This window comes from Pseudoalteromonas sp. SG43-3 (assembly GCF_014164385.1).
Taxonomy (GTDB): Bacteria; Pseudomonadota; Gammaproteobacteria; order Enterobacterales; family Alteromonadaceae; genus Pseudoalteromonas; species Pseudoalteromonas distincta.
Genome location: NZ_JACJFC010000001.1, coordinates 346,029 through 393,387 on the forward strand (window position 1 = coordinate 346,029; position 47,359 = coordinate 393,387).

The 47,359-nt window shown below is 39.1% G+C and carries 35 protein-coding genes and 1 tRNA gene (1 of these 36 running past the window's edge); 26 read left to right on the plus strand and 10 right to left on the minus strand.

Going from position 1 to position 47,359, the window contains the following annotated elements; all coding sequences use genetic code 11:
* From relA to eno, 4 genes are all read left to right on the plus strand, one after another.
* Positions 1 to 1,937: the 3' portion of a GTP diphosphokinase gene (gene relA, locus H5157_RS01670; protein ID WP_024594977.1), read on the plus strand. Its footprint begins 220 nt before the window's first position; only the last 1,937 of its 2,157 coding nucleotides appear in the window; its start codon lies off the left edge, out of view; the stop codon is at positions 1,935 to 1,937.
* Positions 1,938 to 1,939: 2 nt separating this feature from the next.
* Complete coding sequence (gene mazG / locus H5157_RS01675) at positions 1,940 to 2,737, plus strand: nucleoside triphosphate pyrophosphohydrolase (protein WP_182723989.1); 798 nt, start codon at positions 1,940 to 1,942, stop codon at positions 2,735 to 2,737.
* A 162-nt stretch (positions 2,738 to 2,899) separates the two neighbouring features.
* The gene (locus H5157_RS01680) at positions 2,900 to 4,534 is read left to right on the plus strand and encodes a CTP synthase (RefSeq protein WP_033020682.1); all 1,635 of its coding nucleotides are present in this window, start codon (positions 2,900 to 2,902) and stop codon (positions 4,532 to 4,534) included.
* A 112-nt stretch (positions 4,535 to 4,646) separates the two neighbouring features.
* Complete coding sequence (eno, locus tag H5157_RS01685) at positions 4,647 to 5,945, plus strand: phosphopyruvate hydratase (protein WP_002958706.1); 1,299 nt, start codon at positions 4,647 to 4,649, stop codon at positions 5,943 to 5,945.
* A 193-nt stretch (positions 5,946 to 6,138) separates the two neighbouring features.
* Here the strand turns inward: eno and mutH are convergent, their stop codons facing one another.
* Positions 6,139 to 6,810, minus strand: coding sequence for a DNA mismatch repair endonuclease MutH (gene mutH / locus H5157_RS01690; protein WP_182723990.1), 672 nt, complete (start codon positions 6,808 to 6,810; stop codon positions 6,139 to 6,141).
* 530 nt (positions 6,811 to 7,340) lie between these two features.
* Between mutH and rppH the strand changes: the two genes are divergently transcribed.
* The 17 genes from rppH to H5157_RS01775 all read left to right on the plus strand — a co-directional run bounded on the left by rppH (position 7,341) and on the right by H5157_RS01775 (position 23,739).
* A complete protein-coding gene (gene rppH, locus H5157_RS01695; RefSeq protein ID WP_002958704.1) occupies positions 7,341 to 7,859 on the plus strand; it encodes an RNA pyrophosphohydrolase in 519 nt (172 codons plus the stop codon).
* 30 nt (positions 7,860 to 7,889) lie between these two features.
* Positions 7,890 to 10,154: a phosphoenolpyruvate--protein phosphotransferase gene (ptsP, locus tag H5157_RS01700; RefSeq protein ID WP_002958703.1), complete on the plus strand. Its 2,265-nt coding sequence runs from the start codon at positions 7,890 to 7,892 to the stop codon at positions 10,152 to 10,154.
* 90 nt (positions 10,155 to 10,244) lie between these two features.
* A complete protein-coding gene (locus H5157_RS01705; RefSeq protein WP_002958702.1) occupies positions 10,245 to 11,054 on the plus strand; it encodes a sulfite exporter TauE/SafE family protein in 810 nt (269 codons plus the stop codon).
* 13 nt (positions 11,055 to 11,067) lie between these two features.
* Entirely contained in the window at positions 11,068 to 11,871 is an 804-nt protein-coding gene (gene lgt / locus H5157_RS01710) for a prolipoprotein diacylglyceryl transferase (protein WP_002958701.1), read from the plus strand.
* A 13-nt stretch (positions 11,872 to 11,884) separates the two neighbouring features.
* Positions 11,885 to 12,736 carry a thymidylate synthase gene (locus H5157_RS01715; RefSeq protein ID WP_002958700.1) on the plus strand — a complete coding sequence of 284 codons (852 nt, stop codon included), beginning with the start codon at positions 11,885 to 11,887 and terminating at the stop codon, positions 12,734 to 12,736.
* 23 nt (positions 12,737 to 12,759) lie between these two features.
* Positions 12,760 to 13,638 (plus strand): UTP--glucose-1-phosphate uridylyltransferase GalU, encoded by an 879-nt coding sequence (gene galU / locus H5157_RS01720; RefSeq protein WP_002958699.1) that lies wholly within the window; start codon positions 12,760 to 12,762, stop codon positions 13,636 to 13,638.
* A gap of 698 nt (positions 13,639 to 14,336) precedes the next feature.
* The gene (locus H5157_RS01725; protein ID WP_024594911.1) at positions 14,337 to 15,020 is read left to right on the plus strand and encodes an SPOR domain-containing protein; all 684 of its coding nucleotides are present in this window, start codon (positions 14,337 to 14,339) and stop codon (positions 15,018 to 15,020) included.
* A 369-nt stretch (positions 15,021 to 15,389) separates the two neighbouring features.
* On the plus strand, positions 15,390 to 15,944 hold the full coding sequence (locus tag H5157_RS01730; RefSeq protein ID WP_182723991.1) for an SPOR domain-containing protein: 555 nt from the start codon (positions 15,390 to 15,392) through the stop codon (positions 15,942 to 15,944).
* Positions 15,945 to 16,059: 115 nt separating this feature from the next.
* Positions 16,060 to 16,662, plus strand: coding sequence for a DUF4402 domain-containing protein (locus H5157_RS01735; protein ID WP_170071817.1), 603 nt, complete (start codon positions 16,060 to 16,062; stop codon positions 16,660 to 16,662).
* A 3-nt stretch (positions 16,663 to 16,665) separates the two neighbouring features.
* The gene (locus H5157_RS01740) at positions 16,666 to 17,148 is read left to right on the plus strand and encodes a DUF4402 domain-containing protein (protein ID WP_024594914.1); all 483 of its coding nucleotides are present in this window, start codon (positions 16,666 to 16,668) and stop codon (positions 17,146 to 17,148) included.
* A gap of 9 nt (positions 17,149 to 17,157) precedes the next feature.
* On the plus strand, positions 17,158 to 17,988 hold the full coding sequence (locus H5157_RS01745) for a molecular chaperone (RefSeq protein ID WP_182723992.1): 831 nt from the start codon (positions 17,158 to 17,160) through the stop codon (positions 17,986 to 17,988).
* Complete coding sequence (locus H5157_RS01750; protein WP_259399339.1) at positions 17,975 to 20,920, plus strand: MSCRAMM family adhesin SdrC; 2,946 nt, start codon at positions 17,975 to 17,977, stop codon at positions 20,918 to 20,920. Before H5157_RS01745 ends, H5157_RS01750 begins: the two co-directional genes overlap by 14 nt.
* A 10-nt stretch (positions 20,921 to 20,930) precedes the next feature.
* Positions 20,931 to 21,560, plus strand: coding sequence for an SPOR domain-containing protein (locus tag H5157_RS01755; RefSeq protein WP_182723993.1), 630 nt, complete (start codon positions 20,931 to 20,933; stop codon positions 21,558 to 21,560).
* Between the two features lie 56 nt (positions 21,561 to 21,616).
* Positions 21,617 to 22,210, plus strand: coding sequence for a FlgO family outer membrane protein (locus tag H5157_RS01760; protein ID WP_033021561.1), 594 nt, complete (start codon positions 21,617 to 21,619; stop codon positions 22,208 to 22,210).
* A gap of 13 nt (positions 22,211 to 22,223) precedes the next feature.
* Positions 22,224 to 22,916: a FlgO family outer membrane protein gene (locus H5157_RS01765; RefSeq protein ID WP_024589981.1), complete on the plus strand. Its 693-nt coding sequence runs from the start codon at positions 22,224 to 22,226 to the stop codon at positions 22,914 to 22,916.
* Between the two features lie 7 nt (positions 22,917 to 22,923).
* On the plus strand, positions 22,924 to 23,592 hold the full coding sequence (locus H5157_RS01770; protein WP_182723994.1) for a FlgO family outer membrane protein: 669 nt from the start codon (positions 22,924 to 22,926) through the stop codon (positions 23,590 to 23,592).
* A gap of 72 nt (positions 23,593 to 23,664) precedes the next feature.
* Positions 23,665 to 23,739 (plus strand) — tRNA-Arg (locus tag H5157_RS01775).
* Positions 23,740 to 23,955: 216 nt separating this feature from the next.
* Here H5157_RS01775 and H5157_RS01780 read toward each other — a convergent pair.
* From H5157_RS01780 to H5157_RS01795, 4 genes are all read right to left on the minus strand, one after another.
* Positions 23,956 to 25,713, minus strand: a complete 1,758-nt coding sequence (locus tag H5157_RS01780; RefSeq protein ID WP_182723995.1) for a GGDEF domain-containing protein — start codon at positions 25,711 to 25,713, stop codon at positions 23,956 to 23,958.
* Between the two features lie 402 nt (positions 25,714 to 26,115).
* Positions 26,116 to 27,048 carry a hypothetical protein gene (locus H5157_RS01785; RefSeq protein WP_002961341.1) on the minus strand — a complete coding sequence of 311 codons (933 nt, stop codon included), beginning with the start codon at positions 27,046 to 27,048 and terminating at the stop codon, positions 26,116 to 26,118.
* Between the two features lie 145 nt (positions 27,049 to 27,193).
* A complete protein-coding gene (locus H5157_RS01790) occupies positions 27,194 to 28,642 on the minus strand; it encodes a dihydrolipoyl dehydrogenase (RefSeq protein WP_182672506.1) in 1,449 nt (482 codons plus the stop codon).
* A gap of 81 nt (positions 28,643 to 28,723) precedes the next feature.
* A complete protein-coding gene (locus H5157_RS01795; protein ID WP_182692706.1) occupies positions 28,724 to 29,452 on the minus strand; it encodes a glutathione peroxidase in 729 nt (242 codons plus the stop codon).
* A gap of 113 nt (positions 29,453 to 29,565) precedes the next feature.
* On the opposite strand from H5157_RS01795, the gene H5157_RS01800 reads away from it, so the two are divergent.
* Positions 29,566 to 30,468 (plus strand): LysR substrate-binding domain-containing protein, encoded by a 903-nt coding sequence (locus H5157_RS01800; protein ID WP_182723996.1) that lies wholly within the window; start codon positions 29,566 to 29,568, stop codon positions 30,466 to 30,468.
* Here H5157_RS01800 and H5157_RS01805 read toward each other — a convergent pair.
* Entirely contained in the window at positions 30,452 to 31,645 is a 1,194-nt protein-coding gene (locus H5157_RS01805; RefSeq protein WP_182692704.1) for a flagellar assembly protein FlgT, read from the minus strand. The two genes, H5157_RS01800 and H5157_RS01805, sit on opposite strands and share 17 nt — an antisense overlap.
* Before the next feature lie 140 nt (positions 31,646 to 31,785).
* On the opposite strand from H5157_RS01805, the gene H5157_RS01810 reads away from it, so the two are divergent.
* The 3 genes from H5157_RS01810 (at position 31,786) to H5157_RS01820 (ending at position 35,036) form a co-directional block, all read left to right on the plus strand.
* Positions 31,786 to 32,244: an LPP20 family lipoprotein gene (locus H5157_RS01810; RefSeq protein ID WP_024593173.1), complete on the plus strand. Its 459-nt coding sequence runs from the start codon at positions 31,786 to 31,788 to the stop codon at positions 32,242 to 32,244.
* A 129-nt stretch (positions 32,245 to 32,373) separates the two neighbouring features.
* A complete protein-coding gene (locus H5157_RS01815; protein ID WP_182723997.1) occupies positions 32,374 to 33,081 on the plus strand; it encodes a transglutaminase-like cysteine peptidase in 708 nt (235 codons plus the stop codon).
* The gene (locus H5157_RS01820; RefSeq protein ID WP_182723998.1) at positions 33,081 to 35,036 is read left to right on the plus strand and encodes a LapD/MoxY N-terminal periplasmic domain-containing protein; all 1,956 of its coding nucleotides are present in this window, start codon (positions 33,081 to 33,083) and stop codon (positions 35,034 to 35,036) included. Before H5157_RS01815 ends, H5157_RS01820 begins: the two co-directional genes overlap by 1 nt.
* 22 nt (positions 35,037 to 35,058) lie before the next feature.
* Here the strand turns inward: H5157_RS01820 and H5157_RS01825 are convergent, their stop codons facing one another.
* The 4 genes from H5157_RS01825 to H5157_RS01840 all read right to left on the minus strand — a co-directional run bounded on the left by H5157_RS01825 (position 35,059) and on the right by H5157_RS01840 (position 41,310).
* Positions 35,059 to 35,646 (minus strand): response regulator transcription factor, encoded by a 588-nt coding sequence (locus H5157_RS01825; RefSeq protein WP_182723999.1) that lies wholly within the window; start codon positions 35,644 to 35,646, stop codon positions 35,059 to 35,061.
* A gap of 22 nt (positions 35,647 to 35,668) precedes the next feature.
* Complete coding sequence (locus H5157_RS01830) at positions 35,669 to 37,090, minus strand: HlyD family type I secretion periplasmic adaptor subunit (protein ID WP_138488692.1); 1,422 nt, start codon at positions 37,088 to 37,090, stop codon at positions 35,669 to 35,671.
* Positions 37,087 to 39,225, minus strand: coding sequence for a type I secretion system permease/ATPase (locus H5157_RS01835; RefSeq protein WP_182696558.1), 2,139 nt, complete (start codon positions 39,223 to 39,225; stop codon positions 37,087 to 37,089). The genes H5157_RS01830 and H5157_RS01835 overlap by 4 nt, the downstream gene beginning before the upstream one ends.
* 108 nt (positions 39,226 to 39,333) lie before the next feature.
* Positions 39,334 to 41,310: a TolC family outer membrane protein gene (locus tag H5157_RS01840; RefSeq protein ID WP_182693282.1), complete on the minus strand. Its 1,977-nt coding sequence runs from the start codon at positions 41,308 to 41,310 to the stop codon at positions 39,334 to 39,336.
* Between the two features lie 239 nt (positions 41,311 to 41,549).
* Between H5157_RS01840 and H5157_RS01845 the strand changes: the two genes are divergently transcribed.
* Positions 41,550 to 47,359, plus strand: a 5,810-nt coding sequence (locus H5157_RS01845) for a retention module-containing protein (RefSeq protein ID WP_182724000.1), incomplete at its 3' end; no start/stop codon positions are given.

A 47,359-nucleotide genomic window follows, 5' to 3' on the forward strand; every position in this document is an offset into this window, starting at 1 on the left:
TAACCCCGTATTTTTTAAACGACTTAATATCGCTTGAAACCATCGAAGAGCAGCTTGGGAATAACATTGCCATGCTGCTAACTGGGGTTGCACAAATGGCCACTATTAGTACTTTATCGCATCAAGGTAAAGGCACTATGCAAGTTGATAATATTCGAAAAATGTTATTAACCATGGTTGAAGATGTGCGCGCCGTGGTCATTAAGCTTGCCGAGCAGGTATGTCATTTACGCAATGTAAAAAATGCGGATGAAGAAGACCGCGTCATTGCCGCTAAAGAAACGGCTGATATTTTTGCACCATTGGCAAACAGATTAGGAATAGGGCAATTAAAATGGGAACTGGAAGATTTATCGTTTAGATATTTGCACCCAGGCACCTATAAAAGCATAGCCAAACAACTTGACGACAAACGTCTTACACGCGAAGCCTACATGGAAGATATGGTTGAGCAAGTAAAAAATCGTTTAAGTGAAGCGGGCATAGAGGCCCAGGTTTATGGCCGTCCTAAGCACATTTACAGCATTTATAAAAAAATGCAGCAAAAAAACTACGAGTTTGATCAGCTTTTTGATATTCGGGCAATGCGTATCGTCGTTGAACGATTGCAAGACTGCTACGGTGCGCTGGGCATTGTGCACACCAATTGGCGTCATCTTAATAAAGAGTTTGACGACTATGTAGCAACCCCAAAACAAAACGGCTATCAGTCAATTCATACCGTGGTATTTGGACCTGAAGGTAAAACGGTAGAGATACAAATTCGTACCAGCGACATGCATCAAGATGCTGAGTTAGGGGTGGCTGCACACTGGATGTACAAAGAAGGTGCATTACCAGGGCGCGGCTCGGGTTATGAGCAAAAAATTAGCTGGTTGCGTAAACTACTCCAATGGCAAGAAGAAGTGGTTGATGGTGGCGATTTAGCAGAAGAGCTTAAAAACCAAGTAGTAGAAGACCGCGTATATATATTTACCCCAAGCGGCGATATTATTGATTTACCACTTGGCGCTACACCGCTTGATTTTGCTTACTACATCCACTCAAATGTGGGGCATCGTTGTATTGGTGCAAAAATATTCGGCAAAATAGTGCCGTTTACGCATCAACTTACAACAGGGGATCAGGTAGAAATACTCACCCAAAAACAACCAAATCCAAGTCGTGATTGGTTAAACCCGTCATTAGGATACATTAAGTCATCCCGTGCTAGAGCTAAAATCCACCACTGGTTTAAACAGCTCGACCGCGACAAAAACTTAAGTGCGGGGAAAGAAATTCTCGACAGCGAACTACAAAAGCTCAATTTAACATATAAAGATTTAGAGCCAGCCATTAAGCGTTTTAACTTTAAAGAGCTGGATGACTTAATGGTTGCGATTGGTGCGGGCGATGTTCGCCTCAATCAAATGCTTAACTTTGTAAGTGATCGGACAGAAGATGAGCCGGTTATTCGCATTAAAGCACCAAGTAAAGTAACTGGTGATAAAAACGGCATTGTGGTTGATGGTGTTGGCAGCTTAATGAGCCATGTAGCCAAGTGCTGTCGCCCAGTACCTGGCGATGAAATAATAGGTTATATAACCCAAGGTCGAGGAATAGGTGTTCATAAGGAAGACTGTGATTCGTTTAATAACTTAAAAAACCAGCATCCTGAGCGTGTTATTTCGGTAAGTTGGTCAGATGATATTAACGGCTCGTACGCACTAAGTATTAAAATAGAAGCCACCGATCGTTCAGGGTTGATACGCGATATAAGCTCAGTACTTGCTAACGAAAAAGTAAATGTTTTAAACATGAACGTAAATACGGTTGAAGATAATCAGTTAGCTATATTTACAATGCAAATAGAAGTACATGACTTATCGGGTACTAACCGTGTTCTTTCTAAATTACACCAAATTGAAGGTGTACATGATGCCAAGCGTGGTCATTAATCATGAATGATAATACAGCGCTTACACAACTTCTTAGCATAATGAAAACACTGCGAGATCCCAAGGGCGGTTGTCCGTGGGATCTCAAGCAAGATTTTAAATCTATTGTGCCGCATACGCTAGAAGAAGCGTACGAAGTTGCCGACTGTATTGAATCAGGCAACTTAGATGAGCTTAAAGGTGAATTGGGTGATTTGCTATTTCAAATAGTTTTTTATGCGCAACTTGCACAAGAGCAAAATCTATTTGATTTTAATGATCTAGTAGAGCAATTAAACGATAAGCTTACCCGTCGTCACCCGCATGTGTTTGGTGAAAAAAAAGAGTTAACAGACGATCAATTATCGCAGCAGTGGCAAGCAATCAAAGCACAGGAGCGAAGTGCTAGAGCGCAAACCGAACCCCCTTCTTTTTGGCAAGATATTCCTGGCAGTATGCCAAGCTTAAGTAAAGCCAAAAAAATTCAACAACGCGTGGCTTCCCTTGGCTTTGATTGGCCAACGTATCATGGTGCACTAGATAAAGTGAGTGAAGAAGTGCTTGAAGTAAAAGAAGCGATTGAGCAAGACCCGCTATCTGATCATACAGCGGAAGAGCTCGGCGACTTACTTTTTGCCACTGTTAATGTTATACGCCATGTTAAACGAGATCCCGAACAACTGCTTCGTAGCGCTAATGATAAGTTTTCAGCGCGTTTTGAAAAGGTAAACGCTTATTTGCATGCGCAAGGTAAAAGCTTAGATACAGCAACCTTTGAAGAGATGGATAGTGCGTGGGATGCGATTAAAAAAGTAAAATAGGCTTAATGTTAAATAGTGCACATTTTTTGTGCGCGTATTAGCTAATTTTAGCTGGATTGATAAGCAGTGTTTTGGTACAATTTCGCCCCGTCTTGATGATATACCCTTAGGCTCTTCTTTGGGTGTTATATTCCTTTTAATTCCTGATATTCTAGGGTTCGCATGAGTACAAAATTTATCTTCGTTACTGGCGGAGTTGTTTCTTCGTTGGGTAAAGGTATTGCCGCAGCTTCACTGGCCGCTATTTTAGAAGCCCGTGGTTTAAATGTTACCATTTTAAAGCTGGATCCTTACATCAACGTTGACCCAGGCACAATGAGCCCAATTCAACACGGTGAAGTTTACGTTACAGAAGACGGCGCAGAAACTGACCTTGATTTAGGTCACTACGAGCGTTTTATCCGTACCAAAATGACTAGTCGTAATAACTTCACACAAGGCCGTGTATATGAAGACGTATTACGTCGTGAGCGCCGTGGTGAATACCTAGGTGCTACTATTCAGGTTATTCCACATATCACTAACGATATTAAGCAGCGTGTATACGACGGTGCTGAAGGTTATGATATTGCTATTGTAGAAATTGGCGGCACTGTAGGTGATATTGAATCACAACCGTTTATTGAAGCAATTCGTCAGATGGGAACTGAAATTGGCCGCGAACGCGCGCTATTTATTCACTTAACGCTAGTGCCATTTTTAGGCCCTGCCGGTGAAGTTAAAACGAAACCAACTCAGCACTCTGTTAAAGAGTTACGCTCAGTAGGTATTCAACCAGATATTCTTATTTGTCGTTCAGACCGTAAACTACCTAATAATGAGCGTGCAAAAATCTCATTATTCACAAACGTAGAAGAAAAAGCGGTTATTTCACTACCCGATGTAGACAGCATTTATAAAATTCCTGCGTTATTAAAAACACAAGAATTAGATAACTTTGTATGTCGTCGTTTTCACTTAGATCCACCAGAAGCTGATTTAGCTGAGTGGGAACAAGTACTTTATCAAGAGTCTAACCCAACGGGTGAAGTGACCATTGGTATGGTTGGTAAATATATTGAATTACCAGATGCGTACAAATCGGTTAACGAAGCATTAAAGCATGCGGGTCTTAAAAACCGCCTAACAATCAACATTGAATACGTAGATTCACAAGACTTAGAAAGCAAAGGTGTTGAATTACTTTCACACTTAGATGCTATTTTAGTACCGGGTGGATTTGGCGGACGTGGTGTTGAAGGTAAAATTTTAGCAGCTAAATATGCACGTGAAAATAAAGTACCATACTTAGGTATTTGTTTAGGGATGCAAGTAGCATTAATTGAATATGCACGTAATGTTGCAGGTTTAACGGATGCAAACTCTACAGAATTTAATGCAAATTCAGAAGCGCCTGTAGTTGGCTTAATTACTGAATGGCTAGATGCTGAAGGTAATGTTGAAACACGTAGCGAAAAATCTGATTTAGGTGGCACTATGCGTTTAGGCGCACAAAAGTGTCATTTAACGCCTGGTTCTAAAGTACATGGAGTATATGGCAGCGACGAAATTGTTGAACGTCATCGTCATCGCTACGAAGTAAATAATAACTTCGTAGAAATACTTGAAAAAGCAGGCTTAAGCTTTACTGGTTTATCAGAAGATAAAAAACTGGTAGAAATTATCGAAAATAAAGATCACCCATGGTTTATTGCCGCGCAGTTCCATCCGGAATTCACGTCAACGCCACGTGATGGTCATCCGTTATTTGAAGGGTTTGTAGCAGCTGCGCACATCCACCAAAAAGCGAATTCGTAATTTTAAAAGCCGTGCATATTGCACGGCTTTTTTGTTTTAAGGGCTGACTAAGCTATATAAAACGTAGTAAAGTTAGCTGAACTCACCATTTTGGGAATATAGAGGAATCAAGATGTCAGAAATCGTAAAAGTAATCGGTCGCGAAATTATGGACTCGCGTGGTAACCCAACTGTTGAAGCAGACGTACATTTAGCAGATGGTTCTTGGGGTCGTGCAGCAGCACCTTCAGGCGCATCTACTGGTACTCGTGAAGCATTAGAGTTACGCGACGGTGATAAATCACGTTACTTAGGTAAAGGCGTATTAAAAGCAGTTGGTTATATTAATAAAGAAATTGCTGATGCTTTAGCTGGTCAAAATGCATTAGATCAAAACGCTGTTGATAAAGTGATGCTAGATTTAGATGGTACCGAAAATAAAGAAAAATTAGGTGCAAACGCAATCTTAGCTGTATCACTAGCAACTGCGAAAGCAGCTGCACAGTCTAAAAAAGTTGAGCTTTATGAACATATTGCTGACTTAAATGGCACACCAGGTGTTTACTCTATGCCACTTCCAATGATGAACATCATCAATGGTGGTGAGCACGCAGATAACTCTGTAGATATTCAAGAATTCATGATCCAACCTGTTGGCGCTAAAAACTTCCGCGAAGGCCTACGTATGGGCGCTGAAGTATTCCACAGCCTTGCTAAAGTGCTTAAAGCTGATGGTCATTCAACAGCGGTTGGCGATGAAGGTGGTTTTGCACCTAACCTTGCATCTAACGAAGCGGCTCTTGCTGCAATCAAAGTAGCTGTTGCAAACGCAGGTTACGAGCTAGGTAAAGATATTACTTTAGCGATGGATTGTGCTGCATCTGAGTTTTACGACAAAGAAGCAAACATCTACGATCTTAAAGGTGAAGGTAAAAAATTCACTTCTGAAGAATTTAACTTCTTCTTACAAGATCTTACTAATCAGTACCCAATCGTTTCTATTGAAGATGGTCTTGATGAGTCTGATTGGGATGGCTTTGCACACCAAACTAAACTAATGGGTGATAAAATCCAATTAGTAGGTGATGATTTATTTGTAACTAACACGAAGATTTTAAAACGTGGTATCGACAACGGTATTGCTAACTCAATCTTAATTAAGTTTAACCAAATCGGTTCTTTAACTGAAACTTTAGCTGCAATCAAAATGGCTAAAGATGCTGGTTTTACTGTTGTTATTTCTCACCGTTCTGGTGAAACTGAAGATTCAACAATTGCTGATTTAGCAGTGGGTACTGCTGCAGGTCAAATAAAAACAGGTTCACTGAGCCGTTCTGACCGTGTTGCAAAGTACAACCAATTGCTACGTATTGAAGAGCAATTAGGTGATAAAGCACCGTACAACGGTCTTAAAGAAGTTAAAGGTCAGTAATTCTATTTTACATAGAATATAACTTTTAATTTTAGATGATAAAATCCTCGCCTATGCGGGGATTTTTTATGCCTGATACTTTTTCCAAAGAGATGAAAATAAATTGTATGCTTTAAGCTTGTTGATGTACGCAGCACTAAAGAGTGGAGCACAAAAGTATAACGCTTTACTCATGCTTTAACTTCTTACGCACTCATAGCTGAAACTGCTGCTTTAAAATATCACCTGTAAAACTGGTTTTTAAATAAAAACCACGGGGTAGGGTTTTAATTATTTGCCCATTTGGGCCAATAGCATCAGTGACTATTTTACTATGAGCAGCTTTGGGGCGTATTTGCATAGCATCGCCTAAATGGCCTGATATTTCGTCGACTCTACCTAGCGCAATTAGCTCCATTTGCTCTTCCCAGTCGCGTTGTAACAAAGCGTCTTGTTCAGGTGAAGGCTGCCACAAAAAGCCGCTGCCGATAGTTCTGTCAAACGGCGCAATATCACGTTCGCTTAAAATTGGCAGCCATAAAACATGATTTAGTTTTTTACGCACAGAGCTGGTATGCCACGTCATTCCTGTCACGTTCATTAAAGGTGTAACCGATACAAACGTAGTTTCCAGTGGCCTACCTTTATAAGAAATAGGCAGTGTTTTTAGCTCAATTCCTAAATCTTCAAAATCGGGGAGGGGTTTTGAGCCTGCAGTAGCGCCTAGTACGTATTCAATGAGTTGCCCAGTCCAGCCTTTTTCACGTAGTAAGTCATCAGGTGTTTTAAAATGGTAGTGGTTTGCAAGTTGTCCTGGCGTTAATCCGGCAATACTGTTAACGCGCTGCATTAAGTCGTTTATTGAGTGTGGTTTTGTAGGTCGCATATTCTTAATTTCGGTTGTATAAATACCATAGCCATGATAGCAAATAGGCTAAGCCGTGGATATCTTTAGGGTTGTACGTTTTTTGCTCGCTTGTTGTTTGTGTTAATTTTGCACATATTGAAATTAAGCTACTTTACTTTAAGTTACTGACTCTGCAGGTTTTTTTAAATGTGCACGTTCAGTTTTGATTAAGCCATTTAAAAGTTGTAAGGATAAATACAACTATATGAACATGTTTATCCACAGAATCTGTGGAGAAGCTAAGTTTTAAGATCTAATATTGTGGATTTGTTTGCAAAATGAGCGTGTTTTACAAAAGTTATGCACAAACTGTGAGTAACTAGAGGAAAACAAGAACCGCAATAGCTTTGCTGAGTTATTTTCTAAATATTTACCTATTCTCTATTAATTTATCAACATACTAAAAGCTCAAACTTAGCTCACTAATTGGCTTGGGTATAATAGTATTTGCCGTATTGCGGCTAATGTGGAACAATCATTAAAAATCGACTTACAAATGAGGCACTAAGGTGATTGATGCCGAAGGTTTTCGTGCCAATGTCGGAATTGTGATTTGCAATAATCAGGGACAGGTTTTTTGGGCCAGACGTTATGGTCAACACTCTTGGCAATTTCCCCAAGGTGGTGTTGATGATGGCGAAACTGCAGAACAAACCATGTACCGTGAATTACACGAAGAAGTAGGGTTGCGACCAGAAGATGTAGAAATAGTCGCAAGCTCAAAACATTGGTTACGCTATAAATTACCCAAACGATTAATCCGCCGAGACTCTAGTCCGGTGTGTATTGGGCAAAAACAAAAATGGTTTTTACTAAAATTACGCTGTAAAGACGAAGATGTAAATTTACTTAAAACCCATCATCCAGAGTTTGATGATTGGCGCTGGGTAAGTTATTGGTATCCTGTACGACAGGTTGTATCGTTTAAACGGGATGTTTATCGACGAGTAATGAAAGAGTTTGCTCCTTTCGCCATGCCTTTTAATAAGAGAGAACAACATAAAGATCATTGGCGAAGTAAAAGGTAGTAATTTCTCGATACAATAAAGGAGCAGGGTATGCTGGCTACACTGAGATCTATTGCGGAGTCTGTATCGCGACAAGCGAATTTAGACAGCGCATTAGTGTGCTTTGTGCAAATGGTTAAAGATGCCATGAAAACCCAGTGCTGCTCCATTTATTTTGCAGATTACAGCCAAGACAATTTTGTACTTATGGCAACCGAAGGGCTAAACCCCGATGCGGTAGGTAAGTTTAGAATTGGTTTTACCGAAGGTTTAGTTGGCCTAGTAGCGCAACGCGAAGAACCTATTAATATTGCATTTGCTAAATCGCATCCTCGTTTTAAGCTCTCCCCCGAAGTAAACGAAGAAGGCTACAACGCTTTTTTATCTGTACCCGTTGTTCATCAAAAAAAAGTACTGGGTGTTATTGTTGTTCAACAAAAAATGGCACGTGTATTTAGCCAAGACGAAGAGTCGTTTTTAATAACGCTTTCTGCCCAGCTTGCTTCACAGTTAGCGCATGCTGAAATTAAAGAAATACTCCGCCAAGATGAGTCATCTCATCAAACGTCTGTTTTAAAAGGCGTATCGAGCGCGCCTGGAATAGGTATAGGGCAAGCATTTGTTGTATTACCAAAACTCGATTTTAAATCTATTGAGCTTTTAAAAGACAGTGACGTTACTGAGCAGCGCCGTTTGTTTACACAAGCTGTAGCTGCAACGCGCAAAGAATTTAATACCCTATCTATGACGCTAAGCGATTCTATTCCGCACGAAGCTCTTGCGGTATTTGATGTGTATCAACAACTGCTTGACGCTAAAAGTTTAGGGCATAATGTTGAAATGCAATTACAAGAAGGCTGGTGTGCTAAAAGCGCCCTAAAAATTGTAATAGAGCGTTTAATATCTCAATTTAATGCCATGCAAGACCCTTATATAAAAGAGCGTGCTGTTGACGTTAAAGACATTGGTCTTCGCGTATTACACCATCTTGTAAATACCGAGCACGCTGTTAAAAATTATCCGGCCAACACTATCTTAATTGCTAATACCTTAACACCCGCCATGCTAGCTGAGGTGCCAAAAGGTCACTTAACAGGCGTTGTAAGCGTAAATGGCTCTGCAAATAGCCATGCTTCTATATTAACGCGCGCGATGGGGATCCCTGCCATTTGGGGTATAGAAGATTTACCTCTACTGCAGTTTAATGGCAAACCGATGATTTTAGATGCATTTGCTGGGCGTTTATATATATCGCCTTCGCAAATGTTGATGGATGAATACACAGAGTTACAGCATCAAGATAACCTACTTAATAACCGCTTTTTAGCTGAGCAAGACTCAGAATCAATTACGCTTGACGGTGAGCATGTTAGCTTATTATTAAACGCAGGCCTTGAGCTTAATACCGAGCAAAGTAGCGCGCATATTTGTGACGGTGTGGGGCTTTATCGAACCGAAGCGTGGTTTATGCAAAAGGGTCAGTTTCCTTCGCAATCAGAGCAAGAAAATTGGTACCGAGAAGTACTAACTAGCTATCATCCTAATCCTGTGGTTATGCGTACATTGGATATTGGGGGCGATAAGGTACTCGATTACTTTAACATTACCGAAGAAAACCCATTTTTAGGTTGGCGTGGCATTCGTATTAGCCTTGATCACCCAGAGTTATTTTTAGATCAACTAAAAGCGATGCTTAAAGCCAATATTGGTTTAGGCAATCTAAAAATAATGCTCCCTATGATCAGCGGCACTGAAGAAGTTGATGAGTCACTTGCATTATTTGAACAGGCTTATTTTGAGTTAAGTGAAAAATACCCAGAGCAAACCATAGAAAGACCCGACATAGGGATAATGCTAGAGGTACCTTCAAGTGTATTTATGCTTCCAGAGTGGTCAAAAAAAGTCGATTTTTGCTCAGTAGGTAGTAACGATTTAACACAGTATTTATTAGCAGTAGACAGGGCTAATGCACGAGTTGCCGAACTTTTTAACCCTTATCACCCGGGCGTACTCAGGGTACTAAATAAAGTAGCGCGTGAATGTGAGCAATATGAACTGCCGTTTAGTTTGTGTGGTGAACTAGGCGGCGATCCTGAAGGGGCTATTTTGCTTATTGCCATGGGTTACAGGCGCCTTAGTATGAATTTATCATCGCTTAATAAAGTTAAATGGGTACTTAGGCGTTTAAATGTCAGTGACATGGAACAACTATTAAGTGAATGCTTAGCGCAATCCACAGCCAAACAAGTACTACGTTTAACGCGAAGCTTTATGCTAGAGCATAAATTAGGTGATTTGTTTTACACTCCCAAATAAGCTTATACGCCTAATTAATTGCAATACACAGATGCTATTAGTTTTATAATCCTTTAATATATAAACCTTAAAAGGGTATTTGAGATTACTATGTATGACTTAGGTTTGTTAGTCGCAAGCTGCGCACTACTAGGCTGTATTGTTGGGTTTTTAGCTGGGTTACTAGGCATTGGTGGCGGTTTAATTATCGTTCCAGTTCTAAGCACTCTGCTACTGTCATTTAATGTAACGTCAGCTGATCATGTATTAGTAATTGCTATTGCAACCTCACTCGCCTCTATTTTATTTACTTCAACGTCTTCAGCGCTGGCTCATCATAAAAATGATAACGTGCCTTGGGATATTGCCCCATGGGTTATGTCGGGCGTGGCTTTAGGTGCACTTATTAGTGGCTTTGCAGCTAGTTTAATCCCTGAACAAATATTGCGTACAGTGTTTGCTATAAGTGTTGTATTTATTGCAGCAAGAATGGTGCTATCCGCGCGTAATAAACCGATGTCAGATAAACCGTTACCAGCAGGTCCTATTTTAGGTGGATTTTCTGCGATAATGGGCGGATTATCAGGTTTAATTGGTATTGGTGGTGGTGCTTTAATAGTACCTATGCTTAATTATTTTTCGGTTGATATAAAAAAAGCAATTGGCTGCGCAGCCGCGTGCGGAATTGTTATAGCATTATTTGGCTCTATTGGTTACATCAGCGCAGGCTGGCATGTTACCGATTTAGAGCATGGTTTTGCTGGGTTTGTTTATTTACCTGCATTATTTGGAATTGTTATTACCTCGTGGTTTGTTGCGCCTATTGGCGCCAAAGCAACTCACTATTTACCTGTTAATACAATTAAGAAAGTTTTCGCGGTGCTGCTTGTAGTTATCGCAATTAAAATGGTTTTTAGCTAAAGGTTTATTTTTTATGGCACTTGAGTTTCCTCAAATTGATCCAATTATTTTTTCTGTTGGACCGCTAAGCGTACGTTGGTATGGCTTGATGTATTTAATAGGTTTTGCATTTGCGATGTGGTTTGCAAATCGTCAAGCATCAAAGCCAAATTCGGGTTGGACTAAAGAGCAAGTAAGCGATTTACTGTTTTACGGCATGTTAGGGGTAATACTAGGTGGGCGTATTGGCTACGTATTGTTTTACCAGTTTAGCTACTTTATAGAAAACCCACTGTATTTATTTAGAATAGACCAGGGCGGTATGTCGTTTCATGGTGGAACACTTGGCGTTATAACTGCCGTCGCAATTTTTTCGTGGACGCGTAAAAAGTCGCTTCTTCAAGTGGGCGACTTTGTTGCACCACTGGTTCCTGTAGGGCTTTTAGCTGGACGTATTGGTAACTTTATAAACGGTGAATTATGGGGGCGTGTTACCGACGTGCCATGGGCAATGGTATTTCCAACGGGCGGTCCGCTTGCGCGTCACCCATCGCAATTATACGAAGCATTTTTTGAAGGCTTAGTGCTGTTTTTAATCCTGCAATGGTTTATTAAAAAACCACGTCCAGCAGGCAGCGTAGCCGGTGTATTTTTATTAGGTTATGGCGTGTTTAGATTCTGTATTGAATATTTCCGCCAACCCGATGCACAATTAGGTTTATTTGCCGACTTTATATCAATGGGACAAATACTTTCGTTACCTATGATTGTAGGTGGTTTAGGCTTATTAATTTGGGCATATAAACAACCTAAACAAATAACCACAGCTAAAGCATAATAAGAAGTAACGCATGAAACAATATTTAGAATTATGTCAGCGTATTGTTGACGAAGGGCAGTGGGTCGAAAATAAACGTACAGGTACGCGTTGTTTAACCGTTATCAATGCTGATTTAGAATACGATGTGGCTAATAATCAGTTTCCGATGATCACTACACGCAAAAGTTACTACAAAGCAGCGATTGCTGAATTGCTAGGCTATTTACGCGGGTACGACAGCGCTGCGCAATTTCGTGAAATTGGCTGTAAAACGTGGGATGCTAACGCAAACGATAACAATGCATGGCTTAATAATCCTAACCGTAAAGGTGAGGATGACATGGGGCGTGTTTACGGCGTACAAGGTCGTGGTTGGCAACGACCAGATGGCTCAACGCTTGATCAGCTTTCCAAAGTTATTAATAACTTAAAAAATGGCATTGATGACCGTGGTGAAATAATCACGTTTTATAATCCAGGTGAGTTTGAGCTTGGTTGCCTGCGCCCGTGTATGCATACACACACTTTCTCCTTACTTGGTGATACGCTATATTTAACGTCATACCAGCGAAGCTGTGATGTGCCACTTGGCCTTAATTTTAATCAAATTCAGTGTTTTGTGTTGCTTGCGCTAGTGGCTCAAATTACCGGCCACAAAGCGGGTAAGGCGTATCATAAAATTGCTAATGCACATATTTACGAAAACCAACTTGAGCTGATGCGTGATGTGCAGTTAACGCGTGAGCCATTTGCATCACCTCAGTTAAAAATTAATCCAGAAATTAAATCATTAGAAGACATAGAAACGTGGGTAACACGAGACGACTTTGAAGTAACAGGCTATCAATGCCACGAAGCGATTCAATATCCATTTTCAGTATAATAAAAGATTAAGGAAAACATAAAATGAAAGCAGTCATCCCAGTAGCAGGCCTTGGTACTCGTATGTTACCAGCCACTAAAGCAATTCCTAAAGAAATGCTGCCAGTGGTAGACCGTCCTTTAATTCAATATGTAGTAAACGAAGCCGTTGCTGCAGGCATTAAAGAAATAGTGTTAGTAACGCACTCAAGTAAAAATTCAATCGAAAATCACTTCGATACGAGCTTTGAACTAGAAGCTACTTTAGAAAAGCGTGTAAAGCGGCAACTACTTGCCGAAGTGCAAGCAATCTGCCCTAAAGACGTAACCATTATTCACGTACGCCAAGGTGAAGCAAAAGGCTTAGGCCATGCTATTAGTTGTGCTGCGCCTATTATTGGTAACGAACCGTTTGTAGTTATTCTACCTGATGTAATTATTGATGATGTAGAGAGCGATCTTAAAAAAGATAACTTAGCAGAAATGATCGCTAATTTTGAGCAAAACAAGCATAGCCAAATAATGGTTGAGCCAGTACCAATGGATGAAGTAGATAAGTTTGGTGTGGTTGATTTAGGTGATGTTGACTTAAAACAAGGTGAAAGCTCGCCAATTTTTAACATGGTAGAAAAACCGCCAGTAGACGAAGCGCCATCTAACTTAGCTGTAGTGGGTCGATACGTATTAAGCGAAAACATATGGCCGTTACTTGCAAAAACTCCGCAAGGAGCAGGCAATGAAATTCAATTAACTGACGCAATTGCGATGTTAATGGAACACGAAAAAGTAGATGCATACGCTATAAAAGGCCGTAGCCACGATTGTGGAAGTAAAATTGGTTATTTAAAAGCGACTATTGAATTTGCACTTCGTCGCGATGAATTTGCTGATGAATTAAAGTCATTTATTAAAAAACTGATTTAACAGTTAATGTAAATCATGAAAGGCGCCTATATCGGCGCCTTTTTTATGAGTTTTATCAGGCCTGTTTATCTTTCGAGGTTAAATTTGCAGCAGGCTGTTTGGTATTTAGGCAAGGCAGAGCCTATGTAGTGTGGTTATTCCCCATAAATAGGTGATAACGTAGTATAGATGCCAAACATGCGCTGCCCGAAGGGTTCTGCCTCGGGGCAATTTACTCTTTGTTGCCTACATGGATGTAGGTAAGGGGCGTGAGCAGGACGCGGAAGCTTTACTCGGTTTTTACTTATTCTTACAGGGATGTAAGTCAGTAGAATAACGGAGGAGCAGTTATCGAGCCCACTAGGTTACAAACCTCGCGCCGCGATTAAATAGCCCCTAGATTGAACAAGTTTTAATCCTGAAAGGTCAACAGGCCCTAGAGTAAAATAAGAAATGAGCCTCTTTAAAAATAAAATTTTTAGGTCATTACAGACATATTGTTATTTATGTTGTAAAGTTTGTGTTAACTGGCATTAAATTTGTATTAAATAATGCTCTCAAGGAAGGGTGGGAGTATGCAACGTTGTGTTTTACAAAACACTGACAAGCATGCGAAGAGCTAAGTTTTATAGCTCACAGCTTAAATAAAGTTAAACGCTTTCTTGTGAGAATGTTTAACTGAAATGTAGTGAAAACACTGCTTTCAGGACAGCAAATACATGTTTATATATAAAAAAAATAACATTGGGCTTTTACTTAGCTTGCTAATGCTTTTATTTGGCACAGCATGCAGCGTTACGCCTGAAATAAAAACCATTGACGAACAACCTCAAAGTAACTCGCCTGACTACGTCTCAATTACAGCCTTGGAGCTTGCTCAGCTAAAAGATGCTGCAATGCAGTGGCAACAAGCACGCGAAGGTATAGAGCGAATTTTAAGATTAGAAAAAGAAATAACTTACCTCGTAAATCATATTGATATTATAAACAGCAAAGCTATTGCGCAGTCTAATCAAGGGTATAGCAGCAAGTCTGTACGCTCACCTCGAAACACACGTAATGTTAAATCACGCCAACAAGTTAAACAAAACTACAGCAATAAAAAACAAGCTGTAAAATTAAATAAACCAAAACATGTATTTGCTTTGCAGGTAGCTTCGGTTGACTCAGAGCAAGGTGTGGCTAAAGCATGGCAAGAGCTAAATACTAAAGCAGCACCGTTGTTTAGAGACAAAATATTGACTAACGTAGAAACCGCCAAGATAAACGACAAAATGTTTTACAGACTAAAACTAGGCTCTTACCAAAACTTTAAAAATGCAAAAGCAGATTGTGACGTATTCAAGCTGTATAAACTCGATTGTATAGTAAGTAACTACACCGATAAGCCAGTAAGGCTGTAGCCCGTATTACGTAATATCAATCTGTAATAATACCTAATCAATCTTGGGGATTAAACCTGACGCAATTATCGCTAATAATTTTGATATACGAGTGCACGGAGGCAGTAGCTAGAGCAATACAGCAATAACTAGTGATAGTAATTAAATAATGCAATTTTGTTTTGTTATCAACTCGGTTTTCTTACTTTAAAATAGACTACTTAATTAAAAAGTTGCTATAAATTGGCGCAAAATTTGCTTTGATTTATTATCTTGGTTAGTAGAGTGCATTTTGCAATGCGGTATTTGAAGTCTTGTCATTTAATATCAGTTTTATTCTTATCTTTTTATTTATATGGATGCAGCAGCGCAACTGTAAATAACGAGAGCGTGCAGCATTCTTTAATAACTGATAAACAAGTAAAAGAGTATGTTTCGCAGTGGCACTTACAGCAAGAAAGCATTGGTCGTTTAACTGCTATGGAAGATGATTTACAGCTATTAATTATGGCGTTATCGTCTCAAAGTGAATTAACTGAAAACCCTCCTTTACTCATGCAAAGTAAAATCGATATCACCTATGGTAATCAGCCTTCACAGAATTTGGAACCGACGGCACTAAATAACACTCCCGAAGTAAAAACACCAAACTTACAAAATTCAGAACTCACCTTAACAGATGAAACTAAAATTGGAGCACAGCTTGGTTGGTATTTAAAGCCTGAGCTTGTTAAAGCAAGAGTCGAAAAGCTTAAGCAATTATATCCCAGTGCATTTACTCAATTTAACTTTACTATGTTTGAACGTAAAAATAATAATATGACTTTGTATGGATTACGTGTAGGTCCATTTAAAAACGATGCTCAAGTAAGTGCGTTTTGTTATTTAGCTAATCAGCTTGCTCAAGTATGTAATATTGCTGCTTTTGTCGGAAAACCAATATAATTAATAAATTAGGCCTTTTAAACTTATATAGTATTAAAGTATTTGTACTAATAGTCGATACTAACTATAGTTGGGCAAATATTTGATAAAGCCCATTTTCTTATAAGGATTTAGCATGAAGTTTTATTTATCTGCATTAGCTGTAGCCACCGTGGTCAGCTCGTTTAGCACTTATGCTGCTACAGAGTCATTTGAAGCGAAAGTAACAGTACAAAATGCTGTAGTACTCACAAAAGATAACGATTTAAATTTTGGTACTATTCGTGCTATTTCAGATCCATTAGGCGCCGAACAAGCAACGCTGACAGTTAATCCTGATCCAGCTGCGAGCCCTGTTACTTCACAAGATAATCCAACTGGTAACGCTGCGAGTATCTCAATAATTGAAGGTGGTGAAGCGGGTGCTTTCAGTGTGTCAGATGTAGTACCAAACTCTATTTTAACCATTAGCGACCCAGTAAATACTTTAATACTACCCTTAGCTGGCCAAGGCTTAAATGAACCTGATTTTACTGTAGATGCTTGGACTTACTTTATAACGAGCGGAACAAATGCAGGAGCGCTTTATACGCAGGGTACTCCTAACCTACAAGCTGGTGCTGATGGCGCTGTATCATTTAATATAGGCGCGACTCTTTCTACTTCATCAAACGCATCAAGTGTTGATTACCCTGATGGTGAGTATTCTGGTAGCTTTAATATTGAAGTGTCATATTAATTAGTGTTTAAACAAACAATGCGCTTTTTGTATGTTTCTGCTTGGCTTTCGTTAATGTTTAGCGAGCAAGCCTATAGCGCAAGCATACAACAAGAAGCGCTTAATTTTGGCACTTTAGTTATCCCTCAAAATAATACTTTAAGCTCTATCACGATTAACCACAATGGTGAAATAACCACATTTGGTAGTATTTACGTATTAACTGAGGGGAATCCCGCAGAACTTTTATTTACCGATTTACCTCCGCTTACTCAAATATCGTTTAATAAAATGAGTGACTCTACATTGCAAAGTGAAGTACTTGGAGCTAATAGTGCCAAGTTTTCGGTTGTATTAGTGGATTTACCAAGCACGCAAACTAGCGATGAATTTGGAGATCTTTTACTCAAAGTAGGTGGCCGTTTAATAACGACAGGGACTAGCCAAAGTTACTTAGATGGTAGTTTTATTACTGACACCCAATTAGAAATTACGATTGATTACTAAAGGAAAAACATGCTTTATAAAGTTGTAGTGCTGCTCGCACTGAGTGTATGTATTTTAGGAAAAAATGCATACGCAAATTTACTTATCTCTCCAACCCGTATTAGTTTTGATGAACGTCAACGAACCGCTAAAGTTACCGTAATTAATACGGGGGATGAATATCAAACATATCGTGTTTTATGGAGTGAGAAGCAAGCGCAACCTAGCGGTGGCTACATACAGTTGGCAGAGGCTACAAGCGAAAGTTTAAGTTCAATGGCACGTTTGTCACCAAAACAAATGCGTTTAGCACCTGGTGAAAAACAAACAGTAAAAATAGCAATACGTAAACCTAAAGGTCTAGCTTCTGGTGAGTACCGCTCTCATCTTCTATTTCAAGCATTGCCTGGTGAAAATACTAATAAAACAAGCTCAATAAAAGTTAATATGATTATGAGCTACAGCATTCCTATTTTGTTACGTAAAGACATGAAAGAGCCAGAAGTTGCCATAGAACAAGCTAAGCTAGTGCTAAATGAAAGCAATCAACGTCCTCAGTTTTTATTGAATATAAAACGAGAAGGTAAGTTTAGTAGCTACGGTAAATTAAGTGCTTACTTTGTTGATAGCAATAACGAGCAAGTTAAAATTGCAGAAATTGGTAATTTAAGTATTTATCCAGAAGTGGATAATGCGTTTGTAACCCTTAGTTTATTTAGTGACAAAAATTTAGATAAAGCAGGAAAAGTCATTTTTAAATATGAAGGCAGTCAAGAATATAAAGACCTTACATTTGCACAATACACTCTGCCTTTAACCTCACAATCACTTAATGTTTTAACTGTGAATGACGCTAAATAATTTATTGTATGCACTATTACTAAGCATAAGTAGTTTGCTTAGTAATAGTGTAATAGCTAATCCTAATTCTTCCGTGGGGGATGCTTTAACAACACTACGCGCAATTGAACTAAAGCTAACTAAGCCCGTTGAAGTAATTGATTATAAAAACAAAGAAAATCAGCAACAGCGAATCGCCACAGGCGAGTTATTAATACTTTCGCTTTATTTAAACTCATACTACTTAGGTGAAGTTGCAGCAATTAAAAGCGAGCAAAGTGTACAAGTTAGTTTAAGCGACTTATTTGATATTCTACAATTTGCAATGAATGTTGATGCTAGCAATCGAATTGCTCAAGGTGTTGGAGCAAATCAACAACCTCTTTTTCTAAATGCAGCGGTTACACCCGCTGTATTTACTAGTCCTACACAGAGCTACTTATTAGCAAAAAATCAAATTACCATTGAAGATGATATTTATGTAGATATTCAAAGTTTACATAATGCTTTAAATCTAGAGTTTAATATTGATTACCCAGATTTAGAATTACTTATAAGCTCAGAGATCCCCTTACCGGTTGAACAACAAAGATACAGACAGTCGCGCAACCTAAAATCACCTAACAAGAGATCGCCACCTACGCTCCCATGGAAAGCTAGCCCATATAAAGCGCTATCTTCTCCGGTTGCCGACTTACAACTAAATTTTACCGCGAGCGATGATAGACATTCTACGAACTATTCACTTTTAGGCACTCAAGACTTTGCGTATTTATCTGCAGAGTATTTTTTGTCTGGACGAAGTACTGACTTACTTACCAACTCTAGGTTAACGTTTACAAAGCAAAACTTAGACAAAGAAATAAAAAACAGCTTCATGCCTACTGAAATATCTTTTGGTGATGTTATCGCCACGCAAGTGGGTAATAGCTACAGTAGTCAGTATGCCCGAGGTGTTAAAGTTTCTAATAATGTAACCAATAGAAAAATAGTCAATAATCAAGTTAACTTAAGCGGTGCTATACAGCCAGGTTGGGATGTAGAGCTGTATCGTAATGAAATATTAATAGACCAGCAGCTTAGCCTCGCAGATGGGCGTTATATTTTTGATAATATAAACCTATTATTCGGAGCTAATAATTTTGAGCTTATTTTTTATGGGCCTCAAGGTCAAGTTGAGCGTAAAAGTGATTATTACTTTGTGGACGGAAATCAACTTAAGCAGGGACAAGGTAACTATGAATTGTCGGTTACTGAACAAGGCAAGCAGTTACTAAATAACAATGTTTCAAGCTCGCAGGGGCAGGGTTGGCAAGTTGCGGGTAGATATGAGCAAGGGCTTACAGATAATATATCTGTATACACTGCTACATCAGGTCAAAAAAATACGGATGACGATCTACTTAAGTATGCATTTGGTACCAACATAAGCTTGTTTGACCGATTATTATTAAATGCGAATGTTGAAAAAAATAATAATAATGAACAAGAATTTGAATTTACAGCCCGAACTCAAATTGCCGAACAATCACTACTTTTTAGCGCTACAAATCGTACCGACGAACAGCAGCAAGATTTTAATAGCTACCAAATAAATTTAGCTGGTGGGCTAATGAATAATACCTATGGACGCCTTTCTTATCAAAATAACATCCTATATGACGAGAGTGATACTAGAGGGCGTTTTAAGCAAGTACGCAACCAGTTCAACTACTCATACTCAGGGTTTGCACTAAGTAACCAATTGCTGTGGCAACAAGACGATAGCTCTAAGAGTACTTTTGGAACAACACGTTTTCAAAAGCGCTTTGGGAGAACCTACACAAGGTTTGGTATAGATTATAGTATATCGCCAGTAAGTGAGCTTGTTAGTTACGAGGCTGAGTTTAGCCGCAACTTGGGCCGAGATTTACAAGCCGAACTGACTTTAACTGATTCACTTCGTAATAATATTCAATCGGCCGAATTAGGGCTCAATTGGCAAAGCGACAAGTTTAGTTTAATGAGTAACTTAAACTACAACAGTAACGATGATTGGCGGCTCGGTATTTATAGTCGTTTTAGCTTAGGGTTTGATGTTGAACACAATACATATTTTGTCTCTAAGCGCAGCTTAACTAACACGGGTAGCTTAATGTTACGCGTATTCTTAGATCAAAATAATAACGGTATTATGGATGATGATGAGCACGGCGTTGCCGGCGTAAAAGTAAAAGGCGTTCACAATTATCGTCAAGCAATTACAGACGAACACGGCGTTGCGCTATTAACTTCAATGCCAGCAAATCGTACAACAGATATAATACTTGATAGAAATAGTTTTGAAGATCCGTTTTTAATATCAGCTAACGAGGGTTTTTCTATTACCCCAAGGGCTGGTTTTGTAGAGTATATGGATTTTGCATTAAATAATGCCAGTGAAGTGGAGGGAGTTGTTTATCAACAAAAAGGTGATACAACACAGATCCAACCCTTTGCAAATATAGCGCTGTTGAATGAGAAAGGGGATCAAGTTGCACAAACTCAAGCAGCATATGATGGCTATTATTTATTTACAGACCTTAAACCGGGGCAGTATAAAGCAGTAATTGATGATGAATATAAACAACGCAAGCAGCTAAAAAACACTCAAAATATAACAGTTAATTTATCGCCTCAAGGAGATGTAGTAATGGGCGTTGATTTAACGTTAAAGGCGCTCAGTGCAACAACTGGAAGCATTGCCAATGCAGGAAGTTTTAGTTCGTTAAATATCTTAAAAATTTATTACCGTTTAATAGCACCACGAATAGAGCAGCAAGAAGCTTTTTATATGCATGATAAAGCTAAAAATAAATTTATTTTAGCCTTAGCGTACGCAACAAACAGTTCGCCAGAGCTTATTTCTGTATGCGACTCAGTAAAAGCGCAAGGATTAAAGTGTGTTGTTGAAACACATAAAATACTCCATTAAAGGAATTAGGATGAAAAGAGTTCAATGTATATTTTTAATCAGTGCAATGTTGCTAAGTTATGGTTGTGCGAATAATAAAGCAATTGATAATAGTATTACTCAGACGGAAATAGCTGACGAAAAAAGCTACGTAAAAATAACAAAGCAAGAACTTGAAGCTCTAAAAATGAGCTCCCAGCAGTGGCAAAATATGAGGCCTGAACTTGCGCGCTTATTACTTATTGAAGAAGACTTAAGCTTACTAATATCGCAACTTAATACAATTGCAAAAGAAAATGAGCAGAAATACGCACCAGTAATAAAAGCAGAAATCGTTAATACCAACAAAATTAATCGCTCCAATTTACAATTAACAAAACCAGTTAATCCCAAATTTGCTTTACAAGTGCTTTCAATAACGCAAAAAGAACAACTCTCTTTAGCTTTTAGGCAACTACAAAAAAAGCTTCCTAGCTTACTAGGCGATAACTTTGTGATGAATGTTGAAACAATAAATGTAAAAGGAGTTATGTATAACCGTTTAAAGCTAGGCGCATACATAGACAAAAAAAACGCTATGGCTGACTGTCTAAAATTAAAGAGCCAAAATATAAATTGTTTAGTTAGCTATTACGTAGATCAGCCCTTTATCGCACAATAGCTAAGTCGGCATACAAATTGCTTTATCCTCAGTATGTTTTGAAGAGGATGGCAATTATGCGCCTTTTACTGCCTTTATTATTTTTAAATTTAGCTGCTTGTAACTTGGTGCCACCACCAGAACCAAGTGTGCCTACAAATGCACCTAAAGCGGCCATGGCTCCTTTTACGGTTAATGATTATGTAGTGAATTTAACGTCGCAACTTAACCACCTAAATGGAGCGTTAAATGCTAATGCACGTGTTGGCGTTAGTAGCTTCTTCTATGCAGACGCACTAGATACAAAATTAGTGACAGGGCAGGCCTCAGGCTTAAGTCAGCAGATCCAAGAAAGTCTGCTTACGCAATTTACGCAACTAGGTTATCACACCGTTGAGTACAGACTTGGGAATAACCTTTCTTTATCAGAAAACTCAGACAGTATTTTAAGTCGCGATTTAGGTAAATTACGTAATCGCCAAAATATTGACTTGGTTATCACAGGAACAGTGACTCGCCAGCAGCATGCATACATAGTTAATGCACGGCTTGTGAATATAGAAAATAAACAGGTGCTCTCTGCGGGAAGTACCGAGATCCCAATTAATGTAATGTGGGGCAATGAGAAAATTCAGCAGCGTGACGGACTTTTATACCGAAGCGAATACTAATTTGGAGCACAAAATGAAAAACCTATTAATTACATTATGCTTACCACTGGGCTTTGGTTGCTCTCAAATACTAGGCACAATGAATACAGACACCGCAACACCACAAAGTGAGCAAAGCAATCAACTGGTGAGTAACCAACGCGACGTTGCAGCGCCTGTTTCTGACGATAACTTATTTCAGTCAGGAATGGCTCCACAAGATAACTACACAAAAGCAACACCGCCAATGCGTAAAAATATTAACCATTATGTGCGCGGCATAATGCAAGACATGGTTGAAAACTTACAGTACGTAAGTGAACAAACACCATTAGCTGTTTCGAGTTTTATTTTTTTAGATGAAGACTACAACGATGGTAGCTTACTAGGGAATCAAATTGCAGAAAGCTTCATGCATGAATTACACAGCTTTGGTGTACCCGTTATTGATTTTAAAACAACTGATTATATGCGCGTTACCTCAACAGGCGACTTTGTATTTAGTCGCGACTATTTAGAGCTAAATCAAGATCAAAACTTTAAGTATGTACTAGCCGGTACGCTTGTAAACCATCAAGGGGGTGTACTTGTTAATGCACGTATTGTTGGGCTAGAAAGTAAGGCCGTAGTCGGTTCTGCACAAGGGTTTATTCCACAGTCGGTTGTTGATGCGCTTAATAGTAGCTATCGCACTGATGGCATAATGTTAAAACAAGCAAGCAAGTGAGATAATTATGTATAGTAAATTATTAAACCGCTTTATCGTTTTTTTTGCTTTAGCTAATTTAACTGGTTGTGCCTTTACTCAAAATAATGAAAGTGCTGAAATGAATGCATCTTCAACCACACAAGTAAATTATGACCTAGCAAGCATGCTTAAAACAGCTGAGCAAAAATCAACTCAAGACGATGCTAACGGCAATCAATTTACACCACTTCAGCACCATAAAACACTTGCTAACTATGTAGAGCAAATGGCACTTGATTTGGTTGATACGCTTGAGTTTGAAAGTGATACCGACACCAATATTAATATTGCCGTTACTACCTTAGTAGATCTTGATTCATCGCTTACTAAAAGTAATCAATTGGGTAATCAAATTTCTGAAACATTAATTCATCAGTTACAAAAGTTTGGTTATGGCGTGGTTGATTTTAAAACAACCCAAACAATAGATGTAAATAGCCGTGGTGATTTTGCTTTCTCGCGTGATATTGAAAAGCTTAGCGAAGAGCAAATGGCGAGCCATGTATTAGCGGGTACATTAATTTATCGCAGAGATGCTGTTGTTGTAAATACACGTGTAATTAACGCGCATACAAAAAAAATCGTCGCGAGTAGTCGAAAACTAATCCCAATTTATGTACTAAATAAAGAAGATATATACTTATCAAGTAATTAAGTTCAGTTGTCGCTTGATATAAAAAACCAGATGCCGTTATAATTCACACCTCTAAGCACACAGCTTATTTGTGGCCTCTTAGTTAAATGGATATAACGGCCCCCTCCTAAGGGGCAGTTGCAAGTTCGATTCTTGCAGGGGCTACCAATTAAATCAAAGACTTAATCTTTATCCAAAACTAAGCGATACTAGCTACTTGTTTGGCCAACTTTAGTTCTTTAGTAATCTTTGAAACTTTCGCTCAAAAGTAAAAAGCTGCCGTTCAAATTACTATCTTTTGGATAATTGTGTATCCAAGCTGAAAGTCAGTTTTGTCATCGATATATATTTTCTTACCGCACATAAGGTAAAGTTCTTAATTAGCTATTTTGGGGCAAAGCAAACTCTGTTTTTACCAGATTTTTTAGCTATATATAACTTATCATCGGCTTTCCTTATTAATGAATTTAAATCTGAATCAGAATTGCTATAAAGTTCAACTGCTCCCATTGAGAATGTTATATTTGAAAGACCATCGACTTCAACCTTGGATAATTTACTTGAAAGACGCTCAAATAAATTTTTTGCTTCTTCAATTGAAGTAGCTGGTAGGATAAATAACCACTCTTCACCTCCCCAGCGACCAAATTTATCCATTGCTCTAATATTTTCTGAAGCAATATCTGCAAATTTCTTTAGCACAAAATCCCCCACATCATGCCCATAAATATCATTTATAGATTTAAAGTTATCTAAGTCAGCCAATAGTATTGTTAAATTTTGACATTTGCGTTGAGCAATTGCTAATTCTTTGGTTGCTTGAAGGGTAATTGCTCGTCTATTTGGCGCACCAGTTAGCACGTCAATCATTGCTAATTTACTCAGTTCATTTTTAGATTTTTGACTCCGGTAAACAATGAGTGAAAGCAAAAGTACAGTTATCGATAACGTGATAATAAACATAACTAAAATATAATTTTTTTGTTTTTCATTTTCTTTTTCTAATTTAGTTACTTCAAGCGACTGTTCTAAAATTCTGTTTGCGCTTTTTTGCTCTTCAACTTTATATTCAGAGAGTAATTCATCTAATTCTTTTTGGCTCTTATCGTCTTCACTAAGTAAGTTTTCGTAATACTTATCTTTATATTTCATAGCATCTTCGAATCGTTTTTGTGACTTACTAAATTCAAAAAGCCATTCATATAACTTTTTTATCTGATAGTCGTCCATTAAGCTATAGTGGTCTTCAATTAATTTATTAATCATGGACTCAGCTTCTGACAATTCACCATAACTTTGTAATAATTGAATATATAATATGGAGCCGTCTAATGCCGTTCTAGTGACGCCAAAGTCAGATAATATTTGGATAGCCTCTTTTAATGTTGATAAGCTTTTGTTCTTGTCTTCAATCTCCAAGTACCCCCAATAAAGTAATACTTCAGCTTTGGTTACACAAGAATCCACTGAATCTAGCATGCTAACCCATTTATCTCTTTTCTTTTTATATTCAACAGCACTATCAGTATTTAAATCGGGATAGGCTTCGCTGCCTTTTCTAAAGTTAACGTATAATATTAATTCAGGATCACCAATTTCATTTGCTTTAATCTCAGCTTTATCAAAATAGGTATTTTTTTCTTTTTCTATGCTCGATTCGGCATTATCAAAATAGCCGCCTATTAAAGATAAAGCTCTAACTTCAATAGAGTTTTTTGGCTCACCTATAAAATAGGATTTGTATTCACTAAGTAATGCAATTGCTTTTCCAGTCTTTGAATCCCAAAACCAACTTTGAGCCATTACGTATAGATGCCATGCAAAGCGAGGATTACTTTTATCTAAAATATTTAAGGCTGTAATCTTGTTTCTAATAAGCTCTATGTTATTTCTATCTTTTTCAGCATCAGCAATTGTTAACTCACTGAATAAAAGGTGAGTTTCAATATTGTTATGAACACAATGATTTTTTAAATGTTCGTTTATTGCCTTTAATTTTTTGACGTTTAGAGTCTCTATCGAATTATAAAGACTTGAAATAACAGAGCCATAATTTGTACAACGACTCTCTTGCGCATTGCTATGAAATGTAATGAGAGTCATTACTAAAAGAGCGGTGAGAATTAAAGGTTTCAACTTCATTGTTATTTACTGCAAATTATAGTGGTAAACCAATTTCCGTTTAGGTTATCAGAAAGAATAAAAGTTACTACACATACGCTAAAATTTATATGCTGCTATGCATATAAATAAACTTCGAGACATTATAGTTAGGAGTTGTAAGTTATATCCGATGTTGTTTATAAGCGAGTATTGGGAAGGAGAGTGCTTAGGGAAGGTCTACTTTGTAAAGTTAAGTGAAAAATACAAAATGATCGTAATCTTGTCTGAACTAATACAGTTCAATGCTGTTCTTGGAAACTTAAGGCGTTAATAACTAATCCGTGAGGCGTTAGCAAAGAATCAACTTTCTGGTTAAGTTCTTATAAATAAAAAAGCGAGTAAATATAAATCCACTCACTTTATAATTTTGTTAGCTAGGTCTTAACCATCACTAGTAATTTTATCGATTAACTCACTAAGCACGGCTTCAGCTTTACTTGTTTCTACTTGGCAAGTACCTGCATTTAAATGGCCGCCGCCGCCGTATTTAAGGCACAGTTCGCCAACATTGGTGTTTGAACTGCGGTTAGTTATTGATTTACCTATGGCATACACTACATTTTGCTTTTTAAGGCCCCACATTTTATGAATCGAGATATTGCAGTCGGGGTACATGGCATAAATAACAAATCGGTTTGTGGCGTAAATTGTTTCTTCTTGAGTTAAATCAAGGACCACTAAGTTTTTATGGACGGTAGCGCATTGAGAAATTTGCTCTTTGGCTTTTTCGTTATGCTCGTTATATAAAGCAACACGTTCGGCTACGTCTTCCATTTGTAGGATTTCTTCGATGCTCTGATCTTTACACGCATCAATCAGTTTCATCATTAATTGGTAATTTGAAATTTTAAACTCGCGAAAACGGCCAAGTCCAGTTCGCGCATCCATAATAAAGTTCATTAATACCCAATCGGTTGGGTTTAATATTTCGTCTTTTGAAAACTGAGCAGCATCGCCTTTGTCTACCGCGTCCATCATTTCAACAGAAATATTTGGAAGTTTTTCAGCGCCGCCATAATAGTCATAAACTACGCGAGCTGCTGATGGGGCTTTTGGGTCAATAATATGGTTTTTTATGTCGCTTGAGTTGCGAACGGTTTCGCTAAGGTGATGATCGAATGCTATATGACAGCCTGCAACGTAGGGGAGGTTGGTCGTAATGTCGTTTTCGGTAATGTCTATTTTGCCATCTTGCATGTCTTTTGGATGAACAAATAAAATATCGTCAATTAGGTCTAAGTCTTTGAGCAATACGGCACAAACTAAGCCATCAAAATCGCTGCGAGTGACTAGTCTAAATTTATTATTGGGCATAGCTATTCCATCTTTTTAATTGAATTATCAATTAAGTGTAACAGCTAAATTTTTTTTTGAGAGGTTAGCTTAAAAAAATTATAAAAAAAAGCCAAAACGTTAGTTTTGGCTTTTGCTTAGCAAGTTTGTATGTGTGGCAAATAGGTTATGCGCCTGGACCACATTCCATACATGAATTTACAATGTCTGGGCCAAATTTAAGTTTGGCGTTTAAGTCGCGAAGGGCGGTACGTAACCCTTCTTCAATTACTGGGTGGTAAAATGGCATATCAAGCATTTCTGGTACGGTCATTTTGTTTTGTACAGCCCAAGCTAATAAGTGAGCGATGTGTTCGGCTTGTGGGCCAATAAATTCTGCACCTAAAAATAAGCCTGTGCCTTGCTCTGCATATACACGCATATGACCTTTGTTTTTAAGCATTACTCGGCTACGGCCTTGGTTTTCAAAGCTTACTTCGCCTACTTCAAAACAACCGCATGGGCCTAATCGGTCAGTAATTTGCTTGTAGCTTTCGCCTACCATTGCTATTTGTGGGTCGCTAAATACAGCTGCAATTTTTGCTCTGCGCAGACCTATACGTACATCTGGGAAGCGCCCTGCATTTTGACCTGCAATAGCACCTTGGTCAGATGCTTCGTGTAACAATGGGAGCATGTTACTTGCATCGCCTGCTATAAATATGTTTGACTCACCACACTGCATTGTATGTGTGTCTGCGTGCGGTACGCCGCGTTCATCAAGTTCAATGCCTGTGTTTTCAAGGCCTAGTTTATCTACGTTAGGTACTCGGCCTGTGGCTGCAAGTACGTAGTCAAACTGTTCGGTGTGTTTTTCACCTTGTTTGTCGGTGTAAGTTAGCTGTGCTTTGTCGCCAACTTGCATCATGTCAGATACGTTTGAGTCGGTATCTACAAAAAATTCTTCAGCAAAAACAGTATTTGCGTAGTCTTTTACTACTGGATCTGTAAGTGGGCCAATTGCGCCGCCTACACCAAATAGTTTTACATTTACGCCTAGTCGGCTAAGTGCTTGGCCAATTTCAAGACCTATTACACCAGGGCCAAATACAGCGACTGATTCTGGTAGGTCATCCCAATCAAATACGTCGTCGTTTATAATAAGTTTGTCACCAAAGTTATTAAATACGCCAGGGTATGAAGGGCGTGAACCGGTGGCAATTACAAAGCGTTTTGCTGTAATAATTGTATGGTCGTCTATTTGTACGCGGTTTGCGTCTAAAAATTTAGCGTAACCACGAATTTTATCACCATCTGGTAATTCATCTACGGCTTCTACTACGAACCCTGCAAAACGATCTCGTTCACTTTTAACGCGTGCCATAACTGCTTTGCCATCAATGACAGGCTTTGAGCTATGAACACCAAATGCAGGTGCCATTTCAATTGCGTGTGCGGCTTCGGCGGCTGCAATCAATAACTTGCTTGGCATACAACCAACACGTGCACATGTGGTGCCGTATGGGCCTGATTCGATCATTAATACATTTTGTGTGAACTGTTTAGCATTACGATAAGCACTTAAACCAGCAGTGCCAGCGCCTATAACAACAACATCGGTTTGCAATTCTTTCATAGTGGTATCCTTTATTATTTTCAATCTAAGCGATGAGATTGATATAGAGGGGCGCGTACGCCCCTGCTATTTTTTACTTAATTAAGCAAAGTATTTTTCTAAGTCGTCTGAACCACCGATGTGCTTACCACCAATGAATATTTGTGGAACAGTGTCACGACCAGATACAGCTTTTAGACTTGTTAGTGATGCGCCTGCACCCATAACAATCTCTTCATATGCGAAGCCTTTTTCTGCAAGAAGCTCTTTTGCTTTTTTACAAAAAGGACAGCCAGGTTTAGTAAAGATGCTTACAGGTTCTGGTTTAGCTTGCTTAGGGTTGATGTAATCAAGCATTGTGTCTGCGTCAGATACTTCAAACGGGTCACCTGGTAAATCTGGTTCGATGAACATTTTGTCAACCACGCCATCTTTAACAAGCATAGAGTATCTCCAGCTGCGCTTACCAAAGCCTAGATCGTTTTTGTCTACTAACATGCCCATGCCGTCAGTAAATTCGCCGTTGCCGTCTGGTAATAAAGTAATGTTTTGCGCTTCTTGATGCTCAGCCCATGCGTTCATTACAAAGGTATCGTTTACTGATAAACATACAATTTCGTCAACGCCGTTTTGCTTAAGTACGCCTGCTAATTCGTTGTAACGTGGTAAGTGAGTTGATGAACATGTTGGTGTGAATGCACCAGGTAGTGAAAACACTACAACCGTTTTACCTTTAAAAATTTCATCTGTTGTTACTGATTTCCATTCGTTATTTTGACGAGTTGCAAATGTAACACTTGGGACTGTTTGACCTTCGATATTGTTTAACATAGTTTTTTGTTCCTCTTGATTTGTTGATAGCCATTATGGCGAACAATTAAATATAGTTCCAATCGTTTGTTTGTATTAAACTGATAGTTATAAACTATCATGCGGAGCTGAATATGAACTTAAAAGATTTTGAATATGTAAAAGCAATAGCGCAATACAAGCACTTTCGCAAAGCTGCCAATGCATGTTTTGTAAGTCAGCCTACATTAAGTGGCCAAGTAAAAAAACTCGAACATGAGCTTGGCGTTACTTTATTTGACCGCTCAACTAAACAAGTTACGTTAACAGCAAAAGGTGAACGTTTGTTGACGCAAATAGAGATTATTTTAGAACAAACGCAAATACTCAAAGAACTTGCTGCTACTTCTAATGAGCCTCTACAAGGTAAATTAACTATTGGTATTATTCCTACCATTGCGCCTTACTTGTTGCCTGCGTTATTAACATCAATGAAAGCGGCATTTATTGATAGTCAGTTTTCGTTTATTGAGATGCAAACAGCAACAATTTTAGAAGCTTTAAATAATGGCGAACTCGACTTTGCTATTTTAGCCGATGTGCCAGAGCTTATTAATTACCACACGGTTGCTTTATACAAAGAAGATTTTTTAGTGGCGGTATCACAAGATAACGCGCTTTCTAAGCATAAAACAGTGGCGTTGAACGACCTTCAAGGATGCAGCCTACTAATGTTAAGTGATGGTCATTGCTTTAAAGATCAAGCCCAAAAGTTTTGTTTTTCTGCGGGAGTCGATATATCTAATCAGTATAAAGGTAATAGTTTAGAAACATTATTAGCGTTAGTGGCCATGGATGACGGTATTACATTTGTACCAAAACTGGCATGTACCGACCGTGTAGGGATTGATTACTTGCCTATATTCCCTAATCAGCAGCGTAATGTGGTGTTTGCATGCAGAAAGCATTATCCGCATTTATCGGGTGTAGAACAATTGGGCAAGTGGTTATCGGCTCACCCTAATTTAAAAGCTAAATTAACTAAAGATCTTGGCTGATTATTTCTACTACATCGTTAATTTGCACGCCAGGTAGTGGTTTGTCATCAATACTGACAGCTACTGCAGTTTGCTGATAAAGCTGCTCAACGCGAATTTTATTAAGCGTGGTGATGGTGTGTGGCATAACATTACCCGCTGCGTCGGTTAAATAGTTATGGTGCGCAATGCTTAGCATCTGGCCTTTTTTTAACCCATGAGCTTTACCTAAATTAATAACGATTTTGCTATTTTCCATGTGCATTATTTTGCCTTGAGTTGGCAAACACGCCATGGCTGCTTGAATGTCATAACTTACTGCTTGGTTGATATCGGTTATGCTTTGCCCATAAGGCGATTGCCAAAACCTATCACTATTAACGTCAACTATGGTTGTTTTTTCAAATGGCCAAATTGCTTGAGTATGGTAACTATTTTGCCAAAGTTGCTCATAGGTAGTGCCATCAAATAATACAAATTCAATGTTGTAACTGCGCTCGTACGCCTCGTCTTGCCAAAATGCATAATCGTTATTGAGTTTGTCGCTAGTTGAAAGGCTGGTTATTTGGCTAAGCAGTACATATTGAGCGTTACTGCGCGAAGATATTTCTTCTAATTGGGCATTTGAATAGTCGTGCTGCTGCGAAAAGTACTTATCAACGCTTATTGCATTATTATAGTAAGCAATAGGTACTGCGCTCATTTTTGATTTTTGCAGGGAAGTAAAAATATTTTTGCTAATAGCTTTGCTTACGTCAAATATTTGACCCATTTTGGCGTGTTCACGATGAACAAGTTGGCTTTGTGTAACGGCCACAAACTTATTAAAACTATTTTGTGGGCATTGCTCTGTTTGAGAAAAAATATCGAGCCGTAATGTAACGGCAAATTTATTGTCGTATTTATTTTCGCTGACCAGTTCAATTTTTTGAATTTCTCCGTGGCTGCTAATTTTTAGCTGATCTTGCATCAACACGCCATCTACCAACGTTTGCACAGAGCTAACCCGTGCGCCAGAGAATACTAACGCCTGTGTAATCGCATCTTTTATAGCGGCAGATTTAGCCGCGCTTGTATCACCATTTTGGACGTTCGCGTGACCCGTTGATTCATACCACTGTGCTTTAGTAAAAGGGGAGAACGTTAATAATGCCGTTGCACTTAATCCTGCAAATGCCAATGATAAAAACGACTTCATAATTTTACTCCAATTAAACGTTAGCTATTAACTAGGTAGAGCAAGGACTGTACCAATGTTATTTGGTAATTATTAGTAATGCTATAAATGGCATTAAACGTGCATATGTACTGCTAATTACTATACAAGGGCTAAATGCTATGCGAGCAATTTCATTACTTATTACACTTGGGTGTTTAACCTTAGGTGGTTGTAGCAGCGTTTTTGATAAGCATGTTGAATATAAATATGTAGAGCCAAATAATTACCCCGTTTTAAAAGCGATAGGGTATGCACCTATTAGCTTGCAAAAAGGTGCTAACTTGTCGCAAAAGCAACTTATGGCCATTAAGGCTTCTAAGCTTGAAGCTTACCGGGAGCTTACTGAGCAAGTCTATGGGCAAAAAATTACCGCAGGAACAACGGTGGAAGGCTCAATTGCTCAAGACGATTACTTAGAAAGTAAAGTGCAGGGGCTTATTAAAGGTGCACAAATAATTAAAACTTACGCAGTAGATGATACCTACGTGACCGAGCTTGAGCTTAATATGAAGCGTGTGCACGATTTATACATAGGTGAAGTAAAACCACGCGAAGTTAAAAAAGTAACGTACTACTAAAAAAGTTATTCAAAATATCTCATCCTCCTATATTGAGTGCTATGCTGTTGTTAGGATTAATTTTAAGCAGATTGCGTAGTGCTCAACAGATGTATTTTATTGCCACTTATATTAACAGTGGCTCTGTAAATGGCGATTAAGCCAAGTCATTTAAATCCTCAATTATTTATATGGTGCAAAGCCAATTTGCGCTACCTATTGCTGTTTTTTGTACTCTCCAGTGGTGTGCTTGCAAGTCGACTAACTATTCAATTTAGTACCTTTATAGAGCTCATGGGTCAAAAATACGGGCCTGCGCGAGCGGCGGTTGCACGCAACTGGCAAAGCATGTTGGTGCAAACTCAAAACAAGCCAGAGCAACAACAAATTCTTATTGTTAATGATTTTTTTGCGCGTAATTTACGCTACCAAACAGATATTTTGCTTTGGAAACAAAACGATTATTGGGCAACCCCTTTAGAAACATTAGGCAGAGGCCTCGGTGATTGTGAAGATTACGCAATAGCAAAATATATAAGCTTAAGAGCGTTAGGTGTGAGCGACGACAAGTTACGCCTTATTTATGTAAAAGCAAAAATTGCGGGCACTAACAAAACACAAGCGCATATGGTGTTAGGTTATTTTGCTACACCAAACGCTCAGCCACTTATTTTAGACAGTTTAATAACAAAGGTTTTACCTGCTGCAAAACGTGTAGATTTAAGCCCTGTTTTTAGCTTTAACAGCCAAGGTTTATGGGCTAATAATTCAACCAAAAGTGTAGCCAGCCCAACAGCAAGACTTTCACGCTGGCGTAAAATTTTGGAGCAGACAACCCAAGAAGGAGTTATGTGGTAATGGCATCATTTTCCTTATCTAAGTATCTTAAAAAACGAAAAATAACACTCAGGCAAGAGCTATGGATTGCATTATTAATTGTTATTTTTGTGGGCTTTATAAGTAGTGTTTTAATTAGTACTAATTCGGCTAAAAGTTATTTTTCGACCCAGCTGTACTTAAAAAATGTAGATAACGCCAGCTCACTTGCGTTGATGATCAGTCAATTAGACAAAGACCCCGTTGAGCTTGAATTATTAGTTTCAGCCACATTTGATACCGGTCACTATAAGCGAATAGAGCTACAAAACCCGAATGGTGAGGTGATTGTTAAACGCACATTTACCGATGAGCTTAAAGCGACGGCTCCACAGTGGTTTAGGGCAATGTATGGATTAAATGTTCAACCAGGAGTTGGGCAAGTAAATAATGGTTGGCAGCAATTTGGAACTTTGTTTATAGAAAGCCATAGTCAATATGCTGAGCAAGCCTTATGGGAAAGTGCGCTTAAACTATTTTTTAGTTTTTTAATTGTCGCTTTTTTTGCTTGTATAGTTAGTGCTTACTTTTTAAGTAGGATATTAAAACCGCTAGATGATGTTGTGTATCAGGCTAATGCATTTGGTGAAAAACGTTTTATTAAATCCACCGTCCCTCGTACATTTGAGTTTGCACGTTTAGTGCAATCTATGAACCAATTATCTACCCGTTTTAGTCGTATTATTAAAGAAGATAGTAAACGTTTAGAAGAGCTTAGATTTAAATCACAACATGATGAGCTAACTGGTTTAGCAAATAGAGAATACTTTGGTGCAACGCTTGAGGCCCACTTACAAAAATCGAAAGATCATGCCCATGGCGCCTTGTTTTTATTTCGGGTTGTAAACCTAGATAAAATGAGCGAACAAATTAGCCGTGTAGAAATGGTTAATTTCTTACGTCGTTTTTCGCAGGTTTTAATCGAGTTTTTAGAATCAAATGAAGCACACTTTTCAGAAAACTACATAGCCCGAATATCACATAATGACTTTACTGTACTGTTTAGTGATACTGATGATATTGAGGTATTGAGTAAAAAAGTAGTTAGGCTTCATGAATCTTTTATTGAAGAGTATAAAAATATTGAATTAGCTATACCGCATAGTTGCACTTACATACAAAAGAATGACACGCGGTTTGATGTATTAAAACGAGCCGATGAACTTTTAAAATCAGCCGATAATAAACCAGGTGTTCAAGCAAAAGTAAGTGACAATAAACAAAAAAGCGAGTTATTTGATGATGCAACAAGTTGGCAAAATGCAATAGAAAAAGCTCTAGATAACAAAGCGCTAGAAATTAACACATACCCAGTAACGAGTTTTACGGGGCAGTTGATGCAAAATCAATTAGGACTGAGCCTAGAGCTTGGCGGGCAAGTATATAGGGCAGGTTATTATTACCAATGGGCTAATCGCTTAAAGTTATTAGCGCGTTTAGATTGGGGATTAATTAAGGCGTTGGTTGCTCAGTATAGTATTGAGCCACCAAGTGAGTTGATTTCGGTTGAGTTATCTGCCCAAACATTACTTGATGATGCTGCGCTTGCTTCAATTCTTACCTATCTATCGGCATTTCCTGATTTAGCTTCTAAAATCTGCTTTGATATACGAGAAAGTATTGCCGTCAGCGAAATTAAGATATTTAAAGGCTTTTGTGAAGATGTAAGGTGTATGGGCGCTAAGGTAGCATTAAAACGTGTGGGCCCTGAATTTACTAAAATTAATAAAATTCAGGAATTTGGTCTTGAAATGATTAAGGTTGATAGCGTTTACGGACACAATATTAGTTACAGCCAAGATAACCAAACATTCCTGCGAGGAGTATGTACGTTAGCGCATTCTATTGGCATTAAAGTGGTGGCTCAAGGTGTAACAAGCCAAGATGATATAGATACGCTTATTAACTTAGGTTTTGATGGGGTTATTAAAGAGTAAGTAATAGGCATTAACTGTGCGGTTAATGCCCTTTTACAACTAACATTAATTGAATTCGGTCGCGAACTTTTAGCTTATTAAATATAGAGCTCATATGCTCTTTAATCGTACGCTCTGTAATATTTAAAGATTCTGCAGCTTGCTTATTAGTTGCACCTGTTACAACAATATCAACTACTTGGCGTTCTCTTTTGGTGAGTAAATCAAGCTCGCACGTCCTCGCATATTTAAATGGTGTATTTGATAAAGCTCCCACTAAATTAGATAGTAATTGTCCTGGTAACCATATTCCGCCAGAACAAATTGTCTCAAGTACTTGTTCAATAATTACTTTTGTGGCGAGTGCTTCTACGTATCCTCTAGCTCCTGCTTCAAGCGCACTCCTAAGTTGATTTATTTCAAGTTCGTTGGTCATAACAATAACGAGTAAACGTTGTTGCGAATATTTTTTAACGAGCTCAAGCCAGTTCGGTGTACCGGCTAAAACCCAAATAATACTTGATGCCGTTACTCTGTTTGGTTCTTTTGTGCATATTAAACAACCAGGAAACGCTGCTCGCCAGTGCTTCGATTCAAATTCAGGCTGTGTAATAAAAATACTTTGGCGCATTATTTCTCCATTTATTAAATGCTTAACGCTCTGTCATTGCTTGCGATGTAGCTCTAAGAACTGGTTTTAAAAGATACTCAAGTACGGTTTTTTTACCGGTAATAATATCCACTTGAGTGGTCATACCTGGAATAATAGTCAGCTCTTTTGAAAAGTTATTTTTGGTGGTTTTTAGTTGCACCAAATAAAAGGTATTCTCACGGTCATCTGTAATGGTATCGGCGCTAATATGTAAAACCTCTGCCTCAAGGCCTCCATATACGGCAAAGTCGTAGGCACTAAATTTTATCATCGCAGATTGCCCAGGGCGTAAAAATGCAATGTCTTTAGGCGGAATTTTTGCCTCTACTACAAGTTGATCGTCAAGCGGGACAATTTCCATAACATCGCTACCGGGCTGTAAAATACCGCCAACAGTATTAACTAATAATCGCTGTACAGTGCCTTTAACAGGAGAGCGTATTTCAGTTTGAGTTACTTTATCGGCTAAGCCAGATTCAGTTTCTTTAATTGAATCTAGTCGCAGTAGCGCTTCGGAGAGTTCATTGTTCCAGCGGTTAATCATAACGAGCTCAACTTCGGTTACCTTATTTTTAGCTTCGTTAATGGCCGAAAGACTCCTATTTATAACTGCCTTGGTTCTGTTTATCTCGCCGTTTAAATCAACTATTTGGCGCTCTAAACGAATAATATCTATATCTGAAATAGCACCCGTGCGTAACAATGGGCGAGTAACAGAGAGCTCTCTGTTTGTTAAGCGCAGCGCGCTCGTATGCTGCTCAAGTGCCGCTTTGGCTTCAATGTAATCTTGGTGTCGCTGCTCTAGTTGGCGTTTGTGAATACTTACTTGTTGCTCTAATTCTTGGCTGTTACTCAAATAAAGAGAACGTTCATGTTGCACAACTCTAGGCGCATTTTTAATAACAGACTCACTAAATACGAGCTCCTTTTTTTGAGTGAGTGCTCTGAGTCTCGCTACTTTTGCGCTTAACGACTCAACTTTGGATTGGTTTTCTCTAAAGCTAGAAATAAAGCGGGTAGGGTCTATTTTAATGAGTACATCACCCTCATTTACTATTTGCCCCTCTTTTACATTTATTTTTTCGACCATACCACCATCATAAGATTGAATAAGTTGTAATTTATTGGAGGGAATAACACGCCCCTCACCACGAGCAACTTCATCTAAATTAGCAAAACCAGACCACACAATAAGGCATATAAACGTTAAACAAATTAAATAGAGCAATAACCTAGCGCTTGCTGGCTCCTGTTGCATTTTTTCCCACTGAGCATCTACTACCCAGTCTTGGCTGTTAGGCGGAGAAATCCATCCTTTAAATAGTTTATTAAATACTGATGGCTTGCCTTGTTTTCTTGCTTCTATTGCTCTGCTAACAGATTCAAAGGAGCGCTGTTCAAGTGGTTTTTTATTGTCACTCATGAGGCTTGCTCCACTGTCTTATTATTTAACGCTGCAATTACTTTTTGTTTTGGTCCATCAGCAACTACTTTTCCGTTATCTAAAACTATAATTCGGTCAACAAGCTCAAGTAATGATGAGCGGTGAGTCACCACGATTAAGGTTTTATCTTTAGAATAACCCTTTAAATTGTTAATAATTTTACTTTCACTATTATGATCTAGCGATGAGGTTGGCTCATCTAGTAATAGTATTGGAGGGTCGTTAATTATGGCTCTTGCCATACCTACAGCTTGGCGCTGGCCACCTGATAATTGACGACCTTGCTCGCCTACTTGTAAATCAAATCCGTCTGGGTGCGAATTAATTAAATCAAATAATTGGCTTCGCTCACAGGCTTCAATAATTTGCTCGTCTTTGGCATGCCAAGCACTCATGGTGAGGTTGTCTTTCAAGGTTCCATAAAACAGGGCAACGGTTTGTGGTAGGTAGCCAATATTATGACGAAGCTCAGCTGGGTCAATTTGATGTATATCATTATTGTCCATCAAAATTGATCCTGAACAGGGTTCGTATAGTCCTAAAATAAGCTTTTCTAATGTACTTTTACCTGAGCCATTACGTCCTAAAATGGCGACTTTTTCACCGGCTTTAATTTTAAAACTAACGCCGTTGAGCGCATTATGAGATTCGTCAGAGTATTTAAAACATACATCTTTAAATTCTATATCGCCCTTTAAAATAGGGTGGCTTAACCAATGCTTACCAGGTGGACGCTCGACCTCTTTTTCCATAATCTCGTTCAGTGATTGCATTGCTATTGCGGCATGATGATATTGTGCTAAAACAGCGGCCGACTGCCCGATTGGGCCCATAGCACGAGACGATAATAGGTAGGCTGCAATTAACCCGCCTTGAGTTAGCTCACCTTCAATAACGAGGTGTACGCCTATTATCATTATTATTACGCCTACGCATTGCTGTATCCATGATGCTGTATTTGATATAGAGCTAGAAACGAGTCGGCTATGTGCGTTTACTTGTGCAATGTAAATGGTCGACTTTTCCCATACAGACTGTGTTTTACACTCTGAGTGAAAGCTCTTTACATCTTCAATATTGGTTAAGCTTTCGACTAATACAGCATTTCGCATTGAGCTTGCTTTCATTGTTTGTTCTGAAAGAGCCTCAAGTTTGCGGTGTGCGGCTATAGCGTAAGCTAATAATATAAGTGCGCCCGCGATAATAGGTAAACTTAGAGGTACGCCAATAATGGCAATAACAATTAAATACAAAACTACGAATGGTAAGTCGACTAATGCGACAAGTGTTATGGAGCTAAAAAAGTTACGTACAGCTTCAAATGATTGAATGTTGCTAGCAAAGGAGCCTGCGGACGATGGGCGGTTTTTTAGTTTCATACCTAATACCCGCTCCATTATTACAGCCGATACTTTGACATCTATTCTACTGGCAGCAAGCTCTACAAAGTAGCCTCTTACTAAGCGCAAAACAAAGTCAGCAGTGAGTGCTATTAAAATGCCAATGGCAAGTACCCATAAGGTTTCTGTTGCGTGGTTGGGCACTACGCGGTCATATACGTTCATTACAAATAAAGGCATAGCAACCGACAAAAAGCCCAAAGCAACAGCCGAAATAATTACGTCTTTATAAAGTGAGCGGCATTCTTTAATTACTCCCCAAAACCATCCATCTTTTGATAGTTTTTCAAGTACAGGTGTTCGCTCATCAAATGCAAACTCTGGTTGAGCATAAATAACTAAACCTACACTGTTAGCAGCTAACTCATCAATGCTTTGTTCGATAACTGATTCTGTAAGTTCTGGGTAAATTACACTCACCAACTGTTTATCGTAATCAATAGAATTAATAACACAGGCTTGGTTATCTTTTAAAATTAAGATGGCAGGTAGCAGTGCAGTATTAATTTTTTGTAATGGCTTATTAACTACTTTTGATTTAAAGCCGATGCGCTTTGCTGCGCGCGAAAAACCTGATGGAGTAAGATTTCCATCAGTTAGAGGAAGTCCATTTAATAGTGCTTCTCTTGAAAACTCTTTACCATGATGACGACATAAAACTGCTAGGCAGTCAACGAGGATGCCACCATGATCAAGTACATCGTTTAATTCCATACACCATCCAATGTTATGTAGAACTGCATAGGATTGTTACTAGTAAACCTAAACTCGACTTAAATATTTCATGCCGAGTTTAGGTTATTTACATAACGTTAATTGTCTTTAGGTATCAGTAATTACAGCTTCGATACGTCGATTCGCAGCATTTGCTCTTACTGATATTTCGTTTACACGTGGTTGATCGATGCCATACCCGAACGATTTAACACGTTTAGGTTCTACATCGAATTGCTTAATCAGAATTTCAGCTACGGCAAACGCACGTTTTTCTGATAGTTTACGGTTATATTTACGGTCTCCATCTAAAGAGGCATGACCTTGTATTTCAACCTGTTTAGTTGGGTTCTCTTTTAAAAAATCTGCAAGCCGACTAATTTCTTGAATATATTGAGACCTTACATCGCTTGAGTCAGCAGAAAAAGGAATACCAATTTCTATATTCGAGGTTGATGCGCTATAAATTGTGCAACCAGATAAATCTACATTTGTACTCAAAGGTGTGCTTGGGCAAGTGTCTTGCTCATTTGGTACGCCGTCACCATCATCATCGGTAAAGCTGCTTGCTGTCGTGTCGGTTTCCAGCGGTATATCTAAGTACCTTGGCATAGCCGTTACACTCATGTATGCATTATCTTGCTTAGCTTTTTTTTGAAGAAATGCCTTGCGGCTAAAAGTGGTTGCTACATCGTAACTCGGACAGATATTTTGTGCGTTATGAACAATAGGGTCGTCAGTTAGCTCTTTTAATGTAGGGTATTTATCTGACATCACGTTAAGTGCTGGCAGTAATTTCCCCATTTCTTTTAGCATAGTTAAAATAGCTGATTGACGGTCGTAAAGCGCCACTATGTATGAACGTGTTGATTGAAATGACTCGTTTTCGGCATCAAGTACGTCTAGTAGAGTTCGTTGGCCTATATCGAATTGATCCTTATATGCAATTTTAACTTTAGTTGATGATTCGCGGTGTTGATCAAGCGCCGGTAACTTTTGCTCTAATATAGTGACGTTGTAATAAGCAATTTGCAGACTCTGACGAATATCAATACAAGACTGATCGCGTTGATATTTTGCAATGTTTATATCCTGATAGGCTTGTTCTAAATTGGCATTATCAAGACCACCATTATATAAATTATAGCTAATATCGATGCCGACTCGCGCTTCTGTTCTGGTTTCATTTTGACCAAGTTCATCTCTATCTTGGCTACCGTAGCGGGCAGATAAATCTACGTTAGGATGAAACGCTGCTTTTTGTGCTTTTGCGTTCGCTTTTTGTGCTTCAATATTATACAAAGAGGCGTAAAATGAAGGGCTATTTTTGTAAGCGACGTCTAGCGCTTGATTAACTGAAATTGGTATATTTTTTTCATCAAGGTCAGCTTGCTTTATATCGTTCATAGGAAGCTCTCCTACAACCCTTAAGTAGCGAGCGCTTACATCATGTAAATTTGAGTACTCCGTTAATACGTTAGATTGTGCTAAAGATAAGCGCCCACTAATTTGTTCTAGATCGGCAGCGCGCGCTACACCAGCTCCTACACTTTGTTCTATTTGTTGATATACAGACTCGTGCTCTTGTAAATTTGCTTCTGCAAGTTGTACTAACTCTTTGAATTTTTGTACGTCGAGCAGGGCTATTGAGGCTTCAAGTGCTGTTTGTTCTGTTTGAGAAATAAGCTCAAAGTACCTAATGAGTTGAATGCGTTTAAAGCGATCAACCGTATTCGAGGTCCTAAAACCGTCGTAAAGCATTTGAGTAACACTTAACTCGGCTGTATTACGGTTATATTCTTCTTCAACACCGTAATTTCTTCTTTCATAGCCCGCGCTTGCTGATACATCAACACTTGGTAAATAACCTGAGCGGGCAGCATCTACTCCATAAATCGAAGATTTAAAAGCATGCCATGCTTCTTGTACTTCAGGATTGTTTTCAATCGCTTTACTTGAGACATAGGTAAGTGGCATTGCTGATTGTTCATTTGCATGCACATAGTTTAGTAGAGTTGCGGCTGTAATCGTTAGTCCGATTAACATAGTCTCTTGATGTTTCTTAAAAGTGTTTTTTGTAATCATTTCTTCCTCTTAGATCCTGTTAAGACCGTAAATACTCCCTTAAGTATTTAGTAAAGGAATACTATTTTTGCAAGTAATCGTTTTGGTTAGCATAAAAAAAAATTTCTACCACTTTTTTGTTGATTTTTTATTTTTGAATTTTTCTTCTAAACCTGTACTTGAGTACAGTATCTATGTGGCTTTTTTGTCCTACCTTTAACTTATTAGATTGTTATTTTAATAAGTTTGAGGGTACCAAAATGGAAGCAAATCAACTGGTAGTTATTGATATTCAAGGTTCGGCAGGTGTGGTGCTGGATGATGGGTCAATAAGAGCATTAAATGTTGGTGACATTATCACCGTGGGTGATTTAGTTGTTACTGCTATTAAATCGTCTTTACAAATTGATGTGCAAGGTGAAACCTTATCTATACCCGCAAATCAAAAGGTAAAAATAACACCAGACTTATTAGCGAAAGAAGCCAGAGATTCTAGCGAAACAACTGTTTTTGATGAAAGTTTAGATGAAGCAATTGCAAGCTTAGATTTAGGGGCAGAGCAAGACCCATCAACAGCGGCTAATTCTGATGTAACAGATTTTTTAGATGCGTTAGAAGGTGATGGGGACATTCTAGATAATTTAGAGGCAACAGCCGCTGGTGGGGGTAACGCTGCGGGTGCAGATGGAGGCAGTTCGTTTGTACAGCTAACCCGAATTTCTGAAAGTGTTGATCCTAGTAGTGTTACTTTTGATTCATCTTTTGAGCAAGGCGCTACTGAAGCTTTTAATTTAAGAGATACCTCTGACGGTATTGTGCCTGATTCAACTACTGCATCTATTTCACTTAATGAGCTAGGTATTACTAACTCATCACAACCCACAATCACCGGTACGAGCGAAAACTTAATCGGCGAAACGGTTAATGTAACGGTAACTGATGTTGATGGAAACTCTCAAGTAGTTAGTGTTGTAATTGGCCCTGATGGTACCTTTGAAATAACCCTACCAACACCAATTGCTGATGGCCCTGTAACGGTTGTTGTTGAAGCGACGGATCCTGTTGGTAATCCTATAAACGACACTATTTCAATTGAGGTTGATACAACACCTCCACTTATTGCTATTGATCCTGTTGCCGATTCTGCTTCGCAAACAGTGACAGTGACAGGGACAGTATCTGGTTTGAATACTGGGGATAATGTATCAGTCACGTTAACGGATAGTGCAGGTACGGTGCAAACAATAGTTACTCAGGTTGATGCTCAAGGAAATTGGGTAATTACTACCACCTCACCTTTATCTGAAGGGGAGTTTAACGTAAGCGCTGTTGCGATTGATGCAGCTGGAAATCAAGCTATAGACCAAGCTTTAGCGAATGTAGATTTAACTGCTCCGGTAATCACCGTAAATGTAACTGATGAAACAAATAACTCAACACCACCACTTGTTGGAACAACAAATGGTGTTCCTGAGGGCACTCAAGTAACAATTACTGTTACAGATAGTGCAGGACAAATACAAACATTAACTGCAGTTACCCAAGCCGATGGAAGCTGGAGTGTAGAAGTAGGGACTCCTTTACCTGAAGGTGATTTTACTGTTGATGCACAAGTAAGCGACAGTGTAGGAAACTTAGCATTAGCAAGTGATTCAGGAGTAATTGATTTAACGGCGCCTTCGGTACAAATTAATAATATTAACGACACTCAAGACACCACGCCAACGATTACAGGTAACGCGCAAGATGTACCTGCAGGCTCTATTATTAGTGTGGTTATTACCGATTTTGATGGTCAAACTCAAACATTATTAACCCAAACTAACGCTGATGGGGATTGGTCTATCGACGTAACTACGCCATTGGCTGAAGGGCAGTTTGTGGTTGATGCAAGTGTAAGTGATGCTGCAGGTAATCAAGCCCAAGCAAATAACCAAGGTGTTGTTGATTTAACAAACCCTGATATTACCGTTACTGCAATTGCTGATACTAACGATACTACACCAACATTTGTAGGTAGGGTGGAAGACGCTCCTGCGGGCTCTGTTATTACAGTATTAGTAACCGATATTAACGGTAACGTACAAACTTTAACTACTTTATTAAATGAAGATGGCACATGGAGTGTTGATGCTAGTGAAATCTTGCCAGGTGGTGAATTTACCGCAACTGCGTCAGTAACCGATGCTGCGGGTAATGAGGCATCTGCTCAAACAAACGGTGAAATAACGTTTGCTCCTATCTCAATTCAAATCGATGCAATTGCTAATACTAACGATACCACTCCATTTTTAAGTGGTAACACCGGTAATGTGCCTGCTGGTACAACCATTACTTTAACTATTACTGCAAGCGATGGCAGCACATTTACATTACTAGCAGTGACGCAAGAAGATGGTTCGTGGTCTGCACAAGTAACAACCCCTCTGCCTGAGGGCGACTTTACTGTAGTTGCAACGGTTATAGATGACTCGGGCAATGAGGCGCAAGCAAGTGCAGTAGGTAATGTTGATTTAACTGTAAGTATTAATTTTATTATTGATACTAACGATACAACACCAACAGTTAGCGGCTCTACCCAAGACGTAGATCCTGGTGCGGTAGTAACCGTTACATTTACAGGAAGCGATGGCGTAGCAGAAACCGTGCAAGTAGTTACTGGTGCTGACGGAAGCTGGTCAGTTGAGGCAAGTAATGAATTAGTTGAAGGCCAGTTTAGTGTGGTTGCAACTGTAGCTGATGCTGCGGGTAATACAGCTTCTGCAAGTGAAACTGGAGAAATTGATTTAACAGATCCTGCAATCACGATTAATCCTATTGAGGATACGAATGATGTAACCCCATCAGTAAGTGGCAACGTAATTGATGTACCAGCAGGAACAGAAGTTACCTTAGTAGTAACTGACAGCGAAGGCAATGAACAAACACTCACAACAATTACAAATGCCGATGGTACATATACAGCGGATATTATTGCAGATCTCAGTGAAGGAGATTTTACAGTAACAGCGAGTGTTAGTGATACTGCAGGCAATAGCAGTACGGCAACTGTTACAGGTACGGTCGATTTAACCGCACCAAGTGTAACTATTAACAATATTGCTGATACAAACGATACAACACCTACTCTTACAGGCTCTACCCAAGGATTAGCATCGGGAAGTGAAGTAACTTTAATTATTACCGATAGTCTAGGGGCTGAGCAACAGTTAGTGACTACTATAAGTGCTGATGGTACTTGGAGTATTGAGATTCCAACTGCTTTAAGCGAGGGAGATTTTACAGTAACAGCTAATGTATCTGATAATGCGGGTAACGCAGCTCAAGATTCACAATTAGGCTCAGTTGATACCACCCCTCCTTTAGTTGCAATAAATGACTTTGCTGATTCAAACGATACAACGCCTACATTTAGCGGAACAACAAGTGATGTAGCACCGGGTAGCCTTGTTAGTGTTTTAGTTACTGATGCAAATGGTGAGTCTCAAACATTGACGGCGGTTGTGTCAGAAGATGGAACTTGGCAAGTAGGTGCAACTCAAGCTGTTGCTGAAGGCGATTTTACAATTACAGCAACAGTAACAGACGCTGCGGGTAATGAAGCAAGCGATACTGTTAGTGGAACAATTGATTTATCAGCTCCAATTATAGCAATTAATACAATCCCAGATAGTGCCGATACTACTCCAACAATTTCAGGTTCTGTACAAAATGTACCAGCCGGAATAACTGTTACGTTAATCGTTACAGATGCTGGTGGTAATACACAAACAATTACAACACAAACGCTAGCTGATGGTAGCTGGACAGCCGATACTAATGAGTTAGTTGAAGGTGACTTTAGTGTTAATGCCATCGTTAGTGATGAAGCAGGTAACCAAAGTGAAGCTTCTGCACAGGGAACTATTGATAATACCGCACCAAATATTACGATTGATGCACTGGCGGATAGTAACGATACAACACCAACTATTTCAGGCACCGCAACGGGCGAACCAGAAGGCACGGTTGTTACTATTATAGTTACGGATGAAGCAGGTAACCCACAAAGCATAACCACAGAAGTACAAGCCGATGGCACATTTAGTGTTGATGTTCCAAATGAATTAAGTGAAGGTGAATTTACTGTTGAAGTATCGGTTACCGATACAGCAGGTAATGAAACTACCGCAACAACAACAGGCGAAGTTGATACTGCTGCGCCAACAGTTATTATTGACCCAGTAGGTGATACTAACGACACCACCCCAACTATTTCAGGCACCGCAACGGGGGAGCCGGAGGGCACGGTTGTTACTATTACCGTAACTGATGAAGCAGGTAACCCACAAACTATCACCACTGAAGTACAAGCCGATGGCACTTTTAGTGTTGATGTACCAAATGAATTAAGTGAAGGTGAATTTACTGTTGAGGTATCGGTTACAGATACTGCGGGCAATGAAACCACAGCAACTACGACTGGCGAGGTTGATACTTTAGCACCGGTGATCACGATAGATGCACTGGCTGATAGTAACGACACCACCCCAACTATTTCAGGCACCGCAACGGGTGAGCCAGAAGGCACAGTTGTTACTATTACCGTAACTGATGAAGCTGGTAATCCACAAACTATAACCACAGAAGTACAAGCCGATGGCACCTTTAGTGTTGATGTACCAAATGAATTAAGTGAAGGCGAATTTACTGTTGAAGTATCGGTTACCGATACAGCAGGTAATGAAACTACCGCCACAACAACGGGAGAAGTTGATACCACAGCGCCAATAGTTACTATTAATGCACTAGGCGATACGAGTGATACAACACCGACCATTTCAGGCACGGTTAGCGGGGAGCCTGCTGGTTCAACCATAACTTTAACAGTGACCGATGCTAATGGTGCAGTACAAACAATTTCAGCACAAGTAATTGCAGACGGAAGTTGGACAGTAGAAGTACCTGCGGCTTTAGCTGAAGGGACCTACTCTGTAGATGCAAGTATTAGTGATAGCGCTGGTAATGAAGGCACAGCAAGTGCTTCAGGCACAATTGATACAAGCGCATTGACTATTACCATTGATGTTATTGGCGAAACTAACAATCAAACACCTCAAATAAATGGTGATACTTTTAATGCACAAGTTGGCTCTCAAGTTGAAGTTCAGATCACTGACTCAGCGGGTGGAATAATTACTTTAACTACGGTTGTTGATGAAAACGGACTCTGGAGTGTTACTCCGCCAGCCGATTTGGCTGAAGGCACCATTTTAATTAGTGCGACAGTAACAGACATAGGTGGTGGAAGCGCAAATGCAGAGCTTGATGCTGTAATTGATATTACGCCTCCAACCATACAAGTAAATGAACTAGAAACAAGTAATGATACAACACCGGTTATTTCAGGTAACACAACTGACGTAGTTGCAGGCACAGTTATAAATTTAACGGTTACTGATTCTCAAGGGGTTGTTCGCACATTAAGCACAACAACAGATGCCGATGGTAATTGGAGTGTTGAACTTTCTCAAGAGTTGGCCTCGGGCGATTATTCTGTAGAAGCTGAAGTATCTGATGCTGCTGGAAATAGTGCTTCAGATACGGCTACAGGCAACATAGATACATCAGGGCCTAGCTTAACCGTAAACTTTGATACTGTAACTAACGACTCAACACCTACCATTTCAGGCACTAGTGATGCAGACGTTGGTACCAGCATCACGGTTGTTATTACTGATGATAACGGGGTTGAACAAACACTTACCACCACAGTAGATGCAAATGGTAACTGGGAAGTAACTCCACAAACAGATTTAAATGAAGGTGATAACACCATCGAAGTGAGTGTATCTGACGAAGCAGGAAATACGACAACAGTTACAGATACAATTACGTTAGACACACAAGCGCCAACGCTCACCATTCAAAACGTAGGCGATGTCAGCGACTTAACACCAGAGCTTCAGGGCACCAGTAATGAAATTGGTGGCACTGTTACACTCACCATCACCGACAGCGCAGGCGCTGTGCAAACCATTGAGACCCTAGTTGGCAGCGATGGCCACTGGAACATTGAGATTCCAGGTGC

Excerpts from the sequence above, each read along its gene's own strand:
- H5157_RS01820 (WP_182723998.1), top strand. The coding sequence starts at position 33,081 with ATGGCATCATTTTCCTTATCTAAGTATCTTAAAAAACGAAAAATAACA.
- H5157_RS01735 (WP_170071817.1), top strand. The coding sequence starts at position 16,060 with ATGAAGTTTTATTTATCTGCATTAGCTGTAGCCACCGTGGTCAGCTCG.
- H5157_RS01705 (WP_002958702.1), top strand. The coding sequence starts at position 10,245 with ATGTATGACTTAGGTTTGTTAGTCGCAAGCTGCGCACTACTAGGCTGT.
- H5157_RS01840 (WP_182693282.1), bottom strand. The coding sequence starts at position 41,310 with ATGATTACAAAAAACACTTTTAAGAAACATCAAGAGACTATGTTAATC.
- H5157_RS01750 (WP_259399339.1), top strand. The coding sequence starts at position 17,975 with ATGACGCTAAATAATTTATTGTATGCACTATTACTAAGCATAAGTAGT.
- H5157_RS01810 (WP_024593173.1), top strand. The coding sequence starts at position 31,786 with ATGCGAGCAATTTCATTACTTATTACACTTGGGTGTTTAACCTTAGGT.
- mazG (WP_182723989.1), top strand. The coding sequence starts at position 1,940 with ATGAATGATAATACAGCGCTTACACAACTTCTTAGCATAATGAAAACA.
- eno (WP_002958706.1), top strand. The coding sequence starts at position 4,647 with ATGTCAGAAATCGTAAAAGTAATCGGTCGCGAAATTATGGACTCGCGT.
- H5157_RS01760 (WP_033021561.1), top strand. The coding sequence starts at position 21,617 with ATGCGCCTTTTACTGCCTTTATTATTTTTAAATTTAGCTGCTTGTAAC.
- H5157_RS01785 (WP_002961341.1), bottom strand. The coding sequence starts at position 27,048 with ATGCCCAATAATAAATTTAGACTAGTCACTCGCAGCGATTTTGATGGC.
- H5157_RS01800 (WP_182723996.1), top strand. The coding sequence starts at position 29,566 with ATGAACTTAAAAGATTTTGAATATGTAAAAGCAATAGCGCAATACAAG.
- H5157_RS01835 (WP_182696558.1), bottom strand. The coding sequence starts at position 39,225 with ATGGAATTAAACGATGTACTTGATCATGGTGGCATCCTCGTTGACTGC.
- H5157_RS01715 (WP_002958700.1), top strand. The coding sequence starts at position 11,885 with ATGAAACAATATTTAGAATTATGTCAGCGTATTGTTGACGAAGGGCAG.
- H5157_RS01780 (WP_182723995.1), bottom strand. The coding sequence starts at position 25,713 with ATGAAGTTGAAACCTTTAATTCTCACCGCTCTTTTAGTAATGACTCTC.
- H5157_RS01790 (WP_182672506.1), bottom strand. The coding sequence starts at position 28,642 with ATGAAAGAATTGCAAACCGATGTTGTTGTTATAGGCGCTGGCACTGCT.
- H5157_RS01755 (WP_182723993.1), top strand. The coding sequence starts at position 20,931 with ATGAAAAGAGTTCAATGTATATTTTTAATCAGTGCAATGTTGCTAAGT.
- ptsP (WP_002958703.1), top strand. The coding sequence starts at position 7,890 with ATGCTGGCTACACTGAGATCTATTGCGGAGTCTGTATCGCGACAAGCG.
- H5157_RS01770 (WP_182723994.1), top strand. The coding sequence starts at position 22,924 with ATGTATAGTAAATTATTAAACCGCTTTATCGTTTTTTTTGCTTTAGCT.
- H5157_RS01830 (WP_138488692.1), bottom strand. The coding sequence starts at position 37,090 with ATGAGTGACAATAAAAAACCACTTGAACAGCGCTCCTTTGAATCTGTT.
- H5157_RS01745 (WP_182723992.1), top strand. The coding sequence starts at position 17,158 with ATGCTTTATAAAGTTGTAGTGCTGCTCGCACTGAGTGTATGTATTTTA.
- H5157_RS01765 (WP_024589981.1), top strand. The coding sequence starts at position 22,224 with ATGAAAAACCTATTAATTACATTATGCTTACCACTGGGCTTTGGTTGC.
- H5157_RS01805 (WP_182692704.1), bottom strand. The coding sequence starts at position 31,645 with ATGAAGTCGTTTTTATCATTGGCATTTGCAGGATTAAGTGCAACGGCA.
- H5157_RS01825 (WP_182723999.1), bottom strand. The coding sequence starts at position 35,646 with ATGCGCCAAAGTATTTTTATTACACAGCCTGAATTTGAATCGAAGCAC.
- mutH (WP_182723990.1), bottom strand. The coding sequence starts at position 6,810 with ATGCGACCTACAAAACCACACTCAATAAACGACTTAATGCAGCGCGTT.
- H5157_RS01795 (WP_182692706.1), bottom strand. The coding sequence starts at position 29,452 with ATGTTAAACAATATCGAAGGTCAAACAGTCCCAAGTGTTACATTTGCA.
- H5157_RS01725 (WP_024594911.1), top strand. The coding sequence starts at position 14,337 with ATGTTTATATATAAAAAAAATAACATTGGGCTTTTACTTAGCTTGCTA.
- lgt (WP_002958701.1), top strand. The coding sequence starts at position 11,068 with ATGGCACTTGAGTTTCCTCAAATTGATCCAATTATTTTTTCTGTTGGA.
- H5157_RS01680 (WP_033020682.1), top strand. The coding sequence starts at position 2,900 with ATGAGTACAAAATTTATCTTCGTTACTGGCGGAGTTGTTTCTTCGTTG.
- galU (WP_002958699.1), top strand. The coding sequence starts at position 12,760 with ATGAAAGCAGTCATCCCAGTAGCAGGCCTTGGTACTCGTATGTTACCA.
- H5157_RS01815 (WP_182723997.1), top strand. The coding sequence starts at position 32,374 with ATGGCGATTAAGCCAAGTCATTTAAATCCTCAATTATTTATATGGTGC.